Origin of the sequence: Streptomyces sp. NPDC093260, from assembly GCF_040683715.1 — a bacterium.
GTDB classification, from domain to species: domain Bacteria; phylum Actinomycetota; class Actinomycetes; order Streptomycetales; family Streptomycetaceae; genus Streptomyces; species Streptomyces sennicomposti.
In genome coordinates, this window is sequence record NZ_JBFBEK010000015.1 from 56483 (window position 1) to 112358 (window position 55876).

The 55876-nt window shown below is 74.3% G+C and carries 53 protein-coding genes and 1 pseudogene (2 of these 54 cut by a window edge); 23 read left to right on the forward strand and 31 right to left on the reverse strand.

All coding sequences use genetic code 11. The features are described 5' to 3' along the window. Nucleotides 1-224, reverse strand: the start of a protein-coding gene (locus tag AB0N63_RS20395) for a PP2C family protein-serine/threonine phosphatase (protein WP_365530401.1). The gene continues 952 nt to the left of window position 1, outside the view; only the first 224 of its 1176 coding nucleotides appear in the window; its start codon is at nucleotides 222-224; the stop codon falls past the left edge of the window. Between the two features lie 297 nt (nucleotides 225-521). On the opposite strand from AB0N63_RS20395, the gene AB0N63_RS20400 reads away from it, so the two are divergent. Then, the gene (locus AB0N63_RS20400) at nucleotides 522-1352 is read left to right on the forward strand and encodes a restriction endonuclease (RefSeq protein WP_365530402.1); all 831 of its coding nucleotides are present in this window, start codon (nucleotides 522-524) and stop codon (nucleotides 1350-1352) included. On the opposite strand, the gene AB0N63_RS20405 is transcribed toward AB0N63_RS20400, so the two are convergent. Both AB0N63_RS20405 and AB0N63_RS20410 read right to left on the reverse strand, forming a co-directional pair. Then, nucleotides 1315-2220 (reverse strand): LysR family transcriptional regulator, encoded by a 906-nt coding sequence (locus tag AB0N63_RS20405; RefSeq protein ID WP_365530403.1) that lies wholly within the window; start codon nucleotides 2218-2220, stop codon nucleotides 1315-1317. The genes AB0N63_RS20400 and AB0N63_RS20405 overlap by 38 nt on opposite strands. 5 nt (nucleotides 2221-2225) lie before the next feature. Then, a complete protein-coding gene (locus AB0N63_RS20410; RefSeq protein WP_365530404.1) occupies nucleotides 2226-4322 on the reverse strand; it encodes an FUSC family protein in 2097 nt (698 codons plus the stop codon). Between the two features lie 399 nt (nucleotides 4323-4721). On the opposite strand from AB0N63_RS20410, the gene AB0N63_RS20415 reads away from it, so the two are divergent. Next, on the forward strand, nucleotides 4722-6263 hold the full coding sequence (locus AB0N63_RS20415) for a hypothetical protein (protein WP_365530405.1): 1542 nt from the start codon (nucleotides 4722-4724) through the stop codon (nucleotides 6261-6263). Nucleotides 6264-6339: 76 nt separating this feature from the next. On the opposite strand, the gene AB0N63_RS20420 is transcribed toward AB0N63_RS20415, so the two are convergent. Beyond that, nucleotides 6340-7707 carry an endo-1,4-beta-xylanase gene (locus AB0N63_RS20420; protein ID WP_365530406.1) on the reverse strand — a complete coding sequence of 456 codons (1368 nt, stop codon included), beginning with the start codon at nucleotides 7705-7707 and terminating at the stop codon, nucleotides 6340-6342. 500 nt (nucleotides 7708-8207) lie between these two features. On the opposite strand from AB0N63_RS20420, the gene AB0N63_RS20425 reads away from it, so the two are divergent. After that, on the forward strand, nucleotides 8208-8444 hold the full coding sequence (locus AB0N63_RS20425; protein WP_365530407.1) for a hypothetical protein: 237 nt from the start codon (nucleotides 8208-8210) through the stop codon (nucleotides 8442-8444). Nucleotides 8445-8547: 103 nt separating this feature from the next. Here the strand turns inward: AB0N63_RS20425 and AB0N63_RS20430 are convergent, their stop codons facing one another. Then, entirely contained in the window at nucleotides 8548-9561 is a 1014-nt protein-coding gene (locus AB0N63_RS20430) for a zinc-binding dehydrogenase (protein ID WP_365530408.1), read from the reverse strand. A 180-nt stretch (nucleotides 9562-9741) separates the two neighbouring features. Between AB0N63_RS20430 and AB0N63_RS20435 the strand changes: the two genes are divergently transcribed. Beyond that, nucleotides 9742-10284, forward strand: a complete 543-nt coding sequence (locus tag AB0N63_RS20435; protein WP_365530508.1) for a TetR-like C-terminal domain-containing protein — start codon at nucleotides 9742-9744, stop codon at nucleotides 10282-10284. A gap of 254 nt (nucleotides 10285-10538) precedes the next feature. Here the strand turns inward: AB0N63_RS20435 and mgrA are convergent, their stop codons facing one another. The 7 genes from mgrA to AB0N63_RS20470 form a co-directional block, all read right to left on the reverse strand. Further along, complete coding sequence (mgrA, locus tag AB0N63_RS20440; protein WP_365530409.1) at nucleotides 10539-11579, reverse strand: L-glyceraldehyde 3-phosphate reductase; 1041 nt, start codon at nucleotides 11577-11579, stop codon at nucleotides 10539-10541. A gap of 141 nt (nucleotides 11580-11720) precedes the next feature. Then, a complete protein-coding gene (locus AB0N63_RS20445; protein WP_365530410.1) occupies nucleotides 11721-12965 on the reverse strand; it encodes a cytochrome P450 in 1245 nt (414 codons plus the stop codon). Between the two features lie 100 nt (nucleotides 12966-13065). Then, nucleotides 13066-14274 carry a cytochrome P450 gene (locus AB0N63_RS20450; protein ID WP_365530411.1) on the reverse strand — a complete coding sequence of 403 codons (1209 nt, stop codon included), beginning with the start codon at nucleotides 14272-14274 and terminating at the stop codon, nucleotides 13066-13068. Continuing rightward, nucleotides 14271-14897 (reverse strand): ATP/GTP-binding protein, encoded by a 627-nt coding sequence (locus AB0N63_RS20455; RefSeq protein WP_365530412.1) that lies wholly within the window; start codon nucleotides 14895-14897, stop codon nucleotides 14271-14273. Before AB0N63_RS20455 ends, AB0N63_RS20450 begins: the two co-directional genes overlap by 4 nt. Next, a complete protein-coding gene (locus tag AB0N63_RS20460; RefSeq protein ID WP_009193037.1) occupies nucleotides 14878-15225 on the reverse strand; it encodes a DUF742 domain-containing protein in 348 nt (115 codons plus the stop codon). Before AB0N63_RS20460 ends, AB0N63_RS20455 begins: the two co-directional genes overlap by 20 nt. Next, on the reverse strand, nucleotides 15222-15629 hold the full coding sequence (locus AB0N63_RS20465) for a roadblock/LC7 domain-containing protein (protein ID WP_365530413.1): 408 nt from the start codon (nucleotides 15627-15629) through the stop codon (nucleotides 15222-15224). Before AB0N63_RS20465 ends, AB0N63_RS20460 begins: the two co-directional genes overlap by 4 nt. Next, nucleotides 15626-17275: an ATP-binding protein gene (locus tag AB0N63_RS20470; RefSeq protein WP_365530414.1), complete on the reverse strand. Its 1650-nt coding sequence runs from the start codon at nucleotides 17273-17275 to the stop codon at nucleotides 15626-15628. The genes AB0N63_RS20465 and AB0N63_RS20470 overlap by 4 nt, the downstream gene beginning before the upstream one ends. A gap of 391 nt (nucleotides 17276-17666) precedes the next feature. Here AB0N63_RS20470 and AB0N63_RS20475 point away from each other — a divergent pair, with 391 nt between their 5' ends. Continuing rightward, entirely contained in the window at nucleotides 17667-19073 is a 1407-nt protein-coding gene (locus AB0N63_RS20475) for a hypothetical protein (RefSeq protein ID WP_365530415.1), read from the forward strand. 55 nt (nucleotides 19074-19128) lie between these two features. Here AB0N63_RS20475 and AB0N63_RS20480 read toward each other — a convergent pair whose 3' ends face one another. Then, nucleotides 19129-20334 carry a PP2C family protein-serine/threonine phosphatase gene (locus AB0N63_RS20480; protein ID WP_365530416.1) on the reverse strand — a complete coding sequence of 402 codons (1206 nt, stop codon included), beginning with the start codon at nucleotides 20332-20334 and terminating at the stop codon, nucleotides 19129-19131. 355 nt (nucleotides 20335-20689) lie between these two features. On the opposite strand from AB0N63_RS20480, the gene AB0N63_RS20485 reads away from it, so the two are divergent. The 3 genes and pseudogenes from AB0N63_RS20485 (at nucleotide 20690) to AB0N63_RS20495 (ending at nucleotide 25343) form a co-directional block, all read left to right on the forward strand. Next, the gene (locus AB0N63_RS20485; protein WP_365530417.1) at nucleotides 20690-21889 is read left to right on the forward strand and encodes an EfeM/EfeO family lipoprotein; all 1200 of its coding nucleotides are present in this window, start codon (nucleotides 20690-20692) and stop codon (nucleotides 21887-21889) included. Nucleotides 21890-22062: 173 nt separating this feature from the next. Further along, nucleotides 22063-23310 (forward strand): annotated as a pseudogene (gene efeB, locus AB0N63_RS20490) (iron uptake transporter deferrochelatase/peroxidase subunit); the annotation flags it as partial. Nucleotides 23311-23510: 200 nt separating this feature from the next. After that, complete coding sequence (locus AB0N63_RS20495; RefSeq protein WP_365530418.1) at nucleotides 23511-25343, forward strand: alkaline phosphatase family protein; 1833 nt, start codon at nucleotides 23511-23513, stop codon at nucleotides 25341-25343. A gap of 74 nt (nucleotides 25344-25417) precedes the next feature. Here AB0N63_RS20495 and AB0N63_RS20500 read toward each other — a convergent pair whose 3' ends face one another. Then, on the reverse strand, nucleotides 25418-26743 hold the full coding sequence (locus tag AB0N63_RS20500; protein WP_365530419.1) for a lipase family protein: 1326 nt from the start codon (nucleotides 26741-26743) through the stop codon (nucleotides 25418-25420). Nucleotides 26744-27091: 348 nt separating this feature from the next. Further along, nucleotides 27092-29740 carry a SpoIIE family protein phosphatase gene (locus AB0N63_RS20505; RefSeq protein ID WP_365530420.1) on the reverse strand — a complete coding sequence of 883 codons (2649 nt, stop codon included), beginning with the start codon at nucleotides 29738-29740 and terminating at the stop codon, nucleotides 27092-27094. A 307-nt stretch (nucleotides 29741-30047) separates the two neighbouring features. On the opposite strand from AB0N63_RS20505, the gene rpmG reads away from it, so the two are divergent. Further along, complete coding sequence (rpmG, locus tag AB0N63_RS20510) at nucleotides 30048-30212, forward strand: 50S ribosomal protein L33 (RefSeq protein ID WP_009193041.1); 165 nt, start codon at nucleotides 30048-30050, stop codon at nucleotides 30210-30212. A 2-nt stretch (nucleotides 30213-30214) separates the two neighbouring features. After that, entirely contained in the window at nucleotides 30215-30337 is a 123-nt protein-coding gene (gene ykgO / locus AB0N63_RS20515; RefSeq protein WP_365530421.1) for a type B 50S ribosomal protein L36, read from the forward strand. An 83-nt stretch (nucleotides 30338-30420) separates the two neighbouring features. On the opposite strand, the gene AB0N63_RS20520 is transcribed toward ykgO, so the two are convergent. Next, on the reverse strand, nucleotides 30421-30897 hold the full coding sequence (locus AB0N63_RS20520; protein WP_365530422.1) for a GNAT family N-acetyltransferase: 477 nt from the start codon (nucleotides 30895-30897) through the stop codon (nucleotides 30421-30423). A gap of 119 nt (nucleotides 30898-31016) precedes the next feature. Beyond that, on the reverse strand, nucleotides 31017-32462 hold the full coding sequence (locus AB0N63_RS20525; protein ID WP_365530423.1) for a glyceraldehyde-3-phosphate dehydrogenase: 1446 nt from the start codon (nucleotides 32460-32462) through the stop codon (nucleotides 31017-31019). A 227-nt stretch (nucleotides 32463-32689) separates the two neighbouring features. On the opposite strand from AB0N63_RS20525, the gene AB0N63_RS20530 reads away from it, so the two are divergent. The 6 genes from AB0N63_RS20530 to AB0N63_RS20555 all read left to right on the forward strand — a co-directional run bounded on the left by AB0N63_RS20530 (nucleotide 32690) and on the right by AB0N63_RS20555 (nucleotide 37984). Then, entirely contained in the window at nucleotides 32690-33751 is a 1062-nt protein-coding gene (locus tag AB0N63_RS20530) for a helix-turn-helix domain-containing protein (protein WP_365530424.1), read from the forward strand. Nucleotides 33752-34055: 304 nt separating this feature from the next. Further along, on the forward strand, nucleotides 34056-34601 hold the full coding sequence (locus AB0N63_RS20535) for a hemerythrin domain-containing protein (RefSeq protein ID WP_365530425.1): 546 nt from the start codon (nucleotides 34056-34058) through the stop codon (nucleotides 34599-34601). Beyond that, complete coding sequence (locus tag AB0N63_RS20540; protein ID WP_365530426.1) at nucleotides 34598-35707, forward strand: hydrogenase expression protein HypE; 1110 nt, start codon at nucleotides 34598-34600, stop codon at nucleotides 35705-35707. Before AB0N63_RS20535 ends, AB0N63_RS20540 begins: the two co-directional genes overlap by 4 nt. Nucleotides 35708-35802: 95 nt before the next feature. Further along, nucleotides 35803-36009 (forward strand): hypothetical protein, encoded by a 207-nt coding sequence (locus AB0N63_RS20545; RefSeq protein ID WP_365530427.1) that lies wholly within the window; start codon nucleotides 35803-35805, stop codon nucleotides 36007-36009. 86 nt (nucleotides 36010-36095) lie between these two features. Beyond that, a complete protein-coding gene (locus tag AB0N63_RS20550) occupies nucleotides 36096-36242 on the forward strand; it encodes a hypothetical protein (protein ID WP_009193049.1) in 147 nt (48 codons plus the stop codon). Nucleotides 36243-36322: 80 nt separating this feature from the next. Beyond that, a complete protein-coding gene (locus AB0N63_RS20555) occupies nucleotides 36323-37984 on the forward strand; it encodes a molybdopterin-dependent oxidoreductase (protein WP_365530428.1) in 1662 nt (553 codons plus the stop codon). A gap of 66 nt (nucleotides 37985-38050) precedes the next feature. On the opposite strand, the gene AB0N63_RS20560 is transcribed toward AB0N63_RS20555, so the two are convergent. Next, complete coding sequence (locus tag AB0N63_RS20560) at nucleotides 38051-38800, reverse strand: anti-sigma factor (protein ID WP_365530429.1); 750 nt, start codon at nucleotides 38798-38800, stop codon at nucleotides 38051-38053. Next, nucleotides 38797-39381 (reverse strand): ECF RNA polymerase sigma factor SigK, encoded by a 585-nt coding sequence (gene sigK / locus AB0N63_RS20565; RefSeq protein ID WP_365530430.1) that lies wholly within the window; start codon nucleotides 39379-39381, stop codon nucleotides 38797-38799. Before sigK ends, AB0N63_RS20560 begins: the two co-directional genes overlap by 4 nt. A 269-nt stretch (nucleotides 39382-39650) precedes the next feature. On the opposite strand from sigK, the gene AB0N63_RS20570 reads away from it, so the two are divergent. Both AB0N63_RS20570 and AB0N63_RS20575 read left to right on the forward strand, forming a co-directional pair. Next, a complete protein-coding gene (locus tag AB0N63_RS20570; protein ID WP_365530431.1) occupies nucleotides 39651-40193 on the forward strand; it encodes a hypothetical protein in 543 nt (180 codons plus the stop codon). Between the two features lie 21 nt (nucleotides 40194-40214). Beyond that, nucleotides 40215-41018 carry a DUF3566 domain-containing protein gene (locus AB0N63_RS20575; protein ID WP_365530432.1) on the forward strand — a complete coding sequence of 268 codons (804 nt, stop codon included), beginning with the start codon at nucleotides 40215-40217 and terminating at the stop codon, nucleotides 41016-41018. A gap of 78 nt (nucleotides 41019-41096) precedes the next feature. Here the strand turns inward: AB0N63_RS20575 and AB0N63_RS20580 are convergent, their stop codons facing one another. The 4 genes from AB0N63_RS20580 to AB0N63_RS20595 all read right to left on the reverse strand — a co-directional run bounded on the left by AB0N63_RS20580 (nucleotide 41097) and on the right by AB0N63_RS20595 (nucleotide 44341). Then, entirely contained in the window at nucleotides 41097-42020 is a 924-nt protein-coding gene (locus AB0N63_RS20580) for a DMT family transporter (RefSeq protein ID WP_365530433.1), read from the reverse strand. Between the two features lie 230 nt (nucleotides 42021-42250). Then, nucleotides 42251-43120: a ribonuclease BN gene (locus AB0N63_RS20585; protein ID WP_365530434.1), complete on the reverse strand. Its 870-nt coding sequence runs from the start codon at nucleotides 43118-43120 to the stop codon at nucleotides 42251-42253. Nucleotides 43121-43264: 144 nt separating this feature from the next. Beyond that, nucleotides 43265-43522 carry a DUF3040 domain-containing protein gene (locus AB0N63_RS20590; RefSeq protein WP_019983631.1) on the reverse strand — a complete coding sequence of 86 codons (258 nt, stop codon included), beginning with the start codon at nucleotides 43520-43522 and terminating at the stop codon, nucleotides 43265-43267. A 243-nt stretch (nucleotides 43523-43765) separates the two neighbouring features. Beyond that, on the reverse strand, nucleotides 43766-44341 hold the full coding sequence (locus tag AB0N63_RS20595) for a hemerythrin domain-containing protein (protein ID WP_365530435.1): 576 nt from the start codon (nucleotides 44339-44341) through the stop codon (nucleotides 43766-43768). Nucleotides 44342-44489: 148 nt separating this feature from the next. Here AB0N63_RS20595 and AB0N63_RS20600 point away from each other — a divergent pair, with 148 nt between their 5' ends. Further along, the gene (locus AB0N63_RS20600) at nucleotides 44490-46133 is read left to right on the forward strand and encodes a ubiquinol-cytochrome c reductase cytochrome b subunit (RefSeq protein WP_365530436.1); all 1644 of its coding nucleotides are present in this window, start codon (nucleotides 44490-44492) and stop codon (nucleotides 46131-46133) included. Nucleotides 46134-46241: 108 nt separating this feature from the next. Here AB0N63_RS20600 and AB0N63_RS20605 read toward each other — a convergent pair whose 3' ends face one another. From AB0N63_RS20605 to AB0N63_RS20620, 4 genes are all read right to left on the reverse strand, one after another. Continuing rightward, complete coding sequence (locus tag AB0N63_RS20605; RefSeq protein ID WP_197073972.1) at nucleotides 46242-46730, reverse strand: SPW repeat protein; 489 nt, start codon at nucleotides 46728-46730, stop codon at nucleotides 46242-46244. A gap of 141 nt (nucleotides 46731-46871) precedes the next feature. Continuing rightward, a complete protein-coding gene (locus tag AB0N63_RS20610; RefSeq protein WP_365530437.1) occupies nucleotides 46872-47264 on the reverse strand; it encodes a cytochrome c oxidase subunit 4 in 393 nt (130 codons plus the stop codon). Beyond that, nucleotides 47261-48979: a cytochrome c oxidase subunit I gene (gene ctaD, locus AB0N63_RS20615; protein ID WP_365530438.1), complete on the reverse strand. Its 1719-nt coding sequence runs from the start codon at nucleotides 48977-48979 to the stop codon at nucleotides 47261-47263. Before ctaD ends, AB0N63_RS20610 begins: the two co-directional genes overlap by 4 nt. Before the next feature lie 34 nt (nucleotides 48980-49013). Continuing rightward, on the reverse strand, nucleotides 49014-49295 hold the full coding sequence (locus AB0N63_RS20620) for a hypothetical protein (RefSeq protein WP_365530439.1): 282 nt from the start codon (nucleotides 49293-49295) through the stop codon (nucleotides 49014-49016). Between the two features lie 344 nt (nucleotides 49296-49639). Here AB0N63_RS20620 and AB0N63_RS20625 point away from each other — a divergent pair, with 344 nt between their 5' ends. Both AB0N63_RS20625 and AB0N63_RS20630 read left to right on the forward strand, forming a co-directional pair. Further along, nucleotides 49640-50776, forward strand: a complete 1137-nt coding sequence (locus AB0N63_RS20625; protein ID WP_365530440.1) for an enolase C-terminal domain-like protein — start codon at nucleotides 49640-49642, stop codon at nucleotides 50774-50776. A 196-nt stretch (nucleotides 50777-50972) separates the two neighbouring features. Continuing rightward, nucleotides 50973-52400, forward strand: coding sequence for an FAD-binding oxidoreductase (locus tag AB0N63_RS20630; protein ID WP_365530441.1), 1428 nt, complete (start codon nucleotides 50973-50975; stop codon nucleotides 52398-52400). A gap of 196 nt (nucleotides 52401-52596) precedes the next feature. Here the strand turns inward: AB0N63_RS20630 and AB0N63_RS20635 are convergent, their stop codons facing one another. Further along, complete coding sequence (locus AB0N63_RS20635) at nucleotides 52597-52791, reverse strand: antitoxin (protein ID WP_365530442.1); 195 nt, start codon at nucleotides 52789-52791, stop codon at nucleotides 52597-52599. Between the two features lie 232 nt (nucleotides 52792-53023). Here AB0N63_RS20635 and AB0N63_RS20640 point away from each other — a divergent pair, with 232 nt between their 5' ends. After that, complete coding sequence (locus AB0N63_RS20640; protein ID WP_365530443.1) at nucleotides 53024-53437, forward strand: hypothetical protein; 414 nt, start codon at nucleotides 53024-53026, stop codon at nucleotides 53435-53437. 243 nt (nucleotides 53438-53680) lie between these two features. On the opposite strand, the gene AB0N63_RS20645 is transcribed toward AB0N63_RS20640, so the two are convergent. Then, entirely contained in the window at nucleotides 53681-54160 is a 480-nt protein-coding gene (locus AB0N63_RS20645; protein ID WP_365530444.1) for an ATP-binding protein, read from the reverse strand. A gap of 215 nt (nucleotides 54161-54375) precedes the next feature. Continuing rightward, nucleotides 54376-54531: a DUF6131 family protein gene (locus AB0N63_RS20650; protein ID WP_019983642.1), complete on the reverse strand. Its 156-nt coding sequence runs from the start codon at nucleotides 54529-54531 to the stop codon at nucleotides 54376-54378. A 202-nt stretch (nucleotides 54532-54733) separates the two neighbouring features. Here AB0N63_RS20650 and AB0N63_RS20655 point away from each other — a divergent pair, with 202 nt between their 5' ends. Further along, a complete protein-coding gene (locus AB0N63_RS20655; protein WP_365530445.1) occupies nucleotides 54734-55129 on the forward strand; it encodes a hypothetical protein in 396 nt (131 codons plus the stop codon). A gap of 58 nt (nucleotides 55130-55187) precedes the next feature. On the opposite strand, the gene AB0N63_RS20660 is transcribed toward AB0N63_RS20655, so the two are convergent. Beyond that, nucleotides 55188-55876, reverse strand: partial view of a polysaccharide deacetylase family protein gene (locus AB0N63_RS20660; RefSeq protein ID WP_365530446.1) — the 3' portion only. Its footprint extends 109 nt past the window's final position; the window shows 689 of its 798 coding nt (coding positions 110-798); its start codon lies beyond the right edge, outside the window — the gene reads right to left on this strand; its stop codon occupies nucleotides 55188-55190.

Genomic DNA, 55876 nt, shown 5'->3' on the forward strand with positions numbered 1-55876 from the left:
GCCACCGCCACCGGACCGTAGGCGTAGGCGGCGACCAGCGGCAGCGCGGTGAGCAGGAAACTGACCGGCCAGGCCACCGGGGTCGCCGGCTCCAGCGCCAGGACTCCGGCCACGTACAGGAAGGGCAGCCAGCGCAGCCACTTCGGCGGGGCCGGCACCCGGGACGACGGGGTCCCCGCCGCCGCGGGCGGCCTGCCGTCCGCGTGCGGCGCCGCCCGTCTCATCGCTCGCCCCGGCCGCACCCGGCCGCAGTCCGGCGCGCCGCCGCCCGCGTCGGGCGGGACGGACACGGGGGCGTGCGGACCGGCTCGGTGCGACGGTCATCGCGGCGGAAACACTCAGGCGGCCTGTTCACAGGTACTCCCGGCGGACTTGATCAGACCTCCAGCCTGCGGCGGCCCGCGCCGCGGCCGCTTCATTGCTCCAGGCAAGGGCATGTCCCCTGGGCCGGTGAAGCGGACGATCCCGGGCATACGGCGGGAGTGATCTTCGAAAGTCACCGAGGAGGGGGACCCGCCGTCGTGACCGTGCCCGAACGCAGCCTACGCCGCAGCGGCCGCAGGCGCGCCTTCGACCTGCGGGCCACCGCGCTGTTCTTCGCGCTGCTGGCGATCCTGCTGGTCGCAGGGGCGTACACCGCCCGCGCGGCGCTCGCCGCCGCCGAACGGCGCCCGGCCTGGACCGCCGTACTGTGCCTGTCCGGCACGGCCGCCGCCGTCCTCGCCGTACGCCGCCGGCGCCGCCGCGGGCATCTCGCGCAGCGCACCGCGCACCGGGCCGCCGCCGCGCTGCGGGAGGGGACGCGGACGGCGCTGGACGCCCTGGAGGCGCCGCCCGAGCAGGCCCCGGCCGTCGTGGTGCCGGCCCAGGCCGGTCCCGGCGGCCGCGGCGCGCCGGTCGCCGAGGACACCGTGGTCCTGGCGGAGCCGGTGGTCGACTACGACCTGCTCGGGCCCGACGAGTTCGAGCAGGCGGTGGCGGCGCTGTGCGAACGGGACGGCTGCACGGACGTGGAGGTGGCGGGCGGGGCCGGTGACCTCGGCGCGGACGTGCTGGCCGTCGCTCCGGACGGGCGGCGCGTGGTCGTCCAGTGCAAGCGTTACTGCGCCACCAACCGGGTCGGCTCCGAGGAACTCCAGCGCTTCGGCGGCACCTGCTACACCGTGCACGAGGCCGACGTCGCGCTCTTCGTGACCACCAGCGACTTCACCGCGCCGGCCGTCGAGTACGCCGCGCAGTGCGGCATCGTCTGCGTCGACGGCGAGGACCTGCGGGCGTGGAGCGACGGCGCCGCCCCGCCGCCGTGGACGGCCCTCACCCCGGCTCCGCCGCCGGCGCGGCCGTCGCTCTGAGCGCGTGGTCCATGAAGCGCCGGGAGACCGGCGGCAGGGTCCGTCCGGTGAGTCGGGCGATCCCGATGTCCCGGGCGCCGCGCACATCGGTGATCTCCAGATAGCGGATGGGGAAGTCGGGGGTGGCCGCGGTGTCCGGCGACGACGGGATCAGGGAGACCCCCAGACCGGCCGCGACCAGGCCGCGCAGCGTGTGCACCTCCTCGCCCTCGAAACCGACCAGCGGCGTGAACCCGGCCTCGCGGCACAGGGTCTCGGTCACGCTGCGCAGCCCGTAGCCCGGCTTGAGCAGGATGAACGGCTCCTCGGCGACCTCGGCCAGCCGGACCCGGCCGCGCCCGGCCAGCCGGTGCCCGGTCGGCACCGCCAGCCACAACGGCTCCACCAGCAGCCGCCGCCAGGTGATGAGCGGGTGGCCCGGATCGCCGCTGGTGATCACCAGGTCCGCGGTGGCGTCCAGCAGGTGCTGGACCAGGCCGTTCTCCTCGTGCTGGTGCAGCTCGAACCGGACGTGCGGCAGCGTCCTGCGGAACCCGGTCACCAGCTTCGGCACCAGCCAGGTGCCGAGGGTGTGCAGGAAGGCCAGCGACACCACGCCCGCCTCCGGGTCGACGACCTCGGCGACCGCTTGCCGTCCGCGGTCGTAGCTGTCGAGGGTCGCGTCGACGTACTCCTTGAACACCCGCCCCGCCGGGGTGGGGCGCAGCAGACGGCCGACCCGCTGGAGCAGCTCCGCGCCCACCTCCTCATCCAGCCGGCGCAGCGCGCGCGACAGGGCCGGCTGGGTGACGCGGGCCTGGGCGGCGGCCTCCGTCACCGTCATGCCCTCGGCGACCGCCTGGAAGGAACGCAGCACCTGAAGATCCATCGCGCTCATCCTCCCACCGCGCAGAACCCGGCGCACCGGGCGGCCGGGGAGCCGGGTCCGGGCTGGGCGGAGCGCGGTGAGCCCGGCGAATCGGGGGAGTCCCGCGAGTCCGGTCCTCGGTGGGCGGAGACCGGGGCGCCCGGCGAGTCCGGGGCGCCCGGCGAGTCCGGGGCGCCGGGGGAGTCCGGTGAGCCCGGTCCGGTGGCCGCCGGTTCCGGGCCGGGGGAGGCCGGTGCCGCGCCGCCGCCCAGGTTGCGCGCGCTGACGGCGTCGCAGAGCCGCTCCGCGGCGGTGACGGCGGCCTCCAGCGCCGCCAGGTCCCGGCCGGGACGGCCCGGCTCGGCGTCGGCGTGGGCGACGGCCCGGCGGGCCTCGGCGAGCCGGTGGTAGGCGGTCCGGCGCAGTGCGTGCCGCCGCCCTGGCGCGGCGTCGGCGGGCAGATCCCGGTAGCGGCGGGCGGCGGCGAGCGCCGCGTCGGTCTGCGCGGCGGCCCGCTCGGCCGCCGAGGCCGGCCACAGCGCGAAGTGCGCGACGAGCACGATCGCGGCGGCCAGCGCGGTGTCCAGGATGCGCGCCGAGTACAGCGCCCGGTGGTCGCCGAGCATGTCCACCAGGACGAACACGACCGCCGTGAGGCCGGTCGTGGCCAGCGCGTAGTGGTGGCGCACGCCCACGGCCATCACCGCGCCGAACGCGGCGACCGCGCCGATCAGGACGTAGGCGTCGGTGGTCAGAAGGGTCACCGCGCCGATCGCCGCCACGCCCACGAGGGTGCCGGCGCAGCGGTGCAGGGCGCGGCGCAGCACCGGACCGAAGTCGGGCTTGTAGACGAAGGCCACCGTCATGGGGAGCCAGTAGCCCCGCGGCCCGTGCAGCAGTTCGGCGCACAGCTGCGCGGCCAGCACACAGACCGCGAGCAGCACGGCGTAGCGCACCTGCGCCGCCCGTCCGTGCCAGGGCAGCGCGGGCAGCCGCACCGCCGCCTCGTCCGGCCGCCTCGCCCGCCCGGACCGGCCGGCCAGCTCCGCGAGCGCCCGCAGAGCGGGGGAGTCGAAAGCGGCGGGCCACCCGGCCGGCACGGCGCCGGGTGCGGGGGAGGTGGGCGCGGGGACGGGAGCGGCGGGCGTGCCGGCCGGGGTTCCGCCGGACGCGGTCGGGCCGGGGGCGGTGGGCGTGTCCGCCGGGTGCGCAGCGGTCCCGGCGGCCCGGGGAGCGGTGCGCCCGGGCACGGGGCGCGCGGTGGCCCCCGACGAGGTATCGGCCGTGGACGCTGTGGTCCCCGCCGCAGGGGCGGCCGTGCCCGCGGCCGGCAGCAGGCGCGCGGCCAGGGCCAGCGGTACCTCCCGTACGTGCGCGGGCAGCACCCGCCCCTCCCACACCAGCGCGGAGGTCACCTCGCCCAGCCGCAGCGCCGTGTCGAAGGCGTCGCGCAGCGCGCCCAGCTCCGTACCGGAGCGGACGGGCCGGGCCAGATGGCGGCCCATGGCCCGGTGGGCGTGGTCGAGCGCGGCGGTCAGCCGCCGGCGCGCCGCCTCCGCCCCGGCCGAGCCCGCCGCCGCGAGGGCCTCGGCGGCGGCCCGGTACACGGCGAGGACGGCGTCCCGTTCGATGGCGTGCCGCCGCCACAGCCACGGCGTCGTGGACAGCGCGGTCACCAGGGCCACCCCGGTCAGCAGCGCGAGCGGCGGCTGCCACCAGGGTCCCGGTACGGGGATGCCGGCCCCGGCGGTGGCGCCGAGCAGCAGATGCATGCCGGCCACCGAGGCCAGCGGGCCGCGCAGGCTGACCACGCCGCCGAGCAGGGCGGCGGCGACCAGACAGCCCGGCACCGCCACCGGATGCCCGCTGCGCAACGCGAGACCGCCGGCGAGCAGCCCGCAAGCGGCGGCCAGCCCCATGCAGGCCAGTCGTCGCAGCCGCAGCCGGTAGGGGTCGGAACCGTCCTGGCCCACCCCCCACAGTGCGCCGATGCCCGCGAGCACCGCGGGGACCACGGCGCCGGTCAGGACGCCGACCAGCAGCGGTACGGCGAGCGCGACGGCTCCCCTGGCCGCCGCCGCGAGGGGCACCGGGGTGAGACGGACGCCGCGCGATGCCTGCATGAACAGTTCGACTCCTCGAAGGTGCGTGGTCGTTCCCCGGCGCATGCTCTGGACGCCGGACGGGGCCTCTCCATGGTCGGGCCGTACGACACATGCGTCCAATGCCTGCCGGGCCTCGCACCCATGCGCCGAGGACATGCTTTGCGTGACCGGTGGTTCTGACGGCCGGGCCTGGTCTCCGCGCGCGCCCCCGACCGGCCCGTACGTCGGCCGGGGCGGCCGGAACCGGCCCCGGACGCTGTCCGTCCGCTGTGCACTCTCTGTCCGTGTGCCGTCATTTTCCGTACACTGCACAGCATCCGCGCAGGGGCATGGGTGACGGGGGGAGCCGACATGTCCGGTGATGCCTACGGGAGCGGTCAGGGAGCCTTCGGGCCGCCGACGCCGCCCAGACCGCCGATGCCCGCGAGGCCGCCCGGCCCGCCGCCGGCCGCGCCGCCGCAGGCCCCGCCGGACGCCGTGCGAGCGCTCGCGGTCGGCCTGCTGAACCTGACCGGCCTCGGCCTCGGCTACGCGTTGCTGCGCCGGTGGCCGTCGGCCGCCGCGTGCTGGGTGGCGACCGCGCTGCTGCTGATCGTCGCGCTGCCGCCCGATCCGGACGGTGTGCCGGCCGGCGTGCTCGTCGCCTACGCCGTCGTCCTCGTCCTGGCCGCCGCGCACGGCGCCGCGGCGGCCCTGCGCCGGCCCCTGGCGTGGCCGGGAAGCGCACCGCTGGCCGCCCTGCTCGGCCTGGTCCTGCTCGCCGTGCCGGCCGGCGGCGTCGTGCTGTACGACCGGGCGCGCGACGAGGCCACCGAGCGGTTGCTCCTCGACCGTCTCCAGGACGCCGACGACCTGGTGCGTGCGGGCGCGGGCCGGCCCTTCGCCGCCGCCGAGCCCGGGTTCCGCAAGGCGCTCGCCGACTACGCCGCCCTGCGCCGCGACCACCCCGGCTCACGGGCCGCCGAGCGCGTCCGGGACCGGATGACGGCCTACTACGCCACGGTCGGCGCCGCCTACGAGCAGAGGAAGTACTGCGAGGCCGTCGCCCCGCTCACCTATCTGCGCACGGTGCCGAAGACCATCCCGGCCGATGACCTCGGCACCCTGGCCACCTGGCCCGACGACCGCCTGGCCCAGTCCCTGTACGCCTGCGGATCGAGCGAGCTGACCGGCGGTGACACGCAGTGGACGCTGCACCTCGGCCAATTGCTCGCCTCCTTCCCCGGCTCCGCGCTCGCGCCCCGGGTGGAGCCGGACGTCCGGGCCGCCGTGGACCGGGCGGTCGAGGACGTCGGCGGCAGCGACCCCTGTACGGCGGTGAACCGCCTGCGTGCCCTCGGGACGCAGATCGCCGGCGTCACGGGCGGCGCCCCGGAGATCACCACCGCCCTCGGCGAGGACGCCGACCGGGCGAGCGGGGCCGCCGACTCGGGGACGTACGACTGCGGCGTCGCGCAGTACCGCAGCGGCGACTTCGACGCGGCCCTCGCGACCATGAACGCGTTCGCCGAGAAGAACCCGCACGCCCGCAACCGGGCGCGTGCCGAGAAGATCGCCATCGCGGCGGAGATCGCCGAGACGGTCCCCGCCGCCGGCAGGCGCCTGCCCACCCTCGACACGGGCGGGAGCATCTCGGTGACGATCAAGAACGACAGCCCGGACGACATCACCGTCCTCTACACCGGCCCGGTGACCGGCAGCCTCACCGTCAAGGCCTGCTCCAGCTGCAGTGCCTACCCCCTCTCCTCCACCCTGCTGAGCGGGTTCCGGCCGTGCAGCGACAGCGGCAAGGACTATCCGCAGCGGACCATCTCGCTGCCGGCCGGCACCACGTATTTCCTGCACAAGCCGCGGGGCGGCAGTTCCTCGGCGCCGGCCTCGGACACCGCGAAGCTGCGCTCCGGCTACCTGTACACCGAGTGCGCCTACACCCGGCAGGGCTTCGGCACGACCGGCTGACGACGCGTCGCCGCAGCCGCCGCCCGTGACGGCGCACCGTCCGGAGGGGCCCGGTCCGGACGGCGCGCCGGTGCCGTCAGGACGCCGTGCAGGCCCCGACGGTCGGCAGGGCGGAGCTGCCGTTCTTCGCCACGGTGAAACCGAAGCTGGTCGAGGCCCCGGCCGCCAGGCTGCCGTTGTAGGTCGGCCGCACCGTGGCGACGGTGCCGCCCGCGTCCCAGCCGGGGCTGCCGTTCCACAGCGCGGTCACCTTCTGCGGGGCGGGGAAGGTGACCGGCACGCTCCAGCCGGTGATGGGGGAGGAGCCCGCCTTCACGGTGACCTCGCCGTTGTACCCGTCGTTCCAGTCGGCGGTCCTGGCGAAGGTGACGGTGCACGTGGCGCCGGTTCCGCCGCCCCCGCCGTTGTCGCCGCCGCCCCCGCCGCCGGTCGAACCGCCGAGCGCGGCGAGGACGGCGTCGTAGGCGGGCTTCCTGGCGTAGTTCGAGTCGAACAGCAGCGGGGTGCCGCTGGAGCGCCAGGAGTACTTGTCGGTGATGCCCCACACCGTCATGCCGGTGCAGCGCGTGACCGCGAGGCAGGCCTTGACGACGTTGCCGTAGTTGGTGGCCTGTGCGCTGCCGGAGCCCTCGATGTCCAGCTCGGTGATCTGCACGTCGACGCCGAGGTCGGCGAAGCGCTGGAGGTTGGCCTGGTAGTCGGACGGGACCGGGGAGGCGCTGTTGAAGTGGGACTGGAAGCCCACGCAGTCGATCGGCACGCCACGGGACCTGAAGTCCTTGACCATGTTGTAGACCGCGGTGCTCTTCGCGTTGACGCCGTCGGTGTTGTAGTCGTTGTAGCAGAGCTTGGCGTCGGGATCGACGGACCGGGCGGTGCGGAAGGCCTCCTCGATGAAGCCGTCACCGAGCTTGTCCTGGAACGGCGAGCTGCGCCGCGCACCGCTGGAGCCGTCCTGGAACGCCTCGTTGACCACGTCCCAGGCGTAGATCTTGCCCTTGTAGTGCTGCATGACCTGGGTGATGTGGTTGTTCATGGCCGTGCGCAGATCGGCCGCGCCCAGCCCGGAGACCCAGGAGGGCAGCTGCGAGTGCCACACCAGCGTGTGCCCGCGGACCTTCATCGCCTTGCTCTGCGCGTGGGTGACGATCTGGTCGGCGGCGGAGAAGGTGAAGGCGCCGCGGGTGGGCTCGGTGGCGTCCCACTTCATCTCGTTCTCCGGCGTCACCGCCCCGAACTCCTGGTCCAGCGTGTTGGCGTAGGCGGCTTCGCCGAGGTGGTTCGCCGCCACCGCCGTGCCGAAGTAGCGGCCTTTGCCGGCCGCGGCGGAGGCCAGCGAGTCGGCGGCCGAGGCGCTGTGCGAGAGGGCCGTGACCGTGGCCGCGGCGAGCAGCACGGAGGTCAGCGCCCCCACGGCCGGTCTGGCCCCTTTAAGCGTGCGCATGTCAGCTCCTTGTCTCGAAAGTTTCGCTGACGAGATCGAATGTGACGCGCAGATTACGAACAGGGGCGGGGGCGGTCAACGGTTCGCGCAGAGTCTCCGGGTGGATGGCCGAAAGTGCGACTCCGTTGTCTGGCAGGCTGTTCGGGTGCGCGCGGCTCCGGTTGACGCGCTCGCGCGGCACCCCTGGCGTGGCCCGTCGCTTTGTCGAAATCAGGTCGAAACTTTCGCACTTACGAGGGCGTCCTGATCCGAAGATGGTCGACGCTCCGGGCCCCTGTTGACCGCTCCGTCCGCCGGCATGGTGCCGTTCCCCGCCACCCCGGCGCTCGCCGCTCCGGCCCGGCGGGCCCCGGAGTCCCGGAACGGGTGTTCGTCATCCGCCCGTGCGGCTCTCGCTCTTCCGTGGGGATCACGGCCGACCGGCCGACCCGGCGGCCCCCGGATCTGTCAGCCTCCCTGATGCCGGGCGCACGGTGCGCCCCGCGCAGGGAGGTGGGCGTTTGTCCGGGCACATCGGAGGGCGGCAGGTCGTGGCGGTTCTGGCGCTGGGCGGCGGTCTCCTGCTCGGTCCGCTCCTGACCGCCCAGGCGGCCGAGGCGGGCACGGCGGGGCCGGGCGACGGCGGCCCCGTCCCGACGACTCTGGACACCGTCCACGACCTCGCCTCCCCGGTCCTGGTGCCGCCGGCCGGCAGGCCCGGCGGCCCGGCCGTCGGCCGCTGGCCGGGGAAGTGCTAGGCGCGTTCCAACGTGGCGTCGTCCGCCCGAAGGGCGAGGCGCCGCACCAGGCGTCGCGGGCCGGACGGGAGTTCCGCAACACGTCCCAGGGTGGGGCGGACCGTCAGGGGCGCAGGATCAGACGGACGGGGTCGCCCTCCTTCTTCTCCAGGCGCTCCACGGCCTGCGCGGCCTCCGTCAGCGGCAGTACGCCGCTGACGGAGGCGGAGAAGTCCACGCGCCCGCACTCGATCAGCCGCAGCAACTGCGGCAGGGCCACCGGCATGTCGGAGCCGTAGTGGCCGAGGATCTGCTGCTGGAGGTAGCTGAAGCGGGTGCCGTCCGCGACGCTCAGCGGCTGGTCGGTCAGTCCGACCAGGACCAGGCGGCCCTTGGGGGCGAGCACCGACAGGGCCTGCGCCCGTACGGCCGGCACCCCGGCGAAGTCGAACGCCGCCGCCAGTCCGGCCCCCGCGGTCGCCGCGCCGATGCGGGCCCGCAGTGCGGGGTCGGCCGGGTCCAGCGCGAGGTCGGCCCCGGCGGCCAGGGCGCGGTCACGGGCCACCGGGTTGGGGTCGACGGCCACGACCGGGCAGGCGCCCACCGTGCGCAGCAACTGCACGGCGTGCACGCCGAGGCCGCCCGCGCCCCACACGCCGACCGCCTCGGCGGGCCGTACCGCGCCGGTGACGGTGACCGCGCCCCACGGCGTGGACACCGCGTCCGGGATGATCGCGCCCTGCTCGAAGGGGATGCCGTCCGGCAGTGCGGTGAGGGCGGCGGCTGAGGACAGGGCGTACTCGGCCCAGCCGCCGTCGTAGTCGACGCCGCGGGTGTAGGTGACGCCGCCGCGCGTCTCGCCCGCGTACAGCACCACCCGCTGCCCCTCGGTCCAGGCGGTGACGCCCGCCCCGACCTCGGCGACGGTGCCCGCCACCTCGTGGCCGAGGGTGACTGTCTCGCCCTCCAGCAGCAACGGCGTCAGGGTGCCGTCGATCAGGTGGACGTCGGACAGGCACACCCCGGCCGCCTCCACCTTGACCAGCACCTCCCCGTGGCCCGGCTGGGGCCTGGGCACGTGCTCGAGGCGAAGGGTGCGGCTGGGTACGTGCAGCCGGGCGGCGAGCATCCGGTCCATGGGGAGACCTCCTCGGTGTGGCGACGGCCCCTGCCTATCGCAGGTCGCCTTGCTTTGCACCGTACGGCGGTGTCCCACCCAACGCAAGGCGACTTGCATTAGCATCGGGGTATGACCGAAACCACCCCGGCGGGCCCGGAGGAGACCCCCGTGCCGCCCCTGCGGCGCCGGGGCGAGCGCATGCGGCAGGCGGTGCTCGCCGCGGCGGTGGACCTGCTGTCCACCGAGGGGCTGTCCGGCGCCACCGTCGCCGCCGTCGCCCGCGCGGCGGGCGTGCACGAGACCTCGGTCTACCGGCGCTGGGGCAGCCGGGAGAACCTGATCCTGGACGCGCTGACCAGCCGCCTCGACACCGCCCTGCCGATCCCGGACACCGGGCACGTCCGCGAGGACCTGGTGCGCTTCTTCACCGCGCTGGCCCGACTGCTGGACACCGCCCAGGGCCGGGCCCTGCTGCGGCTGAGCGTCGAGCGCGACGACACGATCGAGGACCGCCGCGGCCCGTACTGGAGCGAGCGCCTGGACCGCGCCGCCGCCATGGTCCAGCGCGGCATCGAGCGCGGCGAACTGGCCGCCGACGCCGACCCCGGGCTGCTGGTCGAGGCGGTCAGCGGACCGCTGTTCACCCGCGTGCTGCTCAGCGACGCCCCCGTCGGCCCGGCCCATGTGGAGCGGCTGGTCGATCTGACGCTGAACGGCGCCCGGCCCCGCCCGGGCTCCTGACCTGCATCGCCGGGGCGTTCGGGTGGCAGCACACGCGTCCCGCCGGGCGGGTGCGCCGCGCGCGGGCTACGGTGGAGGCACAGCAGGACGCACCGGAAGCCAACTCCCGGTCTCCGGCCGTGCGTTGGTGGTCCAAGGAAAGACACCCCGCTTCCCGTGGGGAGATGCAGGTGCAAGGCCTGCCCAACGCTCGCAACGCCTCGGCCCCCTCCCGACTTCGGGCGGGGGCCGAGGCGTGCCCGGGGCGCGTGCGGTCAGAGGTTGCCGGTGCGCGCCTCGCGCCACAGGTCCACGCCGCCGTCGGTGGCGTACGCGTCGATCTCGGTCAGCTCCTCGGCGCTGAACTCCAGGTTGTCCAGCGCGGCCACGTTCTGCTCCAGCTGCTCCACGCGCGAGGCGCCGATCACCAGCGAGGTGACGCGCTCGTCGCGCAGCGCCCACGCCAGCGCCATCTGCGCGAGGGTCTGCCCGCGGCGCTCGGCGACGGCGTTGAGGGCGCGCAACCGCTCCAGCATGTCCGGCGTCAGCCACGAGGCGTCGAACGACGTGCCCCGCGCGGCCCGCGAGTCCTGCGGGACACCGTTCAGATAGCGTCCGGTCAGCAGTCCCTGGGCCAGGGCGGTGAAGCCGATGACGCCGAAGCCCTCGTCTCGCGCGGCGTCCAGCAGGCCCTCGGTCTCGATCCACCGGTTGACCATGCTGTACGACGGCTGGTGGATCAGCAGCGGGGTGCCGAGGTCGCGCAGGATCGCGGCGGCCTGCCGGGTGCGTTCGGCGTCGTAGGAGGAGATGCCGACGTAGAGGGCCTTGCCCTGGCGCACCGCCGTGTCCAGCGCCCCCATCGTCTCCTCCAGCGGCGTGGACGCGTCCAGCCGGTGGGAGTAGAAGATGTCGACGTACTCCAGGCCCATCCGCTTGAGCGACTGGTCCAGGGAGGCGAGCAGGTACTTGCGGGAGCCGCCGCCCTGCCCGTAGGGGCCGGGCCACATGTCCCAGCCGGCCTTGGTGGAGATCACCAGCTCGTCCCGGTACGGCGCCAGGTCCTGGCGCATCAGCCGCCCGAAGTTGATCTCGGCGGAGCCGTACGGCGGGCCGTAGTTGTTGGCCAGGTCGTGGTGGGTGATGCCGAGGTCGAAGGCGTGCAGCGCGATCTCGCGCTGGGTCTCGAAGGGGCGGTCGTCGCCGAAGTTGTGCCAGTAGCCCAGGGACAGGACGGGCAGGTCGAGTCCCGAGCGCCCGGTGCGCCGGTAGCGCATGGCGCCGTCGTAGCGGGCGGGGTCCGCGACGTAGGTCATCGGGTGTTCTCCGGGTGGTGCGGTGGGGCGTTCCGCCGGGTGCGGCGGAACGCTCCTACCTTGCTCCCGCATGATCCTGAAGTCCAACCGCCGTCTTCCATCGGATTCAGCGGCGCCGCTTCTGAATCGGCCGCGGGGCGGCTACGCCTCCAGCCGGACCGGCAGTTCGAACAGGTCGTTCTGAGTCACCACCGGCTTGTTGCGCAGCTGATCGGCCGGCACCGCCAGGTCCAGCCGGGGGAAGCGCGCGTACAGCGCCGGCAGCGCGACCCCCGCCTCCAGCCGGGACAGCGCCGCGCCCGGGCACACGTGCGGGCCGTGCCCGAAGGAGATGTGCCGGTTCTTCGACTCGCGGGTGAGGTCGAATTCGCCCGCGGTCGGCCCGTGCGCGTTCTCGTCACGGCCGATCGCGCCGTAGGAGACGATCAGCGCGTCGCCCGCCGGGATCACCTTGTCGCCCACCGGGACGTCCTCGGTGGCGAACCGGATCAGCACGTGCGAGGTCGGCGTGGAGAAGCGCAGCGTCTCCTCGATCACCGCCGACCAGTCGACCGCGCCGGAGAGCACCAGGTCGCGCTGGTCGGGGTGGGTGGACAGGTTGACCACCGCGTTCACGATCAGCGAGATCGTCGTCTCGTGGCCGGCGGCGACCATCAGCTGCAGCGTGGAGACGATCTCCTCGTCGGTGAGGCGGTCACCGTCCTCGGAGGCGAGGACCAGCGCGCTGGTCAGGTCGTCGCCGGGCGCCCGCCGCTTGGCGGCGACCGTCTCGGCCATGATCTGCGCCAGCTCCGTCAGGGTGGCGACGACCTCCTCGGGCGGCGTCTGGGTGGAGAAGAACTTCTCGAACAGCACCTTCAGCCGGGGCAGCCGGCCGGTGTCGATGCCCATGAGGTCGGCGACGACGTACATGGGCAGCGGGTAGGCGAAGGCCGCCTTCAGATCGACCACGCCGCCGTCGGCCGGGAGGGCGTCCAGCAGGCCCTGGGTGCGCCGCTCGATGCGCTCGCGCATCCGCTCCACCCGGCGCGGTGTGAGCGCCTGCGCCACCAGCGTGCGCAGCCGGCGGTGCTCGGCGCCGTCCACGGTGAGCATCGAGCGGCCCGGGTTGGCGAGCCCGATCAGTGGCCAGTCGGCGGGTATCTCGCCGCGCCGCCAGGCGCCCCACACGTTGATGTCCTTCACCAGCCGCGGGTCGGTGAGCAGCGCCCGGGCCTCGGCGTGGTGGGTGACCGCCCACACCGGGACGCCGCCGGGCAGTTCCACGGCCGCCAGCGGACCGGCCGCGCGCAGCCGGGCGCTCTCGCCGTCCAGGTCGGTGACGAAGGGATCGAGGGCGATACGGGTGCTCTCGGTGCCGGTCGTTTCGTCGATGCCGGTCGTCATCGTGACATGCCTCCCAGGGCGGGGGTCTGGATACGGGGCCGAGCCGGGGCGCCCCCGGGAGCCCGGCACGCGGACGGGCCGCGCTCCCGGGGGCGCGCGATCAGAGCGCGGGTACGGGGGTGAACCGGACGGGCAGCCGGGTCAGGCCCCGCAGCCAGGGCGAGGGGCGGCGGGTCAGGGACTCGGCCGGCACCGCGAGGTCGATGTCGGGCAGCCGGTCCAGCACCACCTCGATGCCCGTCCGCGCGATCACCTCGGCGACCTCCTGCGCGGGGAACGGGCAGCGGTGCTCGCCGTGGCCGAAGGAGAAGTGGGCGTTGTTGCCGCCGGTCAGCGCCGAGCCGTGGACGCGCACCTGCGGATCGGAGTTCGCGCCCTGCAGGCCGAGCAGCACCAGATCGCCCTGGCGGATGCGGCGGCCGCCGAGGTGGGTGTCGCGGGACGCCCACCGCCCGGCGACGTTCTGCGTGGGCGTGTCCTCCCACAGCACCTCGTTCATGGCGTCCGCGACGCTGTTGCGGCCGCCGAACAGGGAGGCGGCGAACCGCTCGTCGGTCAGCATCAGCCGCAGCGAGTTGCCGATCCAGTCGGCGGTCGGCTGGTGCCCGGCCGCCATCATCACCATCAGGTCCTGGGCGATCTCCTCGTCGGTGAAGCCGCCCGGGTCGGCCAGCATCCGCGAGGCCACGTCGTCGGCGGGACGAGCCCGCCGCTCGCTGAGCAACTGGGCGATGGCGGACGCCAGATGCTGCTGGCCGGCGATCGCCCGCTCCCGGCCGTCGATCATGTCGTTGAGGGCGGTGACGAGCGCCGGACCCTCCTCGTCCGGGACCCCGTAGAGCCGGGCCAGCACCCGCACCGGCAGCAGCATCGCGTAGTCGCCGACCAGGTCGGCCACGCCCTCCCCGCACACCGCGTCGATCAGCTCGTCGGCGAACCGCTCGGCCTGGCGGCGCAGTTCGGACGGCTCGACCGCCTCCAGGGCGTTGGAGATCATCGCGGCCCGCTCGCGGTGCCGCTCGCCGACCGTGTAGAGGATGGAGGGCTGCTTGCGGCCGATCATGGGCAGCAGCGGCCAGTCGTCGGGGACGTTCTCCCACTGGTTCCACAGGTCCGAGTCCCGGCTGAACAGCACCGGGTCGCCGGTGACCTGGTGCAGCTCGCGGTAGCCGAGCACCAGCCAGGCCGGGACGTCCCCGTCCAGCAGCACCGGGGTGACGGCGCCGTGCTCGCGCCGCATCTCCCGGTACAGCACGGCGGGTTCGGTCTGGAACCGGGGGCCGCTCAGCGGCACCGCTTCGGTGGTCACACGAACTCCTGTCGGGGCGTGGGCACTTCGGCGGACCGGCCGGTGTACTGGTCCTGGAGATGCCGCACCAGAGTGATCAGGACCTGCTTGCTGGACTCGCGCGAGCGGGCGTCGCAGTCCACCAGCGGCACCCGCGGGTCCAGGTCCAGGGCGTCGCGGATCTCGGCGTGGGTGTGCGCGGGACCGCCGAAGTCGTTGCAGGCCACGATGAACGGCGTGCCGTGGTGCTCCAGCCGGTCGATGGCGTACCAGGAGTCGTCGATCCGGCGCGTGTCGACCAGGACGACCGCCCCGAGCGTGCCGGAGAACAGCCGGTCCCACAGGAACCAGAACCGCTCCTGCCCCGGCGCGCCGAACAGGTACAGCACGTTGTGCGCGTCCAGCGTGATGCGGCCGAAGTCGAACGCGACGGTCGTGGCGGTCTTGTCGCGCACGCCGCTGACGTCGTCGACGTCCTCGCCGGCCTGGGTCATCGTCTCCTCGGTGTTGAGGGGACGTATCTCGCTGACCGAACGGACCAGCGTGGTCTTGCCGACGCCGAAGCCGCCCACGACCACGATCTTCAGGCCGTTGTCGGCGGAGGCACCCAACGGGGTGCGGGCGTCAGAGGTTGCGGAGTCCAACGAGCACCTGCTCCAGGATGTCGGGGTCGTAAACGGCTGCCTTGCGCGGATGACGGGCGCTGACCCGGCCGGCCGCCAGCAGGTCGCACAGCAGCACCTTGACGATGCTCACGGGCAGGCGCAGCTCGGCGGCGATCTCCACCACGGCCGTGGGCGCGGCGGCCAGCCGCAGGATCGCGGCGTGCTCCGACTGCATCCCCGGCGCCGGCTCCGACTCCGCCACGACCAGGGTGACCAGGTCGAACGGGTTGTCGGGGCCGGTTCCGGTGCGCCCGCCGGTGATGGTGTACAGGCGGTCCGGGGAATCGTCCCTGCCGGGGCGGCTCATGACGTACGGGGCTGGGCGGTCAGGTACTCGCCGAGCTGTTCCACCAGCTCGCTCATGTTGTGTCCGACGAGCCCGGCGTCCGCGTCCTCCGTGGTGATCACGGCCAGGTGCGCGCCCTGGCCGGCCTCCACGATGAACAGCACGCCGCCGTAGAACTCGGTCATCGCCGAGCGCACGCCGCCGGTGCCGTCGCCGAACTCGGCGGACGCGCCGTGCGAGAGCGACTGGATGCCGGCGGCGATCGCGGCGAGCTGGTCGGCCTGGTCGACGGTCAGCTCCGGGGTGCGGCACAGCTTCAGTCCGTCGCGGGACAGCACGAGCGCGTGCCGCGCGCCCGGGGTCCGCTCCAGCAGGCCCTCCAGGAGCCAGGTGAGCTTGTCGTCGGCGGTGGTCTGGCCGGTCATGAAGTGGTGTCGCCTTCCGGGTGCGCGTACGGGTGGGGCTGGGGGTCGGCCGGGGCGGCCGCGCTGTCGCCGCCGCTGCCGGCCGGGAGCCGGTGGGCGGCCTGGTCGGCCGGCGCCGTGCGGTCGGGGCCGTCGCCCCGCTCGTCCGGCGCGGTCGCGTGGTCGGGTCCGGTGGCGCGTACGGCCTGGCGGAAGCTGCCGAAGCGGGCGGCGCGGGTCTTCGCCTCGTCCGCGCCGGCCGGCTTGCGCGGCTCGGCGGTGCGGGCCGCGGCGCGGGAGCGCTCGGCCTGGGCCAGGGTGCGGCCCCGGCGCCGCCGGGGCAGCCCGGTGACGGGGCGCTCGGCGGTGTCGCCGTCCGAGCCGTCGGGCGTGCCCGTGTGCGCGGGCGGGGCGTCCTCGGCCGCCCCGGCACGCTCGGCTGCGGGCAGCACGGCCCGGGCGGGGGCCTGGTGCGCCGCGGCGCGGTCGTCGTCCTTCGGGGGCGGTCCGGCCGGCGTGGCGGAGACGGCTGCCGGGGCGGTGAGGATCTCCTGCGGGATCAGCATCAGCACGCCCGTGCCGCCCCGCGCGGACGGCCGGAAGGACACCTTCAGACCGTACTTGCGGGCCAGCCGGCCCACGACCGCGAGCCCGAGCCGGGTGCCGGTGAGACCGCCGAGTTCGGAGATGTCGCCGGAGACGGCCTGCTCGGCGCGGCGCAACTGCACCTCGCCCATGACGAGGCCGCTGTCCTCCACGGACACGATGACGCCGGCCGGCACCTCCTCGACGTAGACGTGCACTTCGGAGGTGGGCGGCGAGAAGTTCGCGGCGTTGTCCAGGAGTTCGGCCAGCGCGTGCATCACGCCCTCGGCGGCGTGCCCGGCGACCGCGCTCTCGCTCGTCGCGTGCACCCGCACCCGGCGGTAGGCGCTGATCCGGCCCATCGCGCCGCGCAGGATGGACTCCATCGCGATGGGGCGCGCCCAACGGCGGCCCGAACGCGAGCCGGTGAGCACGGCGACCGAGTCGGCGAGCCGGCCGGCCTGCGCGGTGCGGTGGTCCAGGTGGAGCAGGTCCGCCAGGACCTCCTCGTCCGTGTGCCGCTCCTCCATGGCGCGCAGGTCGGCGAGCATGGCGGTGGTCAGCGCCTGCATCCGGCCGGCCGCGTTCGCCGTCGCCGAGACCGCCGCGTCCCGGGCGCGGGCGGCGCGCTCCAGCTCCCCGGTGAGGCGGGCGTTCTCATCGGCGAGGCGCGCGCGCTCGGCCGCGCCCGCGCCCTCGAGACGGGTCCGCTCCTCGGTCATTGACGCGGTGAACTCCGCACGCTGGCGGGCGAGTTCGTCGATCAGGTGCTGCCGCTCGCGGTGCGCCTCGCGTAGCAGCCGGTCGCACTCCTGAAGCCGGCGTCCGGCGTCCTGCGCCGACGCGTCCAGGGCGCGCCGGGCGATCCGTGCCGACTGCGCCGCGCGTACGGCCCACAGGACGGCGACGACCAGGACGACGGCCGCCAGGCCGCCGCCCCAGGCGAGCGGGGCGCGCACCGAGGCGGGCGCCGCCGCGGCCGCGCCCGCGACCGCGGCGAGAGACGCGACGGCGGTGAGCGCGGGAAGAGGGGCGAGAGTGCGGACGGTGGGTCGCTCGCCGCGAGGCGTGGACGCGGTCATCAATCGGATCCTCGGGCGGCCGCCGTTCGGTCGAAGGGCGGCCCTCGGTCAGTTCCTCGGACAGGGTCTGGCTGGTGACAAGGTGACACGTGGTGCTGCTCAACTGACGGTCACTATACGAGCCTTGGTGATCATATTGACAAGGCCTCGTCGCATTTGCCCGACAGGGTCCGTCACTTCCCTTCAAGACGACGCCGCTGGGGCTCGTACGGCCGGCTGCCGCGGGCCGGTCGGGCGCCCGCACCGGCCGCCCGGGGCGCCGCACGGCCCGAGCGGGGGCGTCGCCGGGGGACCGACGCCCCCGCACCCCGCCACGTTGCCGCAACACCGCCGCAACGGCCGGTCACTACGGTCGCGGTGTACCCCTCCCCGACCCCCGGAAGGCTCCGTCATGCGCAGCCGGACCACCCTCGCCGCCCTCGCGCTGACGGCGCTCGCCGTCGCCGTACCCCGCGCCGATGCCGGGGAGTTCGGGCCGCTGCCGCCGGCGAACCCGTACACCGCCGCCACCGGCACCGCCACCATGCACGGCGACACCGCCAACTCGGACACCACCCCCTACGCCGGCACCGGCGCCGGGGCCGTCACCTACCGGCGCACCGCCCTGCAGTCCGCGTGCCCCACCGTCACGGCGGGCGGCGACGGACTCGTCGTGGCCATGTGCACCCGCATCTTCGGCCGCAACCCCGTCGTCCACCTCCTCGACCCCGCCGACGGCGACCGGCTGGCGAGCTACGACCTCCCCAAGGGCACTCTCTTCGGCGGCGTCTACGCCTACCGCGACCACGAGGACCGGCTCGTCACCGTCGACCCCGACGGCAACCTGCTGCGCATCGGCCACCACCGCACCGCTGACGGCGGCTGGGAGCTGCGCGCCGACACCACCGTCCCGCTCGGCGCAGCCGCCGCGGGCGGCGTGGTGGGCCTGTCCCCGGACTGGCGGGGCAACGTCTGGTTCACCACCCCCGGCGGCACGGTCGGCGTCCTCACCCCGGCCGGAAGCGTGCACACCCTCGCCCTGCCCGCCGGCGAGACGATCGCCAACTCCCTTTCCGTGGTCCCCGGCCAGACCGCCGTCACCACCAGCCACGCCCTGTACGCCCTCACCGCCGACGCGGACGGCGTCCCCGCCGTCCGGTGGCGGCGCGCCTACGACCGCGGCACCGCCCGGAAGCCGGGCCGGCTGTCCTGGGGCACCGGCGCCACCCCGGTCTACTTCGGCCCCGGCGACGGCACCGACTACCTGGCGATCACGGACAACGCCGACGGCCGGGAGAATCTCGTCGTCCGCCGGCGCGACGGCTCCGAGGTGTGCACCGTCCCCGTCGTGGACGGCACCGAGGACGCGGTGATCGCCACCGGCCGCAGCGTCTTCGTCACCTCCACCTACGGCTACCCCTACCCGGTGCTGCCCGACGACGCCGGGGCCTCGCAGCCGTCCTCCGCGTCCTTCACCGGCGGACTGGCCCGCGTGGACGTGGACGCCGACGGCGAGGGCTGCCACCAGGTGTGGGGCAACGGTGCCAAGAGCGCCGCCCTGCCCCGGCTGTCGGTGGCCGACGGCCGCATCTACACGGTCACCGTCACCGGACCGACCGACAGCGCGGTGGGCACCGACACCTTCGCCGCCTACCACTACGCCGTCCTCGACTCCGCCACCGGCCGGACGCTGAGCACCCGGTACCTCGGCATCGGGCTGCTGTACAACCCGTTGCAGATGACCGGGACGACGACCGCCGACGGCACCTTCTGGCAGGGCACGGCCACCGGGGTGGTCGCGGTGCGGCGCGCCTCCTGAGCGGGGACGCCGGCCGCCGAGTCGTGAGCCCGCGTCCTCTGAGCCGTTCGCGGGCTCACCCCGGCGGGGCCGCGTCGTGGCCGCCGCCGTGGCGCGCGGTCCGGCGGGCCTCGTGCCAGGGCGGCGCCCGGCGTACGGCGATGAGGGCGACGTCGTCGCCGAGACGGCCGCCGGTGTGGGCGATCAGATCGCGCTGGACGTGGTGGAGCAGGGCGCCCGGCGGACAGCCGGACCACCGCGCGGCGCGCTGCGCGAACGGATAGAACACGCCGTGCCGGTCGCGGGCCTCGATGACCCCGTCCGTGTACAGCACCAGAGTGTCCTCGGCGCCGAACGGCACCTCGTCCACCACCCCGCCGTCCGGATCGGTCAGCCCGACCCCGAGCGGCGGCGCCGGACTCAGCTCCGGCACCGTCACCCGGCTGTCCGGGCCGAGCAGCAACGGCGCCACATGTCCGCAACTGGTCATGCGGATGACCGGGGCGTCGTCCGGGATCTCCAGCAGCAGCGCGGTGACGAACCGTTCCCCCGACTCCTCCTCCGGCTCGAAGTCGGCCAGGTAGCGGGTGACGCTCCGCTCCAGGGAGGCGGCGAGCGCCGGCAGGGTGGTGTGGTGGTGGGCCGCCTCGCGGAAGGCGCCGAGCAGCAGCGCCGCCTCGCCGATGGCCGGCAGCCCCTTGCCCCGTACGTCACCGATCAGCACGCGCGCCCCGTCGGCCGTCCGGGTGGCGGCGTACAGGTCGCCGCCGATCGACGCCTCGTCCTCGGCGGCCAGATAGCGGCTGGCCAGTTGCAGGGAGCCCAGCCGTTCCGGCAGCGGCCACAGCAGCACCCGCTGCGCGGCCTCGGCCACCGACCGGACCTGCGCCAGCTCCCGGCGGCGCCGGTCGCGGACCAGGGACAGCGCCACGACGAGGGCGGACAGCAGCGCCAGGGCGATCACCTGCACGACGAAGCTGCGCGTGGACAGCACTCCCGAGCGCCAGCCGACGAGCCCCTGCGCCGCGACCGCCGCGACGCCCACGGCTCCGGTCGTCCAGGGGCCCTCCGACCAGGCGGCGATCGCGGGCGCGATCACCAGGAGCGGGCCGAGGACGATGTCGGCGGGGGAGACGATGTCGACGACGGTGATGAGGACGACGAGTGCGACCGCCACCAGCAGCAGCGCATGGCCCGACAGCCATGGCCGTGCACGCGGGACGAAGCGTTCCTGCCAGGAGACCACGCCTCCCACAGTGCCCGCGGTCACCGCGCCGCGCATCACGGAGCCGGTCCGTCGCGTCGCGGTGCGCGCTGAGTGCCCGTCCGAGCGCGAGCGTCCCGCCCCGGGGGCCACAGGTGCTCCGCCCACCGGGGCGGGGCCGTCCACGGAACCGGGGACGGAGGCTGCCGCCCGCTGGGACGGTACGAAGGCCGCCCGCCCGGACGCCCACAGCCCGGCCCGCCGAGCCCAGGCTGTCCGCCGGGGCGGAGGCGGCACCGCGCGCCCGCGTGCCGACGGCCGTGCGGGGCGGGGGGCGATTCCCGGACATCGCCCGTGACGGACGCCCGTCCGCACCGCTCCCGTTCCCTAACATGAGGCCGTCACGGACGGCTCGGCCCCGGGGAGGACCGGAATGCGGATGCCCGGCCCCGGCGCGCGGTCACCGCGGACATGGGCCGCCGCCGCGCTGGCCCTCGCGCTGGGCGCGACCGGCCTGCTGACGGTCCTCCCGCACGCCCCGTCCGGCGCGGACGCCGCGCCGGACGGGCTGCCGTACACCACCGTCGAGGTGTCGCCGGGCGGCTGCGGGCGCGGCTGGGACCGCCCGGCGCCCGGCCTCCAGGTCTTCCGCCTGCACAACACCTCGGGGCGGGCCGCCGAGGCCTACCTGCAGGAGCGGGGCGGCGGCGCCGTCCTCGGCGAGGCCGAGGGCATCGGCCCCGGCGCCACCCGGTCCCTGACCGTCCGCCTCGGCGCAGGCGCGTACGCCTTCCGCTGCGTGCCCGAGGACGCCGACGCGGTCACCGGCCCCACGGTCCGCGTCGACCGCGGCCGCCCCGGCCCGGCCGCCGCGCCCGTCACCGCCCACGACCTCGTCCCCCCGGCGATCGCCTACCAGAAGTGGGTCGCCCGAGGTCTGGACGAGGTGGTCCGCCGGACCGGGCGGCTGCGCACCGCCGTCGACCGCGGCGACCTCGCCGCGGCCCGTACGGCCTGGCTCCCGGCCCATCTGGAGTATGAGCGGCTCGGCGCGGCCTACGACGCCTTCGGCGACGCCGACGGACGGATCAACGGCACCGACGCGGGCCTGCCCGGCGGGGTCCGCGATCCGGGCTTCACCGGCTTCCACCGCATCGAGTACGGGCTGTGGCACGGCGCGGCGGCCGGCTCCCTGCGCGCTCCGGCCGCCGCCCTGGCCGGCGCCGTCACCGCGCTGCGCGAGGAGTGGGCGCAGACCCGGATGGACCCGGCCCAGCTCGGGCTGCGGGCCCACGAGATCCTGGAGAACACCGTGCAGTCCGAGCTGACCGCACGCACCGACTACGGCAGCGGCACCAACCTCGCCACCGCCCGCGCCAACCTCGACGGCACCCGGGCGGTACTGGCCCGCCTCCGCCCGCTGCTCGCCACCCGCTACCCCGGCCTGCCCGCGCTGGACCGGCGGCTGGAGCGCGCCGGAGCCCTCCTCGACGGCTTCCGCCACGGCACCCGCTGGACGCCCCTGTCCCACGTGAGCCGCAGCCGGCGCGAACGCGCCGACGCGGCCCTCGGCGACCTGGTCGAACGCCTCGCCTCCGTCGCCACCCTGTGCGCCCCCCGGAGGACGGCATGAACGGCGGCGACCGAACGCCCCGGCCCCGGCTCTCCACCTCCTCCGGCCCGGTCACGCCCTCCGGCCCGTCCGAGCAGCCCGGCCCCGCCGCTCCCGCCGTTCCACCCCCCGCGCCTCCCCGCCCCGCTGCGGCCGCCGTTCCACGGCCCGCACCCCCCGCCGCCCCCGGCCCGCTCCCGCGCCGTCGCTTCCTGCGGGGCGCGGCCCTCGCCGGGGCCGGGCTCGCCGCCGCCGGGGCGGCCACCGCAGCGACCGTGGGCGACAGCGCCCGCCTCGGCGACAGCGTCCCCGTCGGCGACCTCACCGGCCCCGCCGTCTCAGTGGTGCCGCCCTTCCACGGCCCCCACCAGCGGTCCCTGCTCGCGGCCCCCCGCCGCTCCACCGTCTTCGTCGCCTTCGACGTCACCGCCGGCGACCGGACCGAACTGACCGAGCTGCTGCGCACCCTCACCGCCCGCGCCCGGTTCCTCACCTCCGGCGGCGCCCCCGAGCCGGTCGGCATCACCGGCCCGCCCGCCGACTCGGGCGTCCTCGGCGGCGAACTCCCGGCCGGCGCGCTCTCGGTGACCGTCGCCGTCGGCGCGGCGCTCTTCGACGACCGGTACGGGCTGAGCGCGCTGCGCCCGCGCCGGCTCACGGTCATGCCGTCCTTCCCCGACGACGACCTGCGCCCCGACTGGTGCCACGGCGACCTCAGCCTGCACCTGCACGCCGACGAACCGGACACCGTCCTGCACGCGCTGCGCGACATCGCCCGGCACACCCGCGGCGGACTCCAGATCCGCTGGCGGATGGACGGCTTCACCAGCCCGCCCCGCCCGTCCGGCGCCCCGCGCAACCTGTTCGGCTTCAAGGACGGCACCGCCAATCCGGACGCCACGGACACCCGGGAGATGGACCGGCTGGTGTGGGTGGGGCGGGGGAGCGGTGAACCGGAGTGGGCGGCCGGCGGCAGCTACCAGGTCGTCCGGCTGATCCGCATGCTGGTCGAGTTCTGGGACCGGGTCTCCCTCGCCGAGCAGGAACGCATGATCGGCAGGGTCCGCGAGTCCGGCGCCCCGCTGGACGGCGACGCCGAGCAGGACGAGCCCCACTACGCGGCAGACCCCACCGGCGACGTCATCCCGCTGGACGCCCACATCCGCCTGGCCGACCCGCGCACCGCCGCCACCGCAGGCCGGCGCATCCTGCGCCGCGCCTACAACTACGACCGGGGCGTGGACGCCAACGGCAACCTCGACATGGGTCTGCTCTTCTGCTGCTACCAGCAAGACCTCGCCCGCCAGTTCGAAACCATCCAGAAGCGTCTGGCCGGCGAGCCGCTGACCGACTACATCAAGCCGTTCGGCGGCGGCTACTTCTACGCCCTGCCCGGCGTGCGGGACGAGACGGATTGGTACGGCCGCGCCCTGCTGACCTGAGGTTTCGCCGTACCCGCCGCGCCCGGCGGGCGGTTCATCCCAACGGTCGGCCCACCGTCCGGTTCGGGCCCGGCCTTCCTGACCCGCCCCGGCCCCGGCGTCATCATGGCTCCGCCACCGCGCCGCCCACCGGCGGCGCCTCCCGCGCCGTACGCGCGGAAACGATCCCGCGCGCACCGCCCGGAAAGCGAGGCAGCAGCATGGCCGGCAGGGGAAGACGAGCCACCCTACGCAGCCTCGGCGCGCTCACCGGCGCCGTCGCACTCACCGTCCTCGGCCCCGCCGTCCCCGGCCGGGCCGCGGACCGGCCCGGACCCCCGGCCCCGGCCACACCCATCGAGCACGTCGTCGTCCTCTTCGACGAGAACATCTCCTTCGACCACTACTTCGCCACCTACCCGGAGGCCGCCAACACCGACGGCACCCGGTTCACCGCGGCGAAGCGAACCCCGAAGGACATCGACACCCTCGCCCGCGCCGGGCTGCTCACGCACAACCCCAACCAGTACGCGCCCAAGCGGCTCACCCCCGCCCAGGCCGTGACCTGCGACCAGAACCACTCCTACGGACCCGAGCAGTACGCCGCGAACGGCGGCCGGGCCGACAAGTACGTGGAGAACACCGAGGTCGGCAAGTGCAGCGGAGGCCTGTTCGGCGAACCGGGCCTGGTCATGGACTACTACGACGGCAACACCGTCACCGCGCTGTGGAACTACGCCCAGCACTACGCCGTGAGCGACCGCTCCTTCAGCTCCACCTACGGCCCCTCCACGCCCGGCGCCGTCAACCTGGTCTCCGGCCAGACGCACGGCATCATCTCCGTGGACCCGGACTCGGGCACCGAGCACCCAAGGCAGACGCCGACGCCCGACCCGGCCACCGTGAAGTCGCCCGACGCGCACGGCGTCGGCACGATGATCAACGACCCGGACCCGGCCTTCGACGACTGCTCCAACCGCAACCACACCAGCTCCAGCGCCCTGGCCGTGATGAAGGGCCGCACCATCGGCGACCTGCTGAACGCCCGGAACGTCAGCTGGGGCTGGTTCCAGGGCGGCTTCCGGCCGACCACCGCCTGGAGCGGCGAGCAGGGCGCCTACGCCCGCTGCGACGCCGCCCACGCCAACGTCGGCGGCGCCGAGGTGGTCGACTACAGCCCGCACCACAACCCGTTCGCCTACTACCGGTCCACGGCCAACCCGCACCACCTGCCGCCCGCGAGCGTCGCCGAGATCGGCCACGCCGGGCGCGCCAACCACAACTACGACCTGACCGACTTCTCCGCCGCGCTGAAGGCGGGCCGGCTCCCGGCCGTCAGCTTCGTCAAGGCCGCCGCCTACCAGGACGGCCACGCGGGCTACTCCGACCCGCTGGACGAGCAGCACTTCCTGACCGAGCAGATCAACGCGGTCCAGAGCGCGCCGCAGTGGCGCTCGACCGCCGTCGTCATCGCCTACGACGACTCCGACGGCTGGTACGACCACGCCTACGCGCCGCTGCGCAACGGCTCCACCGACACCGAGGCCGCCTCCAACGGCAGGCCCACCGACAGCCCCGCCTGCCAGGCCGGCCCCCGGGCGGCCGGCGGCTACCAGGACCGCTGCGGTCCCGGCCCCCGCCAGCCGCTGCTGGTGATCTCCCCGTACGCGAGGGTGAACGCGGTGGACCACACGCCGACCGAGCAGACGTCGATCATCCGGTTCATCGAGGACAACTGGCACGTCGGCCGCATCGGCGACCACTCCTTCGACGCCCGTGCCGGTTCCCTCGCCGGGATGTTCGACTTCCGGCACCCCAACGACCGTCAGGTGCTGCTGAACCGCGACGGCTCGGTGAAGTCGGTCGGTCCGATCCGGCAGGTGGCGCCGGTGGCCACCCGGATCACGCCGGGGCCCGCCGCCGAGAACACGGCGGCGGCCGCCCCGTCGTCGCGGTGGCCGGTCCTGCCGGTCGGCGCCGCCGCCCTGCTGGCCGCCCTCGGCGCCGGCGCGTACCTCGCGCTGCGGCGCAGGGGCCGCCGGGCCGCCGCCTGACCGGGCGCGGGAAGAGGCCGCCCCGTCGCCGACGGGGCGGCCTCGCCGTGACCTGAGCGCCGCAGGGGAGCGGATCAGGGCTGGAGCGGCAGCGTCGCGCAGTTCGACGCGGCGGGCTTGCCGGCCAGCCGGTCGGTCAGCCAGGACACGGCGGGGTCCAGGTCCGCGGCCAGCGGCCCGACGTGGTTGAGCAGCGGGCTGACGACGTTCGGCAAGAGCACCGGCTTGTACGTCACGTCGGCGCCCTTGCGGCACCAGTCGACGGCGAGCTGCCGGGCCTGGCCGTGCGGGACGAGGTTGTCACTGGTGCCGGTGGCCACCCGGACCGGACCGGCGGGCTCGAGCCGGCCGATGCGCTGGGTGTCCAGGAAGTCCTGCAGGGCGGGGGTCGCGGCGATGATGTCGCTGAGCGACTCGCCGTCGGTGGTCCACCTGGTGCTGCGCGCGTAGCCGTAGTGGAGGATCGCGTCGCCCACGCACATGGTCGACAGATCGGCGAGCGCCGCCTTGCCGGCCGCGTCGAGGTGCGCCTCGGCGATCGGCCGCAGCTCCGGGTCGGTCTGGAGGAACCCGTTGAGCGACCAGCCCAGCGCACCTGCCAGCTCGGTGCCGTCGATGCCCTTGGTGACCTCGGTGAGGTTCGCGGGCGGCGCGCCGGCGTAGGTGCCCGCGAGGGCGACGTCGGGGGCGTACGACGGCTGGAGTTCGGCGGCCGCGGCGGTGGCGCCGCCGCCCTGGCTGTAGCCGTACAGGCCGACGCGGGAGGCGGCCGTGACCGAGGCGCCCTCGACGGAGCGGGCGGCGCGGGCCGCGTCGAGGACGGCGTGCGCCTCGTCGACCCGGTTGACGTAGGTGTGCAGCCGGTCCGTGGCGCCCAGGCCCGCGTAGTCGGTGACCGCGACCGCGACGCCCGACGCCAGCAGCCGGTAGACCGACAGGTCCTCGTATCCGACCGTCACGGTCTGCCCGTTGAGGGTCACCGGGTGCTCCAGGCCGAGGGAGGCCGCGCACTGGTCGCCCTGGCCCATGGTGCCCGGCGCGACGACGACCAGCGGGCGGGGGCCGCCGCCCTTCCAGCGCGCGGCCGGCTCGATGTAGGCGCCGGTGACGGCCACGGGCAGGCCGTTCGCGTCCGTCGACCTGTACATCAGCCGGGTGGCCCGGCCGGGCAGCGGGCCGTCGAGGCCGGGCAGGCTGAGAGCGAGCGGGAGCGGCTCGCTGCGGATCAGGGCGCCGTCGGCGGCGGGCAGTTCGGCGGGCGGGGTGTAGAACGCGGGGATCGTGACGCCGCGGGAGACGACCGGGGCGGAGTCCGCCGCGGCGGCGGGCACCGCCTGGACGCCGAGACACGAGGCCGCGGCCACCACCGCGGCGGCGGTCAGGTATCTGCGTGGGGGCATGGGGGACCTCCTGGGATGCGGCCGGGCAGGAGAGGCGGCCTCGTCCCCGCCCGGCGGCCGACGGCCGGACACCCTGGGGCGAGGACATGCCAATGCAAGGCGGCGCGGTCGTCCCACCGGCCCCCTCGCCTCACCGGGGAGTGAGCAGACGAGAAGTTACCCAGCAGTCTGTTACCGGCGGTAGCACGCAGCAGATTGCGGTTCAGTAATATGACTGAACGTCTGATGGCGCACCCGTTTCGGTCACCGCGCGTCAGCCGGCCCGCCCTGCCCGCGCCCCGGCCCGGAGTCCTCCGGCCCCCGCTCGGGCAACGGCCCCGCCCCGCCGGCCACCGGGCCGCCCCGCCGTCACCAGGCCATCTCGTCCAGCAGCAGCATCGGGTCCGGCTCCGGAGCGCGGCCCAGGGACTGCTCGGCCCAGATCACCTTGCCCCGGGCCACGTACCGCGTGCCCCACCGCTCGGCGAACTGCGAGACCAGGAACAGCCCGCGCCCGCCCTCGTCGGTGGTGGCGGCGCGGCGCAGCCGGGGCGAGGTGTTGCTGCCGTCGGAGACCTCGCAGACCAGGGTGCGGCCCAGCAGCATCCTGACCCGGACCGGCGGCGCCCCGTAGCGGATGGCGTTGGTCAGCAGCTCGCTCAGGATCAGCTCCATGGCGAACGACGCGTCCTCCAGGCCCCACTCGCGCAGTCGTTCGCTCACTTCGGTGCGCACCCGGGAGACCGCCATCGCGTCGAACGGCACCTCCCACACCGCCACCCGTGACGGGTCCAGCAGCCGGGTCCGGGCGACCAGCACGGCGACGTCGTCGCTCGGGTGCTCCGGCAGCATCCTGCGCATCAGGGACCGGCAGGTGTCCTCCGGTGTCAGGCCGGGGTGCCCGACGGCCGCCGCCAGCAGCCGCAACCCCTCGTCGATGTCCCGTCTGCGGTCCTCCACCAGTCCGTCGGTGAACAGCACCAGGCGGCTGCCCTCCGGGAGGTCCAGCTCACCCGACTCGAACGGATGGCCGCCCACGCCCAGCGGTGGCGACAGCGGCAGCTCCGGGAAGGTCACCCGGCCCCCCGGGTCCACCACGGCCGGGACACCGTGCCCGGCGCGCGAGAGGGTGCAGCGCCCGCCCACCGGGTCGTAGATGGCGTACAGGCAGGTGGCGCCGGTCACCAGGGAGCCCTCCCCGTCCGCGCTCTCGGCCTGGGTGTCCAGCGTCATCACCATCTCGTCGAGATGACCCAGCAGCTCCTCCGGGGGCAGGTCGAGCGAGGAGAAGTTCAGCACGGCCGTCCGCAGCCGGCCCATCGTCACCGCGGCGTGCAGCCCGTGGCCCACCACGTCCCCGACCACGAGCGCCACCCGGAACCCCGGAAGCGGGATCACGTCGAACCAGTCGCCGCCCACCCCCGACTGCGCCGGCAGATAGCGCCACGCCACCTCCAGCGCGTCCTGCTCCGGCAGGTCCCGGGGCAGCAGGCTGCGCTGCAGGGTCACGGCCATCGCGTGCTCGCGCGTGTACCGGCGCGCGTTGTCGATCGCCACGGCCGCCCGCGCCCCCAGCTCCTCGGCGACCGCCACGTCCTCGTCCTCGAACCGGGGCGAGCCGGCCCCGCGCCAGAAGTTGACCATTCCCAGCACCACGCCGCGCGCCCGCAGCGGCACGGTGATCAGCGAGTGGACGCCCGAGTCCAGCACCTGGCGGGCGCCCTCGGGGTCCTGCGCCCGCCAGTCCTGGGCCGCGTGCAGGTCCGGCACCAGCACCGCCTTGCCCTGGCTGAGCGCCGCCACCATGGGCGTGTCGGCGACGACGAACTGGATCAGATCGCCCACCGGCTGCAACGGGTGCCCGGCCCCCGTGCCGCGCAGCGCGGTGCGCCGCATCCGGTTGAGGGCGCCCGTCGGCTCCTCCCCGTGCAGCACCGCCTCCAGCAGCTCCACCGTCACCACGTCCGCGAGGCCGGGGACCGCCACCTCGGCCAGCTCCTGCGCGGTGCGCCGTACGTCGAGCGTGGTGCCGATCCGCACACCTGCCTCGTACAGCAGCGTCAGCCGGCCCCGGGCCACCTCGGCCCGGCCGGTCAGCGCCCGCAGCTCCGTGGTGTCGCGGAAGCTGGCCACCAGGCCCGGCGCGCCGCCGTAGGGTGCGGTGCGCCGGGAGTTGACCGCGAGCAGCCGGTCCCCGACCGGGTACACCGCGTCGGAGACGGCCTCGCCCGAGGCCAGCAGCCCGGTCAGTTCCGGCCCCAGCCCCAGGTCCGTGACGTGCCGCTGTTCGGCGTCCTCCGGAAGGTTCAGCAGCCGGCGCGCCTCGTCGTTGGCGAGCAGCAGCCGCCCGTCGCCGTCGAGGATCAGCACGCCCTCCCGTACGGCGTGCAGCACCGCGTCGTGGTGTTCGTACATCCGGGTCATCTCGGCCGGGCCGAGGCCGTGGGTCTGGCGGCGCAGCCGCCGGGTGACCAGGGCGGTACCCGCCGTCGCCAGCACCAGAGCCAGCGCGGCCGAGCCGAGCACCATGGGCACCTGCTGGTCCAGCAGGTGCCCCAGGTTCTCCACCTGGATCCCGGCGGCGACCATGCCGACCACGCGCCGGCTGCCGTCCAGCACCGGCACCACCGCGCGCACCGCGTCCGACGGCTTGCCGTGGAACCGCTCGGTGAAGGTCTCGCCGGCGGCGGCGCGCTCCACGCCCTGCGCGTGCGTGCCGATCAGTCTCGGGTCGGTGTCGCTGACCCGGATGCCGGCCTTGTCCAGCACCGAGATGAAGTCCACCCCCGAGCCCGCCTGCGCCTGCATGGTCGCCGGCTGGAGCATGGCCGTCGGGTCGGGCGACTGGAGCGCGCGCAGCGTGCCGGGCGCGTGGGCGAACGCCTCAGCCGTCGCCAGCGAGCGCACCCGGGCGCTGTTCTCGCCGTCGTAACGGCCCTGGAGCACCAGGGCGCCGGCCGCCGCGGCGACCAGCACCAGGACGACGATCACCTGGAGCAGGAAGACCTGTGCGGCCACCGTGCCCAGGTTCCAGGAGGACGGCGAGAAGCGGCGTCCCGGGGAGCGCCGGGACCGGGGACGGCGGGACGCGTCGCCTGCCCGCCGGTCGCTGGACGGCGGCGCCGCTTCGGCAGCGGCCCCGCGGGAACGTCCGACCATGTTCCCAGTTCTAGCACCGCGCTCGACCGGCGGGCGACCGGTATGCCCGCCACCTCCTCTTCCCGGACTGCCGTTTCCTGCGGGAATGCACCGGCCGGTGCGGCTGTTGACGACCATGGCCGGCATGCCTGGGTCAATCCCGGGAGCGGCCGAAAGGAGGACCCCCATGGCACGCAGCACCGTGCGTCCCGTAGTCCGGCTGAAGTCCACCGCCGGCACCGGCGTCACCTATGTGACCCGGAAGAACCGTCTCAACGACCCCGACCGGCTGGTCCTGCGCAAGTACGACCCGGCGGCCGGCCGGCACGTCCTGTTCCGTGAGGAGCGCTGACCATGAAGGTACGCAAGTCCCTGCGCGCGCTGAAGGCGCAACCGGGCGCGCAGGTGGTGCGCCGGCGGGGCGTGGTCTTCGTCCTGAACAAGAAGAACCCCCGCTTCAAGGCCCGCCAGGGCTGACATGCGCGGATCGTCCGGGCGGCCCGGACCCTCCTCCGGAGAGGGTCCGGGCCGCCCGGCACGTCCACGGGGCCGACGGCGGTTCAGGCCCCGCCGCCCAGCGCCTTCAGCGCGTCGTCCGTGAGCCGGTACACCGTCCACTCGTCCTGCGGGCGGGCGCCCAGGGCCTCGTAGAAGCCGATCGCCGGACGGTTCCAGTTCAGGACCGACCACTCCAGGCGCTCGTAGCCGCGCTCGACGCAGAGCCGGGCCAGCTCCGTCAGCAGTGCCCGGCCGTGGCCGCCGCCGCGCGCCCCCGGACGGACGTACAGGTCCTCCAGATAGATGCCGTGCACACCGCGCCAGGTGGAGAAGTTCAGGAACCACAGCGCGAAGCCGACGACCTCGCCGCCGGGGACCTCGGCCACGTGCGCGTAGGCGGCCGGACGCTCGCCGAACAGTGCCTCGGTCAGCTGTTCCGGCGTCGCCCTGGCCTCGTCGAGGGCCTTCTCGTACTCGGCCAGCTCGCGGATCAGGGCGTGGATGACGGGGACGTCGGCGGGGGTCGCGGTACGGATCATGCGCGCAGTCTCACACAGCCCGGCCCGACGGCCCCCGGGAGGGTGCGGTGGTACGGCGGCGGCCCGGCGCCCCTTGCGGGGGCGGCGGGCCGCTCGGCGGATCGGGCCGTCGCGGGGGGTCAGGCCGCCGGGGCCGGGTACGTCGGGTACTCCACCCCGGAGACGTGCTGCACGACCCGGATGACCTGGCAGGAGTAGCCGAACTCGTTGTCGTACCAGAGGTAGAGGATGGCGTTGTCACCCTCCACCTTGGTCGCGCCGGCGTCGACGATCGAGGCGTGGCGCGAGCCGATGAAGTCGCTGGAGACCGCGTCGGGGGCGGTGGTGAAGTCGATCTGGCGCTTGAGCGGCGAGGTCAGCGACACCTCGCGCAGGTGGTCGAGGACCTCCTCGCGGGTGGTCTCGCGGGCCAGTTGGAGGTTGAGGATCGCGATCGAGACGTCCGGCACGGGCACCCGGATGGAGCTGCCGGTGATGCGCGCCTTCAGGTCCGGCAGCGCCTTGGCGACGGCGGAGGCGGCGCCGGTCTCGGTGATCACCATGTTGAGCGGCGCGGAGCGGCCCCGGCGCTCGGACTTGTGGTAGTTGTCCAGCAGGTTCTGGTCGTTGGTGAACGAGTGGACGGTCTCCACGTGGCCGCGCCGCACGCCGAACTCGTCGTCCATCGCCTTCAGCGGCGGGACGATCGCGTTGGTGGTGCACGAGGCGCAGGACAGGATCCGCTCGTCCGGCTTGATCGTGTCGTGGTTGACGCCGTGCACGATGTTGGGCACGTCGCCCTTGCCGGGGGCGGTCAGCACGACCTTGTCGATGCCGGGGCGCAGGTGCCCGGACAGGCCCTCGCGGTCGCGCCACTTGCCGGTGTTGTCGATGAGGATGGCGTCCTTGATGCCGTACGCCGTGTAGTCCACCGAGGCCGGGTCGTCGGCGTAGATCACCTTGATCGCGTTGCCGTTGGCGACGATCGTGCTGTTGTCCTCGTCGACGGTGATCGTGCCCTGGAACTGGCCGTGGATGGAGTCGCGGCGCAGCAGCGAGGCCCGCTTGACGATGTCCTGGTCGCCGCCGCCGCGCACCACGATCGCGCGCAGCCGCAGACCGTTGCCCGAACCGGCCTTCTCGATCAGCAGCCGGGCGACCAGGCGGCCGATGCGGCCGAAGCCGTAGAGGACGACGTCGCGTCCCTCCCGCCGCTCGGTCTTGTTGCCGCCGGTGGCCCCGGCGACGGCCTCGGCGGTGAACTGGGCCACCGACAGGCCGCGGTCGTCGGCCTTGTAGGTGGCCGCCAGCATGCCGATGTCGATCTGGGACGGGCCGAGGTCGAGCGTCGTGAGGGTCTCGAGGAACGGCAGCGTCTCGGTCACCGACAGTTCCGCGCCGGCGATCTGCCGGGCGAACCGGTGGGTCTTGAGGATGCTCACCACCGACTTGTTCACCAGCGAGCGGCTGTGCAGCAGGACGGTGACGTCCCGCTCGCGGTGCAGCTTCCCGATCATCGGGATCATCGACTCCGCGATCTCCTCGCGGTGCTTCCAGTTGGTGAACGAGTCGTCGTTGACAGTCACAGGTTTCTCTTTCGAGCTAGGCAGCGCTCATATGCTAACGCCCTGGCAAGTCGATCATCACACCGGGGGCTGCCGGCGACCGGAGCCGCGCCCCGGCGCGGGGCCGGTCCGCCCCGAACCCGCTCCCCCACCGGGGGTCCGGCACGGCTCGGCCGGGGGTTTGGCACGACGCCGTGCCGTGGGTTAAGAAGACGCCAGCGACCGATCAAGGCTTTGGGGGAGTGGCTGTGACACGGCCGGAGGGGCTCGACGCGTATCTGGAGGGCTACACGCGCATCCTGGCCGACGTGTGCGCCACCGGCCGCCGCCTCACCCGGGACGAACTGGAGGCGCTGCGCGGCCAGGGGGAACGCGCGGCCGAGGCCGGTCACGGGCTGCGCACCCTCGTCCGCCGCCACCTGGCCGAGACCCGCGCGTTCGCGCCCAGCCTCGCCACCGCCGGCGTCGACCTGGTCCTCGCCGCCGTGGAACAGGCCGTCGACGCCTTCGCCGAGGGCCACGAACGGGCGCAGAAACTCGCCATGCGCCAGGAAGAGGCCGACCGCCGGGAGTTCATCGACGACCTCCTCTACGGCCGCAGCGACCTCGGCCGCCTCGCCGAGCGCGCGGAACGCTACGGCCTGCTCTTCTCCCGCGCCCACGCCGTCGCGGTCGCCCAGGGCGCGCGCCCCGTCGACGACACGCACCCGGCCACCCGGCACATCGAGACCTCGATGCTCGGCCGGTTCGGCGACCGTCGCATCCTGCTCACCACCAAGGACGGCCGGCTCGTCTGTGTCGCCCCGGGCGACCAGGACGACGTCCTCGCCTTCTTCGCCAAGCACGCCTACGCCGCCACCGACGGCGGCCGGGTCGCCGTCGGGCGCCCCCACCCGGGCGCGGGCGGGGTGGTCCACTCCTACGAGGAGGCGCTCAACGCCCTAGAACTCGCCGACCGCCTCGACATCCGGGAACCCGTGCTGCGCGCGGCCGACCTCCTGGTGTACCCCGTGCTCACCCGCGACCGGCAGGCCATGGCCGACCTCGTGCGGGACACCCTCGGCCCGCTGAAGGCCGCGCGTGGCGGGCCGCAGCCACTCCTGGACACCCTCACCGCGTACTTCGACGCCGGCTGCACGGCCGCTGAGGCTGCGCGCCGCCTCAGCCTCAGCGTGCGCGCCTTCACCTACCGTCTGGCACGCATCCACAAGCTGACCGGCGCGGACCCGGCCGACCCCGCGCACCGCTATACGCTCCAGACGGCGGTGATCGGCGCCCGCCTGCTCGGTTGGCCGGACACCGAGGTGTGAGGCCGCGCGGCGCTGCGGGATGCCTCACCACGGCTCGTCCGGACACGTGTGTGCCCTGAGGAGGGGCGAGTGTGCCGTGCGAGGCGGAGTGCCGGCCACGGGCCGGCGGCTCGGCCGGTGTGTTCGCACCCGGGCACGGAGGGCTGTTCACGCCGCTCCGGCGGGCCGCTCACTCCGCTGACCCCGTACAGCGCGCGGAGCCGGGCGACCGGTGCGAGCCTGGTGCGGGACGGACGAGCCGCCCCGAGCCGGACGGCGCCCGTCGCCGACCCGTACGGCCGCCGCCCCGGGCGAGGAAGGTGCGATGGACGCCATCGAGCTGTTGCAGCACGACCACCGCAGAGTGGAGCAGCTGTTCCGCGACCACCGCGCCGCGGCCTCCGCGACCCAGCGGCGCGCGGTGGTCGAACTGACCGTCCGCGAACTGTCCCGGCACGCCGCGCTGGAGGAGATGGCGCTCTACCCGCCGGCCCGGAAGGTCCTCGCGGACGGTCCGCGCCGGATCGAGGAGCGCCTGAGCGACGACATGGCCGTCAAGAGGCTGCTGCTCGCCCTCGACCGGCTGCCGTCCGGCGACGACCGCGAGGGCGACCTCATGACCCAGCTGCGGCGCGAGTTCGAAGAGCACGTGCGCGAGCAGGAGGGCGAGCTGCTGCCCGAACTGCGCGCCCGTCTGACCCCGCAGCATCTGGCCGAGCTGGGCCGGCGCCTCGACCGGGCCAGGCGCGGCGCCCCGACCCGGCCCCATCCGAACGCACCCGACCACCCCCCGGCGCTGACGGTGCTCGGCCCGGTGGCCGCCGCCTACGACCGACTCCGCGACCGTCTCCAGGGAAGGCCGAGCACATGACCATCGACAGCGGAACCAGCCGCGTCAGCCAGGAGCCCGAAGCGGCCGGGGAACGGCCCGGCTTCGACGAGATCTCGATCCTGTGGATCTCCGAGGGCATGAGCTGCGACGGCGACACCGTCTCCATGACCGCGTCGGACCAGCCGTCGATCGAGGACGTCGTACTCGGGCTGATCCCCGGACTGCCGAAGGTCAACCTGTACAACAAGGTGCTCTCGCCGAGCCTGGGCGGCGAGGACTACCTCGTCCCGTTCCGCGCCGCGGCCCGCGGCGACCTGGGCCCCTTCATCCTGGTCATCGAGGGCTCGGTCCCCAACCAGAACATCATCGAGGGCGACGGCTACTGGACCTCCTTCGGCAACGACCCGGACACGGGCGAACCCCTCACCCTCAACTGGTGGATCGACCAGCTCGCCCCCCGGGCGTGGGCCGTCGTCGCCGTCGGCACCTGCGCGACGTACGGCGGCATCCACGCGATGGCCGGCAACCCCACCGGCTCGATGGGCCTCGCGGACTACCTCGGCTGGGACTTCCGGTCGCAGGGCGCGCTGCCCATCGTGAACGTGCCCGGCTGCCCGATCCAGCCCGAGAACTTCATGGAGACCCTCACCTGGGTGCTCTACCACGCCGCGGGTTCGGCGCCGCCCCCGCCGCTGGACCACATGCTGCGTCCGCAGTGGCTGTTCGGCAAGACCGTGCACGAGGGCTGCGACCGGGCCGCGTACTACGAGCAGGGCGACTTCAGCCGCGACTACAACTCGCCCAAGTGCCAGGTGAAGATCGGCTGTTGGGGGCCGGTGGTCAACTGCAACGTGCCCAAGCGCGGCTGGATGGCCGGCATCGGCGGCTGCCCCAACGTCGGCGGCATCTGCATCGGCTGCACCATGCCCGGCTTCCCCGACGCGTTCATGCCGTTCATGGACGAGCCCACCGGCGGCAGCCTGTCCTCGGTCCTCATCCGCCCCTACGGCGCCTTCATCCGGCGGATGCGCGGCATCACCAGCATGGCCGTCAACAAGGAACCCAGGTGGCGCCACAACCGGGACGAGCTGACCAGCGGCTACGACCCGCACTGGCGCGCCGAGAGGGAGAGCGGGGTGCGCTGACCCCGGCGCCCGGGCCCCGGCCCCCCGGAACGGACCGCGGGCCCCTCAGGCGACGACAGGACCTTCCCCCATCCACCGAGCGCGAGGAGCGGATCATGGGCAGCATCAGAGTCGGCCGCCCCGACGTGAAGCCCGACACCCCCCGGCACGTCACCGGACTGCACGAGGGCAACAGGGGCCCCCACCACCGGCAGCAGGGGCATCACCGGGACGGCACGTCCGACGCCCGCCGGTCCACCGGCATCCACTGGAAGAAGCACGACGCGATCTCCCAGACCATGCCGAACATCTCACCGGGCTGACCGCCCGGCCCGCACGGCCCGCCCACGCCCCGGCCGTGGAGCGGACACCGGCAACGCCCGGGACGACACCAGAGGAAGGAACGGGGATGAAAGCCAAACAGGTGCTGACGGCGGAGGCCGCCGTGATCGGCGGACTGGCGCTCGCCCTGCTGGTCAAGGAACTGCCCGGCATCGTGCGCGAGATCAGGATCTGGCGGATGGTCGGCGTCCGCCCGCGCGCCGGCCACGCCTGACCACCGGGCGCACCCGACCCGCGCGGAGGAACACCGGGTCCGCCGCCAATCCGCCCCGGCGCCGGGACCGGATTCCCCGCGTGAGGGATCAGGAGAAGGAACGGCGCGCACCGAAGACCCCGCTGCGCCTGGCACTCGGCGCGTTCAGCGGGGCACTGGCCGGGTGCGCCGGGCTGGCGGTGGCCGAACTGTCGGCCGCGGGAGTGCGCCCGCAGTCCGGACCGGTCGTCGCGGTGGGCGGTGCGGCCATCGACCGCACCCCCGGCGCGGTGAAGGACTGGGCGGTCCGCCAGTTCGGCACGGACGACAAACTCGTCCTGCGGCTCGGCATCCTCGCCGTGCTGACCCTGCTGGCGGTGGCGCTGGGCGTGCTGGCGGCACGGTACCGGCGGGCAGGGGCCGCCGGGGTCCTCCTCTTCGGACCCGTCGGAGCGCTGGCCGCCACCGGCCGCCCCGACTCGCCCGGCCCCACCGACGCCCTGCCGTCCCTGGCCGGCGCACTGGCCGGTGCGCTGCTCCTGTACGCCCTGACCGGCTCACTCGGCCCCCCGAAGGCACCACGCGAGCCGGACCCCCGCGACCGGGACCACGGCGGCTCCCGGAACCGGGACCTCGGCAGCCCTCGCGACCGGGACCTCGCAGGCCGGCAGGACTGGAACCGCCGGGGCTTCGTCCTCAAGGCCACCGCCGCCGCCGCGTCCTCCGCGGTGGTCGGCCTCGCGGGCCGGTCGCTGAGCGACGCAGGCGGCCGGGACGCGGCCGCCTCCCGCGACCGTGTCGTCCTCCCGCGCCCCGGTTCCCCGGCCCGCCCGGTCCCCGCGCGGGCCGGACTCCGCATCGCCGGCCTCAGCCCCTTCACGACCCCGAACCGCGACTTCTACCGGGTCGACACCGCACTGGTCGTACCGAAGACCGACGCGACCCGGTGGCGGCTGCGCATCCACGGCAGGGGAGTGCGCCGCCCGGCCGTCTACTCCTACGACGACCTGCTGCGCCGGCACCTGATCGAACGGGACATCACCTTGACCTGCGTCTCCAACGAGGTCGGCGGCCCCTACACGGGCAACGCCCGCTGGACCGGCGTACGGCTGGCCGAACTGCTCGCCGAGTGCGGGGTCCGGCCGCCGTCCGGGGGTGGACCCGCCGACCAGCTCGTCGCCCGCTCGGTGGACGGCATGACCTTCGGCACCCCGGTCGAGGAGGTGCTGGACGGCCGCGACGCGATGCTCGCGCTCGGCATGAACGGCGAGCCGCTGCCCTTCGCGCACGGCTTCCCCGTCCGCATGGTGGTCCCCGGCCTGTACGGCTACGTCTCCGCCTGCAAGTGGATCGAGGACATCGAACTCACCACCTTCGACTCCTACGACCCCTACTGGGTCGAGCGCGGCTGGGCCCGGCGGGCGCCGGTCAAGACCGGGTCGCGTATCGACACCCCCAAGCCCTTCGCCCGGCCGCGGGCGGGCACGGTGATGGTGGCCGGCGTCGCCTGGGCGCAGCACCGGGGCGTCGACAAGGTCGAGGTACGGGTGGACGACGGCCCCTGGCGGCAGGCGCACCTGGCATCCGAGGACACCAGGGACACCTGGCGCCAGTGGTCGCTGCCCTGGCAGGCGACCGGGGGCGGCCACACCCTCACCGTGCGGGCCACCGACCGCACCGGCCGGGTCCAGACCGAGCAGCGCGCCCCCACCGTCCCCGACGGCGCGAGCGGATGGCACTCCGTCGTCGTCACCGTCGAGTGACCGGCGACCGCGCGGGACACGAGGAGGGGCCCGTCACGACGGGCCCCTCCTCCTTCCGGTGCGCCGTCAGACGGGCATCCCCAGCAGGGCGACGGGCGTGGTCGTCGGCTGCCGCGACCCGCCCGCCGGCTCCACGGTGATCCCGACGCCGGAAGCACCGTCCACGGCCCCCCGCATCGGCACCGCCTGGGCGGTGGGGCCGGGGTCCATCAGGCCCGCCGAGCGCATCGTCCCGCCGTCGTCGAACCACAGCTGGTAGATCCTGCCGCTCGGCGGCCGCACCATCCCCGAGGCCAGGAACACCGCCCGGTCACGGCTCGCCGAGACGACCAGGGTGCCCGCGCCGCCGGCCACCCTCACCGAGCGGGTCCGCGCGTCCGGCGCGGCCAGCACACCGGCCACCTCCTCTGCCTGCCGCTCCGCCCGGGCGGCGTCGTGCAGGGCGTCCCGCGCCCGCTCGTGCTGCCACACCGCCGTACCGCCGAGGCCCACCGCCGCGGCCACGCACGCGGCCAGCGCCCACCGGGCCGGACCACGCCCGCGCGGCGCGGCGCGCCGTACCCGGTGCAGCGGCGCGGTGCCCGGCGGCAGCTGACGGACGGCGCCGATGCGGTGCAGCACCCGCTCCCGCAGCGCGGGCCGGACCGGCACGGAGGCGGCCGGCGCCAGCCGGGCCGCCGTGGCCGAGAACTCCGCGACCTCCCGCGCGCACGAGGAACAGCCCGCCAGATGGCGCTCGAACGCGGCCCGCTCGTCGTCGGGCAGCGCGTGCAGCGCGTACGCGCCGGTCAGGGCGTGCGGGTCGGTGGCCCTCACGCGGTCACCCCCAGGCAGTCGCGGAGCCGGATGAGACCGTCGCGCAGCCGGGTCTTGACGGTGCCGAGCGGCAGCGCGAGCGCCTCGGCGACCTGCCGGTAGGTCAGGCCCCGGTAGTACGCCAGGGTGACCGACTGGCGCTGAAGGTCGGTCAGGGTGCGCAGACAGCGCCGCACCTGCTCCTGCTCCAGCCGGGTCTCCACCTGCTCGGTCACCTGGTCGTACTCGGGCGTCCGGTCCAGCAGCGCGGCCCGGTGGTCACGGGCGGCGGCGGCCTCCGCCGACCGGACCCGGTCCACGGCGCGCCGGTGGGCCAGGGTCAGGATCCAGTTGAGGGCGGTGCCCCGTTCGGGCCGGTAGCGCGGCGCGGTGCGCCACACCTCCACCAGCACCTCCTGCGCCACCTCCTCGGACTGCGCCTGGTCGCGCAGCACCGCCCGGACCACCCCGAGCACGGAGCGCACCACGGCGTCGTAGACCGCGGCGAACGCCTCCTGGTCGCCGAGGGCCACCTCGCGCAGCAGCCGCTGAAGGTCGGGCTCGGGCACCGGTTTCGTGCCGATGTACACGGCTTCTCTCACGACGGTTCTCTCTCCAGGTGCGGTTGGCGGGACGTCCCCGTGTGATCCGAGACCGCGGCGGCCGCGGATTGGTCGCACACCATTGACGCATCCGGCACGGCCCCTTCCGGCCGCGGGCGGTGGCACAGCCGTTCGGGGGAACCGCGGATGCGGGGCGGTGACGGCCCGCATACGGTCGAAACCGCACACCAGCAGGGGACCGAGCCGGGCGGCCCGGACGGCGTCCGCACGTCCCCGGGCGCGTCCGCGGCGCAGGAGGCCGGCCGACGATGAGACTCAGCAAGCCGCGTCGCCGCGACCCCGCCCGGCCACGGCTCGTGGACCGGTGGCACGAGGCCGCGGAGCGCCGGCTCACCCCGGTGCGGCGCTCGCTGATCGTCACCTGGATCTCCTTCGGCACGACCTTCGGCGCCGTACGCGTCATCACGCACGGCATCCGGGGCGGCTGGCTGCCCTGGGGCGACATCTCCCTGGGCGGCCGGCACCTGCACCACTACAACCTCGGCATCGCCACGCTCGCGGCGGTGGGCCTGATCGCCGTACGCGGTGACGGGCGGGCCGTGGGACACCCCGGCGTGGCGGTCGCGTACGGCTGCGGAACCGCGCTGATCTGCGACGAGTACGCCCTGCTCCTGGACCTCCAGGACGTGTACTGGGCCGAGCAGGGACGGCTCAGCGTCGATGTCTCGCTGGGCGTGATGTCCGTGCTGGGCGCCTATCTGACCGCCAAACCGTTCTGGCACGAGGTGGGCCGCGTCACCCGCGACCATGTCGCCTCCGCGGCCGCCCGCGGCCTGCACGGAGGTGCCTGACCACCCCTCACGGAGGCACGCATGCGCAGGAACAGACGAGCACCGCGCCGCACGGACGGCGACACGACGGGCGCGGAGCGGCGCGTGGACGAGGACGGCACCGGTACGTCGGCCGGCAGAACGCCCGGTACGGGCCCCGCCTCCTCCGGCGTCCCGTCACCGACGGACACCGGCACGGACGCCGGCGTGGCAGCGGCCGCCGCGCCGGCGGACCCCGTCCCGGCGCGCCCCGGCCCGGCCGCGTCCGCCCCGGCGGCGGCCTCCGCCCCGACCGGTCAGTCGGTCCCGGGCGCCGCCCTCGCCGACGGGCCGGCCACAGCCGACGCCACCGAGGCGACCGCTACCGCCGCTGCCGACGCCGCCCCTGCCGGCCGGGACGAGATACCTCCCGGCCAGGGCCCCCGAACACCCGGCGGCATGGACGCCCTGTGGACGTCGCCCGACGGGCCGGAGGGGCCGATGGGCCTGCGGGTGCGGGTGCCCAGGACCGATCCGATGTCGGTGCTGATGACGAGTTTCCTGGTGTCCACCGGACTCATGGTGTGCGCGGCGGTGACCATGCCGCCCCTGTGGATCGTGCTCACCCTGCTGGGCGAGGAGCTGTGGCTGCCCCCGCTGTGGCAACTGGCCCTCGGGATCGTGGCGGTCCTGGCCGTCACCGTGTTCGCGACGCTGTGCGCCCTCTGCTACAACCTGTCCGCCCGCTGTGGCGGCGGCGTGCGCGTCGCCCTGGCCGAAGCCCTCCCGGACACCGCACCGCCCGAACCGGGCGAGGACCGGGACCCCGAACCGGAACCGGCGACGGCAGGCCCGACCGGCCCGTAGCCGCCCGTACGGGGGCCGTACCAGGACGCCCGTGCGGAGGACGGACCACGCCCCGCACCGCCCGGGGACACGCCTCGTTCACGACCGCTGCCGCTCCGATCGCGCGCCGTCCGGTCCGGCACCTCCGCGCTCGCCCGGCGCCGCGTCCCACTGGTCGCCGGCCGCCGCGCCGGCCAGACCCACGCTGCCCACCCCCACCAGCGCCACGCCGATCGCCTCCGGCAGCACCCGCACCCCGAGCCCGATGTACTCCTGGAACAGCACCCAGCCCAGCGCCACGCTGGTCAGGGCGTCCCCCAGGGTGAGCGCGGGCTGCGAGGCGGTCAGGCTCCCGGCGCGGAAGGCGCTCTGCAGCAGCAGGAAGCTCAGCGCCCCGACGGCCAGGGCGACGTACAGCGGCCACTGCGTCAGCACGGCGCCCACGCCCTGTCCGAGCCGCCCCATGACCTCCTTGATCAACGCCGCCGTCGCCGCGAACGACACCGCCGTCGCCAGCCCGAGCAGCCCCGCCCTGGGCGCGCCCGTGACCAGGCGGGAGGCGCCGAGCACCACGACCACCACCCCCAGCACCGCCGCGCCCACCGGCAGCCAGCTCCCCGGATCGGCCGTGGACCGCCCCTCGGAGGGCGATGCCGCGCCCAGGAACAGGGCCAGTCCGACCGCGAGCGCGGCGAACGCCAGCCAGGTCCGCGAGTCCGGCCGGCGGTGGAAGACGACGCTGCCGACGGCGAGCGTGAACAGCAGCTCGCTGGCCATCAGCGGCTGGACGACGGAGAGGCTGCCCACGGCCAGCGCCGCCGCCTGAAGCACGGTGGAGAGCGCCAGCAGCCCCGCCCCGGCCAGCCAGTACGGGCGGCGCAGCACCCGCACGAGCCAGCGCAGCGCCTGCCGGGCCCCGCTGCCGGCGTCGGACTCGTCGGTCGCGGCGCGCCGCTGGAGGACGGAGGCCGAGGCGTTCGACAGCGCCGCGAGCAGCGCCAGCACGATGGTGAGGGCGCTCACCGGCGACCGCCCGGGCGCGTCCCGGCGGCGGGCCGGTGCCGGGTTGCGGAGGCGGCGTCGGACACGGTGGCTGACCTCGGCTGGGACGGTGAACGCCGGCGGGTGGCCGGGGCTCCGGCGGCCCGGGCGTTCGGGCGGGTGGGGCGGTCACGGAGTAACCCGGCACGGCCGCCGCCAAACGCCCCCGCCCCGGCACACCCCTCCGGCCCCCTGCGCGCCCCGCCCCGCCGTCACCGCAGGCGGGGCAGCCAGTGGTGCTCGCAGAACCAGCGGCCGAACATCGCACCGCCGTAGACGACGAAGCCGACGCCGGTGAGCCACGACTCCACCACGAGGACGATCCCGACCGTGCCGTAGCTGACCGCGTTGTCGACGATGAGCGGGGTGAAGACCAGGTTGGAGAAGACGCGCAGCCCGCCGAGCCCCACCATGGTCGCGATCGCGCCCGGCAGGAGACGCCACCACGGAACCTGCCCGCCCAGCAGGAACCGCTGGCCCCACCAGAAGAACAGCGCGCCGGTGCTCGTGGCCACCGCCACCCGTTCCAGGCCCTGGAACTGCTGCCGGTTCAGCACCTCCTGGTACAGGTACGCCGTCAGCACGGCCAGCCACGTCAGCTGCCGCCACACCCGGTGCCAGGGGCCGGGCGGCAGGCCCCAGATCCGTTCGTAGCCGTTCTGCACGCTGCCCGCGAAGGACACGCCGAACACGGCGAGCAGGACACCGCCCCAGACGCTGGTGGTGCTGATCACCTTGACCGGAGGGCTGATGATGTCGGTCAGCACCCGCGCGGACCGGCCGGACAGCCCCATGCCGTCCACCAGCCAGTACGCGAAGCCGCCCTGGCCCAGGGGATCGGCGGCGGCCACCACGATCAGCAGCGGCGCCAGCGTGACCAGCGAGAGGGTGGCGAACCCCATCGCCCGGTGCATCAGCTCCAGGTCGCGGCCCCGTCGGACCAGCGCGAACGCGCCGAGCCGGTCCTCCACGGCGAGCACCGTGCGCCGCAGCCACGGGAAGCGGTGCCCCCCGGTGTCCGAGTGGGAGGCCGTAGGCCCGCCGTCGTGCCCGGGCTCCTGGCGTCTGCTGTCACCGGTCATCCCGCCGCTCCTCGGGGTCCTCGGGGCCGCGGCCGTGCGGCGGATCGTCCGGTCGGGCGCGCCCGCGGTCCGGCGGCACCGCGTTCCCGCACAAACCGTAAGTCATCCGGGCACCGGTGACGTGCCCGGACGCGGGCGGTGTGCCTATCCGGACCCGGCCGGCTGCTCCGGGACCACCTGCGGCGGCCGGGGATGCTCGGTGGCCGCGCCGGAGGCCAGGGCGGAGGTGAGGGCGAGCAGCACGAAGACGATGGCGGCCAGGAGGTAGACGCGGCGGCGCGGTCCGGCCCTGGGCGGCCGGGGGGCGGTGATCTGCTCGAACGTCTCCAGCTTCTCCGCCAGCAGGGGATCCTGCGTCACCAACTGCTTCTCGATCTGAGCGAGTTCGCGTTCGTAGTTCACGAGAGGCTCCTTCGGATCCGGCGACGGGGCGGATACGGCGGTGCGTCCCGGCGCTCCGTCCGGGAGGCGCCCGGCGCACGCGGGGTGGGCCGCCGCCCGGCCGGGGCCGATGCGGTCCGTAGCTCCGCAGTACCCCCGACGACGTCGGCCGACGCGGAATATCCCGCACCGGGCGGTGGAGTTCCCTGGCGGGTGCTCGCGCCCAGCGGGCCGTCCGGCTGCCCGGCGGGGCGCTCCCGCCCCTCAGGCCCCCGTACGCCACCGCCGCCCGCGCCGCCCCGACCGGTCCCGCAGCCGGTCCAGCGGCCCCCACACCTGCGCGGTGAGCCGTACCAGCGGGGCCGCGTCGGGGGCGCTGGGGCGGGGCCGGGCCGGTGCGGACGCCTCGGTCGCGCGGACCTGGTCGCCGAGATCGCGCAGGACCTCCTCCGGGCACCCGGCCTCCAGCCGCGGGAACAGCGTCTGCTCCTGCTCCACGAACTGCCGCGTCACCCGGGCGACCACCGCCACGAGCAGTTCCGTGAACTCCTCGCCCGCCGGGTCCGCCGCCGTCAGCGCCGCGAGCAGTTCCTCGACCTCCCGGTGCGCGCGCAGCTCGCGCTCCACCCGCTCGTCGCCGTCCGGAACACAGCGCCGCACCGCCGGGTACAGCCGGGCCTTCTCCGCCACCGAGTGGCGCACCAGCGCGGCGGCCGCCCGCTCCACCAGCTCGGTGCGCTCCGTGCCGCCCGGGCGCGCGGCGCGGATGCGGTCGAACAGCGACCGGATGCGGGCGTGCTCCGCCGTCAGTTCCGCCACGACACCGCTTCGAGCGTCCACACCGCGTCCTCACCGTCGCTGTGGCAATGGGGGTGCCCCCGGCACGCCTGCGCCGTGCGCGCGGGCCCCACACCCAAGATTGAAACACCCGGCGGTCCGGCACACCCGGCGGAGACCGGAGACGACACCTGAGGAGCGTGATGCGGGCGTGCTGACACGGCGCCGCAAGGCGAGATTCCAGGCCCGGACCCGGCAGGCCGCCTTCCAGGCATACGTCGTCGCCGACCGGCGCGCTCCCGTCTCGGAACTGGCCGGGCAACTGCTGCGCAAGGCCTTCCCCGACCACTGGTCCTTCCTGCTCGGCGAGATCGCCCTCTACAGCTTCGCCGCCCTGGTGCTCACCGGCTCTTTCCTCACGCTCTTCTTCGACCCGAGCCTGGCCGAGACGCCCTACCGCGGCTCGTACGGCCCGCTGCGCGGCCTGCTGGTCTCCCAGGCCTACGACTCCACCCTGTACCTCAGCTTCGACGTGCGCGGCGGGCTGCTGATGCGCCAGATGCACCACTGGGCCGCACTGGTGTTCGTGGCGGCCATCGGGGCGCACATGCTGCGGATCTTCTTCACGGGCGCCTTCCGCAGACCGCGCGAGACCAACTGGTTCGTGGGCGTCACCCTGTTCCTGCTGGCGCTCCTGGAGGGCTTCTGCGGCTACTCCCTGCCCGACGACCTGCTCTCCGGCACCGGTCTGCGCACCGCGAACTCCATCGTGCAGTCCATCCCGGTCGTCGGCACGTACCTCGCCTACTTCGCCTGGGGCGGCCCCTTCCCGGGCCACCGGATCATCGGCCGGCTGTACATCGTGCACGTCCTGTTCGTGCCGGGGCTGATCATCGCGCTGATCGCCGTCCACCTGATCCTGGTGGTGTACCTCAAGCACACCCAGTGGTCGGAGCCGGGGAGGACCAACCGCAACGTGGTGGGGCTGCCCATGTTCCCTGCGTTCGCCGCCAAGTCCACCGGACTGTCCCTGATGGTCTTCGGCGTCCTCGCCGTCGTGGGCGCGATCGCGCAGATCAACCCCATCTGGGCGTTCGGCCCGTACATCCCTGACCAGGTGTCCACGGACGCGCAGCCGGACTGGTACGTCGGCTTCCTGGAAGGCGCGCTGCGCCTGATGCCCGGCGTCGAGTGGAACGTCGCCGGACACACCGTCATGTGGAACGTGCTGCTGCCGGCCGTGGTCCTGCCGGCGCTGCTGTTCCTGGTGCTCTACGCCTATCCCGCCTTCGAGCGCTGGATCACCGGCGACCTGGTCGAGCACCATCTGTGCGACCGGCCGCGCGACCGCCCGGTGCGCACCGGGCTCGGCGTCGCCGCCCTCGTCTGGTACGCCGTCCTGCTGCTGGCCGGCGGCAACGACGTCATCGCCTACGTCTTCCGCGTCTCCGTCAACGGCTTGACCTGGATCTTCCGGGTCCTGTTCTTCCTCGGCCCTATTCTCGCCTTCATGATCACCAAGCGGGTGTGCCTGGCGCTCCAGAGGCACGAGCGGCGGCTGCTGGAGGAGGGCGAGGAGACCGGCCAGGTGTACCAGGACCTGCCCGGCGGCATGTCCGAACGCCACACGGACGTCGGCGCGCGGGACCGGTACAGGTTCCTCGTCCGCGACATCCCGCTGCCGCTGGAGAGCCCGGGCCCCGGGGCCCCGTCGCGGCACCGGCTGCGGGCCGCGCTCAGCGCCTGGTACTACGGCGAACGCGTCGACGCGCCCGCCACCGCCGAGGAACGGCTGCAGATCGCCGGCCGCACCGCCGACCCCGTGGCGGGCGGGAGCACCGCCCCGCGGGAGTGAGCGGACGGCCGTCCGCCGGGCCGCGGACGCCGTCTGCGGCGTACGGCCGGCCCGGCGGAGCGCCGTGCCCGTGCCCGGGGCACCGGCACGGCGGGCTCTCCCTCTGTGTCATCGGCGGCCCCGGTGGCCTTGACGCGCCACGCCGATGGTCAGCCCCATGGCCGCGAGGCCCAGCGCGGCGGTGATCGCGCCCACCCAGCAGTTGTTCCAGATGATGCCCGCCCGGGCGCTGTGCGTGAGGGTCACCACCCACGGGGAGATGAACAGCCACACGCCGAGCGGCACCAGCGCCCACGACAGCCGGAACATGCGCTCCGGGGCGAGGGCCAGACCGAGCCCGATCAGGCCGATGGTGATGCCCACGATCAGGTTGTTGACGGTGATGGCCGGCTGGATCGCGAAGTGCACGACCCAGGGGGAGATCGCCGCGTACAGACCGGTCAGGAGGATGAGACCTTCGATGGCGATCGCCGGGCCGCTCGACGCGGTGCGTTCCAGCCGCTCGCGCATCTCGGCCATCTCCGGATGCGAGTGCATCATCTCCGGATGGGTGGTGCTGCCCACGTCACTGGAGCTGGAGCGATGTGGATACGACATTGCTGTCGTCTCCTCTCCAAAAGGGTTCCTTTGCCTTGTGCAAGTGTTCCCCCGTGTGGGTGATTTATACCCCTTTTATGTAGATTTCGGAGCGAGTTCCACGGCCCGCCGCGCATGCGGTCCCTCCCCGCGCACCGCGCGTCAGCCGTCGTCGCGGTCCGCGAACTCCAGCACCATGCCGAGCAGCCCGATCGCCAGGACGCCGATCCCGATCAGGAACAGCCAGAAGCCGTAGACGACGCCGACGGCGCAGATCGCCACGCCGGCCGCGGTCACCACGGGATTGCGGCTGTGCGGCGGGAAGAAGGCGAGCCGGCCGCTGCGCTCGTGGACCTCCCCGTCCCGCCGGTCCTCCGGACGCGCTCCCTTGCGCCGGTGGTTGACCAGGCAGAAGAACGCGATCACCGATGCCATGAAGCACGACACGGTCAGCGCGGCGATGCCGGCCGGCTCCCGCGCGAACCAGATGTAGGCCACGTCGGTGAGCAGGAAGAACACGGCCACACCGCCGAAGAGGTACGCCTCGGATTTCATTCGCTCTGCCTCCCCAGGGTGTCGGGAGTGGGCTCCACCGTCCCGTGCCCGCCCCCCGGCAGTTCCCGCAGGACCGCAGGATGGTGCAGGTCGAAGGCCGGGGAGTCGGACCGGACGCGCGGCAGGGCGGTGAAGTTGTGCCGCGGCGGGGGACAGGAGGTCGCCCACTCCAGCGATCTGCCGTACCCCCAGGGGTCGTCCACCTCCACCCTCGGCGCGTGGCGGGCGGTCTTCCACAGGTTGTACAGGAACGGCAGCGTGGACAGGCCGATCAGGAACGCGCCGACCGAGGACACCATGTTGAGCGCGGTGAAACCGTCGGCGGCCAGGTAGTCGGCGTAGCGGCGCGGCATGCCCATCTCGCCCAGCCAGTGCTGCACCAGGAACGTCGTCTGGAAGCCGACGAACAGCGACCAGAAGTGGATCTTCCCCAGCCGCTCGTCCAGCAGCTTGCCCGTCATCTTCGGCCACCAGAAGTAGAACCCGCCGAAGGTGGCGAACACGATCGTCCCGAAGAGCACGTAGTGCAGATGGGCCACGATGAAGTAGCTGTCGGTCAGATGGAAGTCCAGCGGCGGGGAGGCGATCAGGACGCCGCTGAGCCCGCCGAGCAGGAAGGTGACCATGAAGCCCAGGCACCACAGCATCGGCGTCTCGAAGGACAGACTGCCTTTCCACATGGTGCCGATCCAGTTGAAGAACTTCACCCCGGTCGGGACGGCGATCAGGAACGACATCACCGAGAAGAACGGCAGCAGCACCCCGCCGGTGGCGAACATGTGGTGCGCCCAGACGGTGGCCGACAGCATGGTGATCGCGATGGTCGCCCCCACCATGCCGGCGTAGCCGAAGACCGGCTTGCGGCTGAAGACCGGGATGATCTCCGTGACCACGCCGAAGAACGGCAGCGCCACGATGTAGACCTCCGGATGGCCGAAGAACCAGAACAGGTGCTGCCACAGCAGGGCGCCGCCGTTGGCCGGGTCGTAGATGTGGGCGCCGAGCTTGCGGTCGGCCTCCAGGGCCAGCAGCGCCGCCGTCAGCACCGGGAAGGCCAGCAGCGCCAGGATCGAGGTGAACAGCACGTTCCAGGTGAAGATCGGCATCCGGAACATCGTCATCCCCGGGGCGCGCAGGCACAGGATCGTGGCGATGAAGTTCACGGCGCCGAGCGTGGTGCTCAGCCCCGCGACGACCAGTCCCATCGCCCACAGGTCGCCGCCGTGGCCGGGACTGTGCTCGGCCCGGCTCAGCGGCGTGTACGCGAACCAGCCGAACGGCGCCGCCCCGTCGTCCACCGCGAACCCGGACACCACCGTCACCCCGCCGAACAGGAAGAACCAGTAGGTGAGCGCGTTCAGCCGGGGGAAGGCGACGTCCGGGGCGCCGATCTGCAGCGGCATCACCGCGTTGGCGAAGCCGGCGAAGGTCGGCGTCGCGAACAGCAGCATCATGATCGTGCCGTGGAGGGTGAACAACTGGTTGTACTGGTCCTGGTCCATGATCTGCAGCCCGGGACGCGCCAGTTCGGCCCGCATCAGCAGCGCCATCACACCGGCCGCCAGGAAGAAGGCGAACGACGTGACCAGGTACAGATGGCCGATCTTCTTGTGGTCGGTCGTGGTCAGGTAGTCCCGGATCGTCTCCCCGGTACGGCCCTGCGGCGGCCGGGTGGTCCGCTGCGGCTCGGCCAGGCCGGGGTGTGTCTTCGACATGTGCGCCCTCCACGTGCTGAAACCGCGACTCGTCTCACCGCGCCCGGCCGGTGTGGACGTACGGCTCCCGGCGGTCGCCGACGGGCGGCAGCGGGAGCCGTACGCGGACGGGGCGGCCGTGGCCGGCGAGCCGTCGCCGCGGGTCGTGGACGCGGTGGACCTGCCACAGCGTCCGGGCGACGTCGTTCCGGTCTTGCGCCAGCCGGTCGGCGAGGGCGCGGGCCGCGGCGGCCACCCGCTCCGGACCGAGCGGCTCCAGCCCGCGGAGTAGCTCCGAGCACATCGGGGCGCTGGGACGGACGAACAGGTCGCGCATGGTTCACCTCGGGTTCCGCGGCGTAAGCGGGGAAGCGGCCCCCGGTGCTGGTGCTGGTGCTGGTGCTGGTGCTGGTGTCGTCTGTGCCGACGGCCGTGCGGAGCGCGGTCGTGCAGGACGGGGCGGGCAGCCGCATCGGCTGACCAATGGGGTCCCGCTCCGCGCATCGCCGCAAGCGGACATTCGGCCGCCTGCGCCGCACCTTCCCCCTCACGAGTGAACCCGCGGCGGCGGAAGCGGCCGATGCCCGCCCGGTTTGCGGACTCCCGCACGGGTCACCCAAGGTGACGACCGAGGCTGTCGGCGCCGGCAGCCGTGACCGAGGTGACGGCGAAGGAGTACACATGGCAGGGGTGCCCGGTCTCGACCGTCCGATCGACGCCGTGGACGTCCACGCCTTCACCCTGCCCACCGACGGCCCGGACGGCGCCGAGCAGGACGGCACCCTGGAGTGGGACTCCACCACGATGATCCTGGTGCGGGTGCACGCGGGCGGGCGGACGGGCCTCGGCTACACCTACGGGGACGTCTCGGTCGCCGCCTTCCTCTCCGGCGCCGTCGCACCGCTGCTCGAAGGACGAAGCCCCGCCTCGCCGCCCGTCCTGCGGGAACTGACGGGCCGCCGGATCCGCAACGCGGGCCGGCCCGGCGTCGGGGCCATGGCGGTCTCCGCCGCGGACATCGCCCTGTGGGACCTCAAGGCGAGGCTGCTGGACCTGCCGCTGGTCCATGTGCTGCCCGCCCACCACGACCGGGTCCCCGTCTACGGCAGCGGCGGCTTCACCAACTACCCCCTCGACCGCCTCGCCGACCAGCTCGCCGGCTGGACGGAACAGGGCATCGGCCGGGTGAAGCTGAAGACCTCACGCGATCCCGGGCGCGACCCCGAGCGGCTCACCGCGGTCCGCGCGGCGGTCGGCGACGCCACCGGGATCCTCGTCGACGCCAACGGGGCGCTCGGCCGCAAGGAGGCGCTGTACTGGGCGCACCGCTTCCACGACGAATGGGACGTGCGCTGGTTCGAGGAACCGGTCAGCTCGGCCGACATCGAGGGGCTGCGCATGCTGAGCGAGCGGGGACCGGCACGCCTGGAGATCGCCGCGGGGGAGTACGCCTACACCACCCGCGACTTCGTCAACCTGGTCGCCGGGCGCGCGGTGGACTGCCTCCAGGCGGACGTCACCCGCTGCGGCGGGATCACCGGGCTGCTGGAGGCCGCGGGGCTGGCGTCGGCCCATCACCTCGACCTGTCCGCGCACTGCGCGCCCGCGGTCTCCGCCCACGCCTTCTGCGCCGTGCGCCGGCTGCGGCACCTGGAGTACTTCCACGACCACGTCCGGTTCGAGCGCCTGGTGTTCGACGGCGCCCTGTCCCCGGACGACGGCGCCCTGCGGCCCGACACCGACCGGCCCGGCCTCGGCCTCGACGTCCGGTGGTCGGACGCCGAACCCCACCGCGTGTACGGCGAACGCCCCGCCTGACGGCGGCGAACGCGCCGAAACGGCAGGCGCCTCCGCTCGACGCGTACCGCCGCCGGTCCGGCGATAGCCTGCTGCTGAGGGGCAGCCACGGCCGAAGGCCCGCGTATCCGGCTCCTCGGCGGCTTCGCCGGTGTGCCGAGAGGCGCCGCCCGCGGTCCGGGACGGCCCGGCGCGCACCGACACCGAGGAGCCGACCATGTCCACCGACACGGCGAAGGGCGTCCCGGGGGACGCCGCCCTCAACGAGCTGGAGGCGGCCCTGCGCGGCACGCTCGTCCGCCCCGGCGATCTCTCCTACGACGACGCCCGGGCCGTGTGGAACGGCGCCCACGACAAGCACCCGGCCCTGGTCGTCCGCTGCGCGGGCGCCGCGGACGTGCTCAGCGCCGTCGCGTTCGCCCGCGACCGGGACCTGACGGTCGCCGTGCGCGGCGGCGCCCACAGCATCGCCGGGTTCTCCACCTGCGACGACGGCATCGTCATCGACCTGTCGCCGATGAAAGGGGCGTTCGTCGACCCCGATCGGCGCCGGGCTGTCGTCCAGCCCGGCCTGACCTGGGGCGACCTCGACCACGAGACCCAGGCCTTCGGTCTCGCCGTGACCGGCGGGCTGGTCTCCACCACCGGCGTCTCGGGCTTCACGCTCGGCGGCGGCGTGGGCTGGCTGCTGCGCCTGTACGGCCTGTCCTGTGACAACCTGACGGCCGCGCAGGTGGTCACCGCCGACGGCCGCGCGGTGTCCGCCGACGCGGACGAGCACCCCGAACTGCTGTGGGCCCTGCGGGGCGGCGGGGGCAACTTCGGCGTCGTCACGTCGCTGGAGTTCCGGCTGCACCCCGTCGGCCCGCAGGTCCTGGCCGGCCTGGTCTTCTATCCCCTGGACGAGGCACGGCAGGTCGTCACCCGCTGGCGCGACGCCACCGCGGACATGCCCGACGAGCTGACGACCCTCCTCGACCTCACCACCGCGCCCCCGCTGCCGTTCCTGCCCGAGAAGGTCCACGGCACGCGGGTCGTGGTGGTGGCCGGCATGTACGCGGGGCCGCTCGGACGGGGCGAGGCGGCCGTCGCCCCGCTGCGCGGCCTCGGCACCCCCGTCGCCGACCTCATGGCGCCCATGCCGTACACCGTCATGCAGTCGCTGCTCGACCCGCTGTGGACGGCCGGCGCCCACAACTACTTCACCTCGGCGTTCGTCGAGCCGTCCGACACCGTGCTCGACACGCTGCTACGGCTGCACCTGACCACCCCGACCCCGTTCAGCGAACTGCACCTGCACCAGCTCGGCGGCGCCTTCGCCCGGGTGCCCGCCGACGCCACCGCGTTCAGCAGGCGTGACGCGAGCGTGCTGTGCAACGTGATCGCGCGGTCCCCGACGGCGGCGGGTTTCGAGGGCCATGTGGCGTGGGCGCGCGCGGCCCGCCGGGAGATCGCGGCCCACGGCGACGGCGGCCTGTACGTCAACTTCAGCGGCGACGCCGGCGAGGACAAGGTGCGCGCCGCCTACCCGGACGCTGTCTACCGGCGGCTCGTCGAGGTCAAGGACGCCTACGACCCGGCGAACATGTTCCGCCTCAACCAGAACATCCGCCCGTCGGCCGGCCTCACGGCGACGGTCCGGTGAGCCGCCCGCCGGGTGCGCCCACGCGTCGTGCCCGGCCCGCACGGAAGCGGACCGGGCACGGCACGGGCGCCGGCGGCTCACCCGGACCGGGCGCGGGGCGGCGCCGGGCGTCCGCGGCGGGCGGCACGGCACCGGACATCTGCGTCGACGCGGAACCCGGCGCGGCGCCGGTTCTCAGGGCCGGGCGCGTGGCGGGTCACCGCGGCGGCTGGTCCGGGCCCCGGTCCTGGTCGCCCAGTTGCTGCTTCATCCTGTCCTGAGCCGTGTCGACCTGGCTGCGGTACTTGCCCTGGGTGCGCTCGTCGACGTAGTCACCGCCCTTGTCGATGCCCTTGCCGGTCTGCTCCTCGTGCCCCTTCAGCAGGCCCTTGAGCTTGTCCATCATGCTCATCGTGCACTCCTTCGCGGCGTCGTTCCCTCCCAGAATGGCCGACCGTGCCACCCCCCGCACCCGCAGGCCGTACGCCGACCCGGCCCCCTCGGCGCCGGGTCGGTCGCACCGGCGGGCCGCGACGACGTCGGCCCCCCACCGGGCCGGCCCGGGAACCCGGCGGCGGGCGGGCGGACTTGACAGCTCCGCCAGAGCCGAGTTTGCCGACGGAACGAGGGGCAAGGCGGTGCACATGACGGAATCCAACGGCAGTACCGACCAGAAGAACACCGCCGCGAAGGCCCGGCGGGCCGCGGACAAGGCGACCGTGCCGGCCGCCCGGGCCGCCGACGCCGCGACGGCGAAGACGGACACCGCGGCCTCGGCCGCCAAGGCGGGCGCGGCGAAGGCCGCCGAGGCGACCAGCGGCGTCGCGCAGAGCGCCGCGAAGGGTGTCGCGGCGGGCCGTCAGGCCGTCGTCACGGCCTCCGGTCAGGTCGCGGCCACCGCCCGCACGGCGTGGACGCTGATCGCTCAGCGCAAGATCGTCGCCGCGGGCCTCGGCGGCGGCGTCGCCGCGCTCACCGCGGCCTCGTACGCGGTGGGCCGCCGGGCGGGCCGCCGCACCCACGGGCCCCTCACCCGGCTCACCGGCGGACGGATCTGACCACGCCCGGGCACAGGGCGCACGGGCCGGACGACACGGGACGGCGGACCGAGAAGCGGTCCGCCGTCCCGTGTCGCGTACCGGGGCGACCGCCCCGCACCGAAACCCGAGAGCCGAGGACCAGGTCACCGAAGGCCCGAAGACCGAGGACCCGGAGTACCGCAGTGCTCGGCACGGAAGACCCGGTGCGTCCGCCGCGCTGTCATCACGGCCGGGACGCACCGGGTCGGGGGAACGCCGCAGTCACCCCGCCGGCGAGGCGGGAGACATGAGCAACTGCGCGGTGACCTGCTTGCCGGGCGCACGGGCGGTGACGGTCAGGGAATGGCTGACCGCCTTCACGATCTCCAGGCCGTGACCGCCCACCCGGCGGCCGTCGTGCGGCCGGGGCCGGGGCGGCCGGGGCGAGGTGTCCCACACGCTGATCTCCACCAGCCCGCTGTCGGGCCACACCTCCAGACGCAAGCCGCAGGCTCCGGGAGCGTGCCGTATGACATTGGTGATCAGCTCGCTGACCACCAGTTGCGCGTCCTGAGTCACGCGATGGGGGACGGTGCTGCCGCCGGTGGCGCGGACCCGGTCCAGGAAACTGCCGACTGCCGCACGGGCCTCGGCCGCACTGATCGCCCCACTGTCCCAGTGGGCGTGCCAGTGCAGCGCGACACGCGTGTTCCTGTTCCGGTCCGGCCCATCCGACGCCTTCTGCCTAAGCGGGACGGCCATGTGGTTGCCTCAAAGTGTCACAGTGTGTTACTGCTCTTCCGCCTGTGCGGCTACCCCGCCTGACGCGGGATAGACCGTGCACGATCCCTTCACGGCGCCCGGGTTCCCGACCGGCCGGCGAGCAGCGAACGGCCCCACGCCGGGGCGCGGGGCCGTTCGCTGTCGGTCGGGTACGGTGCCCGGTGCCGGGCCGGAAACGAGTGCCGTCCGGTCGGTCACCAATAGTGGCGATGGCCGGCCACCGCGTGTCCCGTACTGCCCAGCAGCCACAGGACCGCGCCGACCACGGCCAGGATGATGCCGATGGTCCAGAGGATGGAAATGCCGGTGACGAATCCGACCACCAGCAGGATGACACCGAGGACGATCATGACCGCCTCCGTATGAGGGGGTTGGTGCTCCTTCCACTGTGCACCCAAAACAGCGACAAATCCTCTCTCGGTGTACGGGGCAACCGTCCGGCCGCGGGTACGCGCCCCTTCGGAACGGATTCGGACGAGCGGGACGAGCCGGATGAACCGGAAAACGCCGGCGGACACGGCCCGGCCGCGTTCTCTCGCGGAGGTGTCTTCGGTGCGGACAGGACTGCTGCGCGTGGTCGGGGCGGCGACGACCGCCTACGGAGTGACGGCCGTCCGTCGGCCGGACTGGCTGGCCGGCCCCGTGGGGCTGACCGGCGAACACGGTAGGACCCACCCGTACACCGCCCTGGCCCTGCGCCCGCTGGCCTGGCGCGACGCGGCCGGTGGACTGGCGATGCTCCTCGCCCCGGCGGGACCGGCCCTGGCCACCGCGGCAGCCGTGCGGATCGCCTCGGACGTCGGCGACGCCGTGCTGTTCGGCCGTGCCGTCACCGGCCGGGTCCGCCGGGCCGGCGCGGTCGCCAGCGCCCTCGGCTGGGCCGCCCTGACGGCCGCGGCCCTGGTCGGCGGCCGTCAGGGCGACGCCACGGCGGGCCGCCCGGCCTGACGCCCCCTCATCGGCGCCCGGCAGGCCGCCCGCGCTCGGCGCAGGGGGAACCCGAAGCTCAGCGCACCGGGAACCCGAAGGAGTACCCCTGCTGCTTCAGCCAGGGCAGCACCTCACGCAGCGCGGCCACGGTCTGCGAGCGGTCCCCGCCCGCGTCGTGGAACAGCACGGTCGGACCGTTGGCCATCTCATGCTCGACGGTGGCGACGATGGCCGCCGCACCCGGCCGTTCGAAGTCCTTGGAATCGACGTTCCAGCCGAGCGGACGCATCCCGTGGGAGGCGGCCAGCGAGCGGCTGTACGGGGTGAACGCGCCCCCCGGAGCCCGGTAGTACATCGGCCGGACGCCCCCCGAGGCCTCGGTGATCATGCGCTCGGCGTCCACGATCTGCTGCGACTGGTACGCCTCGGACTTGTGGTCCATGGCGGTGTCGTGCGACACGGTGTGGTCGCACAGCCGGTGCCCGGCCGCCACGACCGCCTTCACCAGATCGGGGTGCGCCTTCGCCTGCGGGCCCACCATGCAGAACGTGGCCTTCACCCCGTACTCCCGCAGCACCTGGAGCACCTGCGGGGTCCAGGTGGGGTCCGGGCCGTCGTCGATGGTGATGTTGACGCCCCGCTCACCCCGGTCGGAGGCGTGCGCGATGGTCACCGCCACCTTGGCCGCCCCGCCGCCCTGCGCGCCCGCGCCCGCCGCCCCCCCGGCCGACGCGGACGGGCGCCCCGACGCGTGTCCGCTCCCCG

Bases quoted from the DNA above. Each gene is read 5' to 3' on its own strand.
- AB0N63_RS20405 (WP_365530403.1), bottom strand. From the start codon at position 2,220: ATGGATCTTCAGGTGCTGCGTTCCTTCCAGGCGGTCGCCGAGGGCATG.
- AB0N63_RS20410 (WP_365530404.1), bottom strand. From the start codon at position 4,322: ATGCAGGCATCGCGCGGCGTCCGTCTCACCCCGGTGCCCCTCGCGGCG.
- AB0N63_RS20415 (WP_365530405.1), top strand. From the start codon at position 4,722: ATGCCCGCGAGGCCGCCCGGCCCGCCGCCGGCCGCGCCGCCGCAGGCC.
- AB0N63_RS20420 (WP_365530406.1), bottom strand. From the start codon at position 7,707: ATGCGCACGCTTAAAGGGGCCAGACCGGCCGTGGGGGCGCTGACCTCC.
- AB0N63_RS20430 (WP_365530408.1), bottom strand. From the start codon at position 9,561: ATGGACCGGATGCTCGCCGCCCGGCTGCACGTACCCAGCCGCACCCTT.
- AB0N63_RS20435 (WP_365530508.1), top strand. From the start codon at position 9,742: ATGCGGCAGGCGGTGCTCGCCGCGGCGGTGGACCTGCTGTCCACCGAG.
- mgrA (WP_365530409.1), bottom strand. From the start codon at position 11,579: ATGACCTACGTCGCGGACCCCGCCCGCTACGACGGCGCCATGCGCTAC.
- AB0N63_RS20445 (WP_365530410.1), bottom strand. From the start codon at position 12,965: ATGACGACCGGCATCGACGAAACGACCGGCACCGAGAGCACCCGTATC.
- AB0N63_RS20460 (WP_009193037.1), bottom strand. From the start codon at position 15,225: ATGAGCCGCCCCGGCAGGGACGATTCCCCGGACCGCCTGTACACCATC.
- AB0N63_RS20465 (WP_365530413.1), bottom strand. From the start codon at position 15,629: ATGACCGGCCAGACCACCGCCGACGACAAGCTCACCTGGCTCCTGGAG.
- AB0N63_RS20470 (WP_365530414.1), bottom strand. From the start codon at position 17,275: ATGACCGCGTCCACGCCTCGCGGCGAGCGACCCACCGTCCGCACTCTC.
- AB0N63_RS20475 (WP_365530415.1), top strand. From the start codon at position 17,667: ATGCGCAGCCGGACCACCCTCGCCGCCCTCGCGCTGACGGCGCTCGCC.
- AB0N63_RS20480 (WP_365530416.1), bottom strand. From the start codon at position 20,334: ATGCGCGGCGCGGTGACCGCGGGCACTGTGGGAGGCGTGGTCTCCTGG.
- AB0N63_RS20485 (WP_365530417.1), top strand. From the start codon at position 20,690: ATGCGGATGCCCGGCCCCGGCGCGCGGTCACCGCGGACATGGGCCGCC.
- AB0N63_RS20495 (WP_365530418.1), top strand. From the start codon at position 23,511: ATGGCCGGCAGGGGAAGACGAGCCACCCTACGCAGCCTCGGCGCGCTC.
- AB0N63_RS20500 (WP_365530419.1), bottom strand. From the start codon at position 26,743: ATGCCCCCACGCAGATACCTGACCGCCGCCGCGGTGGTGGCCGCGGCC.
- rpmG (WP_009193041.1), top strand. From the start codon at position 30,048: ATGGCACGCAGCACCGTGCGTCCCGTAGTCCGGCTGAAGTCCACCGCC.
- ykgO (WP_365530421.1), top strand. From the start codon at position 30,215: ATGAAGGTACGCAAGTCCCTGCGCGCGCTGAAGGCGCAACCGGGCGCG.
- AB0N63_RS20520 (WP_365530422.1), bottom strand. From the start codon at position 30,897: ATGATCCGTACCGCGACCCCCGCCGACGTCCCCGTCATCCACGCCCTG.
- AB0N63_RS20535 (WP_365530425.1), top strand. From the start codon at position 34,056: ATGGACGCCATCGAGCTGTTGCAGCACGACCACCGCAGAGTGGAGCAG.
- AB0N63_RS20540 (WP_365530426.1), top strand. From the start codon at position 34,598: ATGACCATCGACAGCGGAACCAGCCGCGTCAGCCAGGAGCCCGAAGCG.
- AB0N63_RS20545 (WP_365530427.1), top strand. From the start codon at position 35,803: ATGGGCAGCATCAGAGTCGGCCGCCCCGACGTGAAGCCCGACACCCCC.
- AB0N63_RS20550 (WP_009193049.1), top strand. From the start codon at position 36,096: ATGAAAGCCAAACAGGTGCTGACGGCGGAGGCCGCCGTGATCGGCGGA.
- AB0N63_RS20570 (WP_365530431.1), top strand. From the start codon at position 39,651: ATGAGACTCAGCAAGCCGCGTCGCCGCGACCCCGCCCGGCCACGGCTC.
- AB0N63_RS20575 (WP_365530432.1), top strand. From the start codon at position 40,215: ATGCGCAGGAACAGACGAGCACCGCGCCGCACGGACGGCGACACGACG.
- AB0N63_RS20585 (WP_365530434.1), bottom strand. From the start codon at position 43,120: ATGACCGGTGACAGCAGACGCCAGGAGCCCGGGCACGACGGCGGGCCT.
- AB0N63_RS20605 (WP_197073972.1), bottom strand. From the start codon at position 46,730: ATGTCGTATCCACATCGCTCCAGCTCCAGTGACGTGGGCAGCACCACC.
- AB0N63_RS20610 (WP_365530437.1), bottom strand. From the start codon at position 47,264: ATGAAATCCGAGGCGTACCTCTTCGGCGGTGTGGCCGTGTTCTTCCTG.
- ctaD (WP_365530438.1), bottom strand. From the start codon at position 48,979: ATGTCGAAGACACACCCCGGCCTGGCCGAGCCGCAGCGGACCACCCGG.
- AB0N63_RS20620 (WP_365530439.1), bottom strand. From the start codon at position 49,295: ATGCGCGACCTGTTCGTCCGTCCCAGCGCCCCGATGTGCTCGGAGCTA.
- AB0N63_RS20625 (WP_365530440.1), top strand. From the start codon at position 49,640: ATGGCAGGGGTGCCCGGTCTCGACCGTCCGATCGACGCCGTGGACGTC.
- AB0N63_RS20630 (WP_365530441.1), top strand. From the start codon at position 50,973: ATGTCCACCGACACGGCGAAGGGCGTCCCGGGGGACGCCGCCCTCAAC.
- AB0N63_RS20635 (WP_365530442.1), bottom strand. From the start codon at position 52,791: ATGAGCATGATGGACAAGCTCAAGGGCCTGCTGAAGGGGCACGAGGAG.
- AB0N63_RS20640 (WP_365530443.1), top strand. From the start codon at position 53,024: ATGACGGAATCCAACGGCAGTACCGACCAGAAGAACACCGCCGCGAAG.
- AB0N63_RS20645 (WP_365530444.1), bottom strand. From the start codon at position 54,160: ATGGCCGTCCCGCTTAGGCAGAAGGCGTCGGATGGGCCGGACCGGAAC.
- AB0N63_RS20650 (WP_019983642.1), bottom strand. From the start codon at position 54,531: ATGATCGTCCTCGGTGTCATCCTGCTGGTGGTCGGATTCGTCACCGGC.